The sequence below is a fragment of the Luteimonas colneyensis genome, from assembly GCF_014836665.1.
Lineage (GTDB): Bacteria > Pseudomonadota > Gammaproteobacteria > Xanthomonadales > Xanthomonadaceae > Luteimonas > Luteimonas colneyensis.
Map to the genome: position 1 here is coordinate 222,896 of NZ_JACSQJ010000003.1, position 55,820 is coordinate 278,715.

At 69.6% G+C, this 55,820-nt stretch carries 54 protein-coding genes and 1 other RNA gene (2 of these 55 running past the window's edge); 14 read left to right on the forward strand and 41 right to left on the reverse strand.

Going from position 1 to position 55,820, the window contains the following annotated elements; all coding sequences use genetic code 11:
• The 4 genes in view from H9645_RS07940 to H9645_RS07955 are tightly spaced (at most 45 nt apart) and all read left to right on the forward strand, a layout consistent with a single transcriptional unit that may run on beyond the window.
• On the forward strand, positions 1-62 hold the 3' end of the coding sequence (locus H9645_RS07940) for a LicD family protein (protein WP_191729160.1). Its footprint begins 850 nt before the window's first position; only the last 62 of its 912 coding nucleotides appear in the window; the start codon falls outside the window, past its left edge; its stop codon occupies positions 60-62.
• A gap of 45 nt (positions 63-107) precedes the next feature.
• Positions 108-1,028 (forward strand): glycosyltransferase family 2 protein, encoded by a 921-nt coding sequence (locus tag H9645_RS07945; protein ID WP_191729161.1) that lies wholly within the window; start codon positions 108-110, stop codon positions 1,026-1,028.
• Complete coding sequence (glf, locus tag H9645_RS07950; RefSeq protein ID WP_191729162.1) at positions 1,010-2,116, forward strand: UDP-galactopyranose mutase; 1,107 nt, start codon at positions 1,010-1,012, stop codon at positions 2,114-2,116. The genes H9645_RS07945 and glf overlap by 19 nt, the downstream gene beginning before the upstream one ends.
• Complete coding sequence (locus tag H9645_RS07955; protein WP_191729163.1) at positions 2,116-3,252, forward strand: glycosyltransferase family 4 protein; 1,137 nt, start codon at positions 2,116-2,118, stop codon at positions 3,250-3,252. The genes glf and H9645_RS07955 overlap by 1 nt, the downstream gene beginning before the upstream one ends.
• Here the strand turns inward: H9645_RS07955 and H9645_RS07960 are convergent.
• The 3 genes from H9645_RS07960 to H9645_RS07970 are packed head-to-tail and all read right to left on the reverse strand — an operon-like array spanning position 3,225 to position 6,045.
• Positions 3,225-3,956, reverse strand: a complete 732-nt coding sequence (locus H9645_RS07960) for a class I SAM-dependent methyltransferase (protein WP_191729164.1) — start codon at positions 3,954-3,956, stop codon at positions 3,225-3,227. The two genes, H9645_RS07955 and H9645_RS07960, sit on opposite strands and share 28 nt — an antisense overlap.
• A 6-nt stretch (positions 3,957-3,962) precedes the next feature.
• Complete coding sequence (locus tag H9645_RS07965) at positions 3,963-5,201, reverse strand: glycosyltransferase (protein ID WP_191729165.1); 1,239 nt, start codon at positions 5,199-5,201, stop codon at positions 3,963-3,965.
• Positions 5,194-6,045 (reverse strand): glycosyltransferase family 2 protein, encoded by an 852-nt coding sequence (locus H9645_RS07970; protein ID WP_225218098.1) that lies wholly within the window; start codon positions 6,043-6,045, stop codon positions 5,194-5,196. Before H9645_RS07970 ends, H9645_RS07965 begins: the two co-directional genes overlap by 8 nt.
• Positions 6,046-6,179: 134 nt before the next feature.
• Between H9645_RS07970 and pilB the strand changes: the two genes are divergently transcribed.
• From pilB to coaE, 4 genes are all read left to right on the forward strand, one after another.
• Entirely contained in the window at positions 6,180-7,904 is a 1,725-nt protein-coding gene (gene pilB / locus H9645_RS07975; RefSeq protein ID WP_191729166.1) for a type IV-A pilus assembly ATPase PilB, read from the forward strand.
• A gap of 119 nt (positions 7,905-8,023) precedes the next feature.
• The gene (locus H9645_RS07980) at positions 8,024-9,295 is read left to right on the forward strand and encodes a type II secretion system F family protein (RefSeq protein ID WP_191729167.1); all 1,272 of its coding nucleotides are present in this window, start codon (positions 8,024-8,026) and stop codon (positions 9,293-9,295) included.
• A 7-nt stretch (positions 9,296-9,302) separates the two neighbouring features.
• Entirely contained in the window at positions 9,303-10,163 is an 861-nt protein-coding gene (locus tag H9645_RS07985) for a prepilin peptidase (RefSeq protein ID WP_191729168.1), read from the forward strand.
• A 206-nt stretch (positions 10,164-10,369) separates the two neighbouring features.
• Entirely contained in the window at positions 10,370-10,996 is a 627-nt protein-coding gene (gene coaE, locus H9645_RS07990) for a dephospho-CoA kinase (protein WP_191729169.1), read from the forward strand.
• Here the strand turns inward: coaE and H9645_RS07995 are convergent.
• From H9645_RS07995 to H9645_RS08030, 8 genes are all read right to left on the reverse strand, one after another.
• Positions 10,965-11,396 (reverse strand): hypothetical protein, encoded by a 432-nt coding sequence (locus H9645_RS07995; RefSeq protein WP_191729170.1) that lies wholly within the window; start codon positions 11,394-11,396, stop codon positions 10,965-10,967. The genes coaE and H9645_RS07995 overlap by 32 nt on opposite strands.
• A complete protein-coding gene (locus tag H9645_RS08000) occupies positions 11,393-11,860 on the reverse strand; it encodes a hypothetical protein (RefSeq protein ID WP_191729171.1) in 468 nt (155 codons plus the stop codon). The genes H9645_RS07995 and H9645_RS08000 overlap by 4 nt, the downstream gene beginning before the upstream one ends.
• The gene (locus H9645_RS08005; protein ID WP_191729172.1) at positions 11,857-13,386 is read right to left on the reverse strand and encodes a phospholipase effector Tle1 domain-containing protein; all 1,530 of its coding nucleotides are present in this window, start codon (positions 13,384-13,386) and stop codon (positions 11,857-11,859) included. The genes H9645_RS08000 and H9645_RS08005 overlap by 4 nt, the downstream gene beginning before the upstream one ends.
• Positions 13,387-13,416: 30 nt before the next feature.
• Positions 13,417-14,040: a hypothetical protein gene (locus H9645_RS08010; RefSeq protein ID WP_191729173.1), complete on the reverse strand. Its 624-nt coding sequence runs from the start codon at positions 14,038-14,040 to the stop codon at positions 13,417-13,419.
• Positions 14,041-14,147: 107 nt separating this feature from the next.
• Positions 14,148-14,960 carry a hypothetical protein gene (locus H9645_RS08015; RefSeq protein ID WP_191729174.1) on the reverse strand — a complete coding sequence of 271 codons (813 nt, stop codon included), beginning with the start codon at positions 14,958-14,960 and terminating at the stop codon, positions 14,148-14,150.
• 105 nt (positions 14,961-15,065) lie between these two features.
• Positions 15,066-16,109, reverse strand: coding sequence for an 8-oxo-dGTP diphosphatase MutT (gene mutT / locus H9645_RS08020; RefSeq protein ID WP_318240509.1), 1,044 nt, complete (start codon positions 16,107-16,109; stop codon positions 15,066-15,068).
• A 117-nt stretch (positions 16,110-16,226) separates the two neighbouring features.
• A complete protein-coding gene (gene secA, locus H9645_RS08025; RefSeq protein WP_191729175.1) occupies positions 16,227-18,962 on the reverse strand; it encodes a preprotein translocase subunit SecA in 2,736 nt (911 codons plus the stop codon).
• A gap of 258 nt (positions 18,963-19,220) precedes the next feature.
• Positions 19,221-20,132, reverse strand: coding sequence for a M23 family metallopeptidase (locus tag H9645_RS08030; protein WP_191729176.1), 912 nt, complete (start codon positions 20,130-20,132; stop codon positions 19,221-19,223).
• Positions 20,133-20,159: 27 nt separating this feature from the next.
• Between H9645_RS08030 and H9645_RS08035 the strand changes: the two genes are divergently transcribed.
• Positions 20,160-20,585: a DciA family protein gene (locus H9645_RS08035; RefSeq protein ID WP_318240510.1), complete on the forward strand. Its 426-nt coding sequence runs from the start codon at positions 20,160-20,162 to the stop codon at positions 20,583-20,585.
• Positions 20,586-20,928: 343 nt separating this feature from the next.
• Here H9645_RS08035 and lpxC read toward each other — a convergent pair whose 3' ends face one another.
• The 17 genes from lpxC to rsmI form a co-directional block, all read right to left on the reverse strand.
• Positions 20,929-21,840: a UDP-3-O-acyl-N-acetylglucosamine deacetylase gene (gene lpxC, locus H9645_RS08040; protein ID WP_191729178.1), complete on the reverse strand. Its 912-nt coding sequence runs from the start codon at positions 21,838-21,840 to the stop codon at positions 20,929-20,931.
• A gap of 319 nt (positions 21,841-22,159) precedes the next feature.
• Positions 22,160-23,401: a cell division protein FtsZ gene (ftsZ, locus tag H9645_RS08045; RefSeq protein ID WP_191729179.1), complete on the reverse strand. Its 1,242-nt coding sequence runs from the start codon at positions 23,399-23,401 to the stop codon at positions 22,160-22,162.
• A gap of 126 nt (positions 23,402-23,527) precedes the next feature.
• Positions 23,528-24,763 (reverse strand): cell division protein FtsA, encoded by a 1,236-nt coding sequence (gene ftsA, locus H9645_RS08050; protein WP_189498659.1) that lies wholly within the window; start codon positions 24,761-24,763, stop codon positions 23,528-23,530.
• The gene (locus tag H9645_RS08055; protein WP_191729180.1) at positions 24,760-25,467 is read right to left on the reverse strand and encodes a cell division protein FtsQ/DivIB; all 708 of its coding nucleotides are present in this window, start codon (positions 25,465-25,467) and stop codon (positions 24,760-24,762) included. Before H9645_RS08055 ends, ftsA begins: the two co-directional genes overlap by 4 nt.
• On the reverse strand, positions 25,464-26,402 hold the full coding sequence (locus tag H9645_RS08060) for a D-alanine--D-alanine ligase (protein WP_189498655.1): 939 nt from the start codon (positions 26,400-26,402) through the stop codon (positions 25,464-25,466). Before H9645_RS08060 ends, H9645_RS08055 begins: the two co-directional genes overlap by 4 nt.
• A complete protein-coding gene (gene murC, locus H9645_RS08065; protein ID WP_191729181.1) occupies positions 26,399-27,853 on the reverse strand; it encodes a UDP-N-acetylmuramate--L-alanine ligase in 1,455 nt (484 codons plus the stop codon). The genes H9645_RS08060 and murC overlap by 4 nt, the downstream gene beginning before the upstream one ends.
• Positions 27,850-29,160 (reverse strand): putative lipid II flippase FtsW, encoded by a 1,311-nt coding sequence (gene ftsW / locus H9645_RS08070; RefSeq protein ID WP_191729182.1) that lies wholly within the window; start codon positions 29,158-29,160, stop codon positions 27,850-27,852. Before ftsW ends, murC begins: the two co-directional genes overlap by 4 nt.
• Entirely contained in the window at positions 29,160-30,245 is a 1,086-nt protein-coding gene (gene mraY, locus H9645_RS08075) for a phospho-N-acetylmuramoyl-pentapeptide-transferase (RefSeq protein ID WP_191729183.1), read from the reverse strand. The genes ftsW and mraY overlap by 1 nt, the downstream gene beginning before the upstream one ends.
• A complete protein-coding gene (locus H9645_RS08080) occupies positions 30,235-31,644 on the reverse strand; it encodes a UDP-N-acetylmuramoyl-tripeptide--D-alanyl-D-alanine ligase (RefSeq protein ID WP_191729184.1) in 1,410 nt (469 codons plus the stop codon). Before H9645_RS08080 ends, mraY begins: the two co-directional genes overlap by 11 nt.
• On the reverse strand, positions 31,641-33,116 hold the full coding sequence (locus H9645_RS08085) for a UDP-N-acetylmuramoyl-L-alanyl-D-glutamate--2,6-diaminopimelate ligase (RefSeq protein WP_191729185.1): 1,476 nt from the start codon (positions 33,114-33,116) through the stop codon (positions 31,641-31,643). The genes H9645_RS08080 and H9645_RS08085 overlap by 4 nt, the downstream gene beginning before the upstream one ends.
• Complete coding sequence (locus tag H9645_RS08090) at positions 33,113-34,927, reverse strand: peptidoglycan D,D-transpeptidase FtsI family protein (protein ID WP_191729186.1); 1,815 nt, start codon at positions 34,925-34,927, stop codon at positions 33,113-33,115. The genes H9645_RS08085 and H9645_RS08090 overlap by 4 nt, the downstream gene beginning before the upstream one ends.
• A complete protein-coding gene (gene ftsL / locus H9645_RS08095) occupies positions 34,924-35,187 on the reverse strand; it encodes a cell division protein FtsL (RefSeq protein WP_191729187.1) in 264 nt (87 codons plus the stop codon). The genes H9645_RS08090 and ftsL overlap by 4 nt, the downstream gene beginning before the upstream one ends.
• Complete coding sequence (rsmH, locus tag H9645_RS08100) at positions 35,184-36,140, reverse strand: 16S rRNA (cytosine(1402)-N(4))-methyltransferase RsmH (protein WP_318240511.1); 957 nt, start codon at positions 36,138-36,140, stop codon at positions 35,184-35,186. Before rsmH ends, ftsL begins: the two co-directional genes overlap by 4 nt.
• The gene (locus H9645_RS08105) at positions 36,137-36,583 is read right to left on the reverse strand and encodes a division/cell wall cluster transcriptional repressor MraZ (RefSeq protein ID WP_191729188.1); all 447 of its coding nucleotides are present in this window, start codon (positions 36,581-36,583) and stop codon (positions 36,137-36,139) included. Before H9645_RS08105 ends, rsmH begins: the two co-directional genes overlap by 4 nt.
• Positions 36,584-37,197: 614 nt before the next feature.
• An RNA gene (rnpB, locus tag H9645_RS08110) (RNase P RNA component class A) lies at positions 37,198-37,551 on the reverse strand.
• Positions 37,552-37,580: 29 nt separating this feature from the next.
• Positions 37,581-38,465 (reverse strand): alpha/beta hydrolase, encoded by an 885-nt coding sequence (locus tag H9645_RS08115; protein ID WP_191729189.1) that lies wholly within the window; start codon positions 38,463-38,465, stop codon positions 37,581-37,583.
• Between the two features lie 54 nt (positions 38,466-38,519).
• Complete coding sequence (gene rsmI, locus H9645_RS08120; RefSeq protein WP_191729190.1) at positions 38,520-39,344, reverse strand: 16S rRNA (cytidine(1402)-2'-O)-methyltransferase; 825 nt, start codon at positions 39,342-39,344, stop codon at positions 38,520-38,522.
• 59 nt (positions 39,345-39,403) lie between these two features.
• Here rsmI and H9645_RS08125 point away from each other — a divergent pair, with 59 nt between their 5' ends.
• Both H9645_RS08125 and H9645_RS08130 read left to right on the forward strand, forming a co-directional pair.
• Positions 39,404-40,585 carry a penicillin-binding protein activator gene (locus tag H9645_RS08125; RefSeq protein WP_191729191.1) on the forward strand — a complete coding sequence of 394 codons (1,182 nt, stop codon included), beginning with the start codon at positions 39,404-39,406 and terminating at the stop codon, positions 40,583-40,585.
• Complete coding sequence (locus H9645_RS08130) at positions 40,582-40,953, forward strand: YraN family protein (RefSeq protein ID WP_191729192.1); 372 nt, start codon at positions 40,582-40,584, stop codon at positions 40,951-40,953. Before H9645_RS08125 ends, H9645_RS08130 begins: the two co-directional genes overlap by 4 nt.
• 12 nt (positions 40,954-40,965) lie before the next feature.
• Here H9645_RS08130 and thiL read toward each other — a convergent pair whose 3' ends face one another.
• From thiL to H9645_RS08180, 10 genes are all read right to left on the reverse strand, one after another.
• On the reverse strand, positions 40,966-41,922 hold the full coding sequence (thiL, locus tag H9645_RS08135; protein WP_191729193.1) for a thiamine-phosphate kinase: 957 nt from the start codon (positions 41,920-41,922) through the stop codon (positions 40,966-40,968).
• A gap of 16 nt (positions 41,923-41,938) precedes the next feature.
• A complete protein-coding gene (nusB, locus tag H9645_RS08140) occupies positions 41,939-42,409 on the reverse strand; it encodes a transcription antitermination factor NusB (RefSeq protein WP_191729194.1) in 471 nt (156 codons plus the stop codon).
• Positions 42,406-42,873: a 6,7-dimethyl-8-ribityllumazine synthase gene (ribH, locus tag H9645_RS08145; RefSeq protein ID WP_191729195.1), complete on the reverse strand. Its 468-nt coding sequence runs from the start codon at positions 42,871-42,873 to the stop codon at positions 42,406-42,408. Before ribH ends, nusB begins: the two co-directional genes overlap by 4 nt.
• Positions 42,874-42,947: 74 nt before the next feature.
• A complete protein-coding gene (gene ribB, locus H9645_RS08150) occupies positions 42,948-44,066 on the reverse strand; it encodes a 3,4-dihydroxy-2-butanone-4-phosphate synthase (RefSeq protein WP_191729196.1) in 1,119 nt (372 codons plus the stop codon).
• A gap of 138 nt (positions 44,067-44,204) precedes the next feature.
• Positions 44,205-44,798, reverse strand: coding sequence for a riboflavin synthase (locus H9645_RS08155; RefSeq protein WP_191729197.1), 594 nt, complete (start codon positions 44,796-44,798; stop codon positions 44,205-44,207).
• A gap of 7 nt (positions 44,799-44,805) precedes the next feature.
• Positions 44,806-45,924, reverse strand: a complete 1,119-nt coding sequence (gene ribD / locus H9645_RS08160; RefSeq protein WP_191729198.1) for a bifunctional diaminohydroxyphosphoribosylaminopyrimidine deaminase/5-amino-6-(5-phosphoribosylamino)uracil reductase RibD — start codon at positions 45,922-45,924, stop codon at positions 44,806-44,808.
• Positions 45,924-46,643 (reverse strand): DUF4272 domain-containing protein, encoded by a 720-nt coding sequence (locus H9645_RS08165; protein ID WP_191729199.1) that lies wholly within the window; start codon positions 46,641-46,643, stop codon positions 45,924-45,926. The genes ribD and H9645_RS08165 overlap by 1 nt, the downstream gene beginning before the upstream one ends.
• A 4-nt stretch (positions 46,644-46,647) precedes the next feature.
• Positions 46,648-47,181 carry a transcriptional regulator NrdR gene (gene nrdR, locus H9645_RS08170; RefSeq protein WP_191729200.1) on the reverse strand — a complete coding sequence of 178 codons (534 nt, stop codon included), beginning with the start codon at positions 47,179-47,181 and terminating at the stop codon, positions 46,648-46,650.
• 99 nt (positions 47,182-47,280) lie between these two features.
• A complete protein-coding gene (glyA, locus tag H9645_RS08175; protein WP_191729201.1) occupies positions 47,281-48,549 on the reverse strand; it encodes a serine hydroxymethyltransferase in 1,269 nt (422 codons plus the stop codon).
• Between the two features lie 72 nt (positions 48,550-48,621).
• On the reverse strand, positions 48,622-49,110 hold the full coding sequence (locus tag H9645_RS08180) for an RcnB family protein (protein WP_191729202.1): 489 nt from the start codon (positions 49,108-49,110) through the stop codon (positions 48,622-48,624).
• Positions 49,111-49,333: 223 nt separating this feature from the next.
• On the opposite strand from H9645_RS08180, the gene ettA reads away from it, so the two are divergent.
• From ettA to H9645_RS08195, 3 genes are all read left to right on the forward strand, one after another.
• Positions 49,334-50,995 (forward strand): energy-dependent translational throttle protein EttA, encoded by a 1,662-nt coding sequence (ettA, locus tag H9645_RS08185; protein ID WP_191729203.1) that lies wholly within the window; start codon positions 49,334-49,336, stop codon positions 50,993-50,995.
• A 412-nt stretch (positions 50,996-51,407) separates the two neighbouring features.
• Entirely contained in the window at positions 51,408-52,244 is an 837-nt protein-coding gene (gene pyrF, locus H9645_RS08190; protein ID WP_191729204.1) for an orotidine-5'-phosphate decarboxylase, read from the forward strand.
• Positions 52,245-52,329: 85 nt separating this feature from the next.
• Positions 52,330-52,992 carry a hypothetical protein gene (locus H9645_RS08195; RefSeq protein ID WP_191729205.1) on the forward strand — a complete coding sequence of 221 codons (663 nt, stop codon included), beginning with the start codon at positions 52,330-52,332 and terminating at the stop codon, positions 52,990-52,992.
• Positions 52,993-53,025: 33 nt separating this feature from the next.
• Here H9645_RS08195 and pncB read toward each other — a convergent pair whose 3' ends face one another.
• The 3 genes in view from pncB to H9645_RS08210 are tightly spaced (each overlapping or abutting the next) and all read right to left on the reverse strand, a layout consistent with a single transcriptional unit that may run on beyond the window.
• A complete protein-coding gene (gene pncB / locus H9645_RS08200) occupies positions 53,026-54,228 on the reverse strand; it encodes a nicotinate phosphoribosyltransferase (RefSeq protein WP_191729206.1) in 1,203 nt (400 codons plus the stop codon).
• The gene (locus H9645_RS08205) at positions 54,225-55,094 is read right to left on the reverse strand and encodes a glycosyltransferase family 2 protein (protein WP_191729207.1); all 870 of its coding nucleotides are present in this window, start codon (positions 55,092-55,094) and stop codon (positions 54,225-54,227) included. The genes pncB and H9645_RS08205 overlap by 4 nt, the downstream gene beginning before the upstream one ends.
• Positions 55,091-55,820, reverse strand: partial view of a glycosyltransferase family 2 protein gene (locus H9645_RS08210; protein WP_225218101.1) — the 3' portion only. Its footprint extends 134 nt past the window's final position; 730 of the gene's 864 nt are visible here — the last part of the coding sequence; its start codon lies off the right edge, out of view; the stop codon is at positions 55,091-55,093. Before H9645_RS08210 ends, H9645_RS08205 begins: the two co-directional genes overlap by 4 nt.

A 55,820-nucleotide genomic window follows, 5' to 3' on the forward strand; every position in this document is an offset into this window, starting at 1 on the left:
ACAACGTGAGAAAAGTAGAGTACGTGGATTATGGGATCGAGCGCCCGACCCGGCTTACATAGATTCCTCCCCCGACACCAGAACCATTAATAATCTTCCGGATCACCATGACCCACGTCACCGCCCTGGTTGTAACCTACAACCGCAGGGAACTTCTTCAGCGTTGTCTGGAGGCACTGACACGCCAGAGCCGGCTACCTGAACGAATTCTGGTTGTAGACAATGCATCCGACGACGGGACGCGTGAATTTCTCGAAAGTGACGGCTGGACGTCCCATCCCCGATTCGAAGTGATCGCTCTTTCTGAGAACACCGGTGGAGCAGGAGGGTTCTCTATAGGTCTTGAGAGGGCCATCGAGGGCGGGTCAGGTTGGACTTGGATGATGGACGATGATGCCGAGCCGCATATAGACGCGCTAGAGCAATTGATGCGCGTAGCGGAAGACCCAGAACATATCTACGGCTCACTCGCCTCGAGTGGCGCGAGCACATCCTGGTTGACCACACTCATCACCCCCCTCCCGAAACGCGAGGTCGAGTTCGCGAGCGACGTACCGGACTGCGCGAAGGTGCAATCGCTTCCGTTCCTGGGCTTCCTGATACATAGCCAACTGGTGGAGCGAATCGGCCTTCCAGACGCGGGCTATTTCATCGCAGCTGACGATGTGGAGTATTGTGTTCGCGCACAGAAGGCTGGTGCGGAAATTGTGATCGCGGGGAAAAGCCGCATCGAGCATCCAAAGTCGAGGCCGTACAAGATCCAACTACCCGGCAGGACTTTGACCTGCCTAGCGCTTCCTCCCTGGAAGCGCTACTACGACACCAGAAACCGCCTGTTGATTTCGCGCACCCACTACGGCACGAAGCTGTTCACCCATACTCTTCCAGGATCTCTGGTTCGCTTTCTTGCAGCGATGTTGAAGGAGCCCAGGAGATTCGCTCAGGCCCATGCATTCGTTGCCGGATGCTTTGACGGCCTGCTTGGACTGAAAGGAAAAAGACATCAGAAATGGGGAATTCGCCCGTGAATGATTGCTTGGTCGTCGGAGCCGGCTTTGCCGGCGCCTCGGTGGCTCGCGCTCTTGCCGATGCCGGCCGACAGATACGTCTAGTCGACAAGCGCACCCACATCGCCGGCAATGCGTACGACGAATATGATGCCCATGGCGTACTCGTGCACCGCTATGGTCCCCACATTTTCCACACGAATGGGGAGAGAATTTTCCAATGGCTGTCACGCTTCACCGGCTGGCGGCCATACGAACACCGGGTGCTCGGAGTGGTCGATGGAAAGAGCTATCCCTTTCCCATCAATCGCGACACCCTCAACCAGCTGTACGGGCTGGATCTGGACGAGGCCGGCGCGCAGTCTTTTTTCGAGCAGGTGCGGGAGCCTCGCGACCAGATAAGGACCAGCGAGGACGTAGTACTGAACTCGGTTGGACGCGACCTCTACGAGAAGTTCTTCCTCAACTACACGCGCAAGCAGTGGGGCCTGGAACCATCCGCGCTCAAGGCCGGAGTTGCTGCCCGCATTCCCACCCGCACCAACAGCGACGACCGCTACTTCACCGACACGTTCCAGGCAATGCCCTCGCATGGCTATGCCCGCATGTTCGAGAACATGCTCGACCATCCGAACATCAGCGTGGAGACCGGAGTCGACTTCCTAGACATCAGGAACAGCCATCGTTGCCGGCACGTGGTGTACACGGGACCCGTCGATGCATTTTACGACCACCGCTTCGGGCATCTTCCTTATCGATCCTTGAGGTTCGAACACGAACATCTGCCCGAGGTCGCCCGCTTCCAGCAGGTCGGCACGGTGAACTATCCGAACGACCACGCCTACACGAGGATCACGGAGTTCAAGCACCTCACGGGGCAGGAACATCCCGGCACATCCATCGTTCGGGAGTACCCCCGGGCGGAAGGTGATCCCTACTATCCGATTCCAAGCGATGCGAACGAGGCTCTCTACAAGCGCTACGAGGCACTGGCCCTGAGCGAGCCCGATGTAACGTTCGTGGGACGACTGGCGCAGTACCGCTACTACAATATGGACCAGGTGGTGGGCGCGGCATTGACTGCCGCGAAGCGGCTTCTGGAGCGCTGATGCGAATCGCTTTCCTGTGCAAGCGCCGCTACATGGGCAAGGACGTGATCCTTGATCGCTATGCGCGACTTTACGAGATCCCGCGCCAGCTTGCCCGCCTGGGACATGAGGTCCGTGGCTATTGCCTCGATTACGGGCGCGGCGCTCCAGGTGAATGGATACACGACGGGAGCCCAGGCACTCTCCACTGGGAATCACGCCCCCTCGGCCGGCTTGGTCTACCCGGCCTGCTGCGCTATCCCGCCTCGCTGCTTCGCAGGCTTCGAGCCTTCCGGCCAGACATGCTGGTCGCGGCATCCGACATTCCGCACGTGGCACTGGGCCGACTCCTGTCGGATCGTCTTGAAGTGCCCTATGTCGTCGATCTCTACGACAACTTCGAAGGATTTGGACAAGCGCGCATTCCCTGCTTCGTCCCGATGCTGCGCTGGGGAACCCGAGGCGCGGCCTTGGTGACGACCACCAGTGAGCCGCTGCGGCAGCTTGTCGTCAACGGGTATGGGCTGCCTGGTGAATGTGTGGTCACCATGCCCAGCAGCGTGGACAAGGCGGTGTTCCATCGACAAGACGCGATAGGCGCGCGCCGCAAGCTCGGGCTTCCGCTTGATATGCCGCTGATCGGTACCGCCGGCGGCCTTTACCGCGACAAAGGCATCGCGGCTCTATATGCAGCATGGGAGCGCATCCGGTCCGGCAGGCCGGATGTCCACCTGGTCCTGGCCGGCCCGTATCGGGGCGAACTTCCGCCACCTCGCGACGAGCGCGTGCACTACCTGGGCGAGATGGCGCACAACGACGTCGCCACCCTGTTCAGCGCACTGGACGTCGGCGTGATCTCCGTGCTCGACACCGCCTTCGGCCGCTACTGCTTTCCGCAGAAAGCCTATGAAATGCTGGCTTGCGGCCTGCCCGTGGCTGCTGCCGACGTGGGAGCCATGTCGGACCTTTTCCGTGACTGTCCCACGGCATTGTTTACTGCCGACGACCCGAGCGGGCTGGCCGATGCGGTACTGCGACAGCTTGCACGGCCAACCACCGCCGACATCGCCGTGCCGGACTGGGCGGCACTGGTGGGCTCGATCGAACCGTCGCTGCGTCGCCTGGCCGCTCAGCGGCACTTGGCCGTCGCCACGTAGCCATCCCCAAGGTCGAGGCGATAGAAAAACCGCTGCACGACCTTGAAGGGCAAGACCAGGTTTCCACTGAACACCTTCAGCCAGCGCCTGATCGTGGGGGGCTTGCCCTGCGCGCTGCGGATGCTGCGCTGCTGGGGGCTCATGCCTTGATGCCCCGTCTCGTGGCGAACCAGGTAGTTGGAGAACCGCCTGGTGAGCTCGGTGATTGGGTATCCGTAGTTGACGATATGGATATCAACGAACCCGGCCGATTCGAGGAGGTCGCACAGCTGCCGCTTCTCGTAGCGCCGGACATGTCCGACCAGTTCGTCCGACTTGCCGTACTTTCGCTGGTGGGCCGGCACCGACACCATCAGGCGGCCACCGGGCCGGAGATACGCCGCCCACTCCGTCAGCGCGGCGACATCGTCTTCGATGTGCTCCAGCACCTCGAAGGACAGGAGGTAGTCGAACGAGGCTTCCGGCAGCAGCGAGAGGTCATCCACAACCCGGATGGCCTCCCCGTGGACCGCAAGGTTGTCGCGCATCATCTGTCGACTGTCCGCGCCGAGATCATGGCAAACGCCATGAAAACCGCGTTCCAGCCACAGACGCGTCATGCCACCCGTTCCTGCTCCCGTTTCCAGGAAGCTGCCTGCGGACCAACCTGCGCTCATATCGGCCACACAGCTTTCACGAAGCACCAGCTTGGGCTGCTTTGCCATCCGTTGTTATCTCCCGTGAAAACTGTCGACGAGCAGCGTCGCATAGCCGTCCGCGATGCGTGCCCAGTCCACGTGCCGAGCGGCGGCGGTGCGGATACGACAGGCCCGCTCCTGGGCCAAAACCGGATCGGCAAGCACCTCGATGATCCTGGATGCCAAGGCTGCTTCATCCCGCGCATCGACGCAGACGTCTGCGCGATCGCGTCCCAACAGGTCACCGATTCCCGGTATGTCGCCTGCCACCACGGGGCAGCCGCAGGACACCGCCTCCATGAGGGCAACGGGCAAACCTTCCTGGTCACCGGATCCAGCCCGGACGAATGGAGCAACGAAAACCGCCGCGCTTCGGTAATGGTCGGGAAGCTCTGATTGCGGCAGTGCTCCCGTGAAACGCACTACCGACTCAAGCCCCAACTGGCGGACCTGCTCGCGCAGTGCCTCTTCATCGGGACCAAAGCCTGCAATGGTCAGGTAGGCATCAGGAATAGCATCGAGCAGGCGTGGCATTGCCGAAAGCAGGTGCCGGACGCCCTTCTTCTCCACGAGTCGGCCGACGAAAAGGATGCCGTTCCTGGACCGCTCTATTGCCGGATCCGGAGTGAATCGCCCCTCCACATCCACTCCCATGGGCAGGACATGGACCTTCTCGACCGGCATTCCCGTCGACTCAAGCAGGTCGCACATGGCGCTGCTGACCACGGAGGCCGCGGACGCACGCCTGAGGACGAACCTCCGGATGCTGTTGAACAAACGCCCCCTGAGCGCGTACAGGTCAGCGCCATGGGAGGTGACGACAAACGGGACCGTCCGCCCCGGCAGCCATCCCAGGCAGGCCGCCATCAACCCCTGTGGAACCAGCCAGTGCGCATGCAGCACGTCCACCCTCAAGCGCCTGCACAGCCGCCAGCCGGCCCAAAACTGTGCCAGCACGAAGCCCGGGACCAGCAACAGTTTCCACGGGTGCAGCTTGAGGTTGGTAACGATGCCACCGCCGTTGACCAGGGTTTCCAAACGGACGGGGGCATAGCGGTAGCGGTGCACTTCGACGCCGTCCATCACTTCCCTGGTGGCAGATCCCCGTGCGTGCGGGCCAAGGACATGGACGCGGAAGCGTGGAAGAAGGCGCTTCGCCAGCTCATGAACGAATCCGGGTTCGGGATCGCCAGGCCAGCGTGGATACGTCGAGGCGAGCACGAGCAGGACCGGACGGGCATCCGCTCCCCCGACGGGCAGATGCTCAGTCATCCCGCCGGTACGTCAGGGCCGTGATCTGCTCGGACACCAAGCCGACCAGGAAGATGATGACCGCGGCACTGAACAGCAGCAGGCTCATGTTGGTAAACCTGCCCTGCGTGAAATAGGTAAACAGGTAATAGCCCAATCCCGTCGCAAAGAACGCGCCAGACACCGGCACGAACAACTTCAACGGCGAATACAGCGTCGCAACCTTGAAGATGATCAGCAGGAACCGGATCCCGTCCCTCACCAGTCGGATATGACTCCTCCCCAGTCGCTTTGCTACCGGGATTGGCACGTAGGCTACCGGATAGGCACTCCTGAAAAACGCCATCGTGCTCGTGGTCGGATAGCTGAACCCGTTCGGCAGCAGGTGCAGGAATTCCCGGAACTTCTCCGCCCGCACCACCCGGAAGCCCGAGGTGAGGTCCTTGACCTCGAATCCCGTCATCCGGCTGGCCAGCCAGTTGTAGAAGGCATTGGCCGCCCCGCGGTGGACGCCCGCCTGCCCCGCCCAGTCGCGGGCGCCGACCACCATGTCGTAGCCCTCGCCCGCCTTCTCCAGCAGGCTGCCGATGCTCGCAGGGTCGTGCTGGCCGTCCGCATCCATGAACACCAGAACCTCGCCGATCGCCGCGCGCGCGCCGCGCTTGATGGCGGCGCCGTTGCCCATCGAGTAGGGTGAAGAAAGCACGCGCGCACCAAGGCTGGCGGCTATATCGGCGGTGTCGTCGGTAGACCCATCATCCACCACAATCACCTCGGCGTCAGGCAGCAGTGTCCGAAGCGCAGGCAGGGTCCGACGCAGGCCTTCGGCCTCATTCTTGGCAGGCAGGATGACTGAAACGTGCATGATCTCCCCTTTGCGGCAAGGGTAGCGGGATTCCCCGTCCCGCGGCAGGGTCATCGGCAGGAGCGTGACGCCCGTCGGGCTGTGGCACAGCGGACGCTTGCGCTAAAGTCTGCCCGTCGCGAAGGGGATCACCAATGAACGCAGTCGCATCGGCCAATCTGATCGGCATCACCGGCATCGCACGCCGCCTGGTCCTGGACGGTGTCCTGGACGACGTCACGGCCCGCGAAGCACTGGACAAGGCCTCCGGAGAGCGCAAGCCCATCACCCAGTACCTGCGCGAGCACAAGCTGGCCACGCCGGCCCAGATCGGTGCCGCCCACTCCATCGAGTTCGGCATGCCGGTGTTCGATCCCACCGTGATGGACGGTACCCAGAGCGCAATCAAGCTGGTGAGTGAAGAGCTGCTGGCCAAGCACCCCATCCTGCCCCTGTTCAAGCGCGGCGGGCGCCTGTTCGTGGGTACTCCTGACCCGACCAACACCCACGCCCTGGACGAGGTCAAGTTCCACACCAACCTGGTGGTGGAGCCGATCCTGGTGGACGAAGACAAGCTCCGCCGCTGCATGGAGCTCTGGCAGGACGCCGGCGACACCTTCGGCGACGACCTGGGCGACAGCGACGGCCTGGATTCCCTCGACATCACCGGCGGCGAGGACGAGGGCGGGGACTCCGGCGTGGACGCCAAGGGTGACGACACCCCGGTGGTCAAGTTCGTGAACAAGGTCCTGATCGACGCCATCAAGAAGGGCGCCTCGGACATCCACTTCGAGCCCTACGAGAACGACTACCGCGTCCGCCTGCGCATCGACGGCATCCTGAAACAGACCGCCAGGATGCCGGTCAAGCTCAACCAGCGCATCACCGCCCGCCTGAAGGTCATGGCCCAGCTGGACATCGCCGAAAAGCGCGTGCCGCAGGACGGCCGCATCAAGCTCAATCTGTCCAGGACCAAGCAGATCGACTTCCGCGTCAGCACCTTGCCGACCCTGTTCGGCGAAAAGGTGGTGCTGCGTATCCTGGACGGCAGCGCCGCCAAGCTGGGCATCGACAAGCTGGGCTATGAACCCGAACAACAGGAACTGTTCCTGGAAGCCATCCACAAGCCCTACGGCATGGTGCTGGTGACCGGCCCCACCGGCTCGGGCAAGACGGTCAGCCTGTACACGGCGCTGGGCATCCTGAACGACGAGACCCGCAACATCTCCACCGCCGAGGACCCGGTGGAAATCCGCCTGCCCGGCGTGAACCAGGTCCAGCAGAACGTGAAGCGCGGCATGACCTTTGCCGCGGCGCTTCGCAGCTTCCTGCGCCAGGACCCGGACATCATCATGGTCGGCGAGATCCGCGACCTGGAAACCGCCGAGATCGCCATCAAGGCCGCCCAGACCGGCCACATGGTGCTCTCCACCCTGCACACCAACGACGCCCCGCAGACCATCGCGCGCCTGATGAACATGGGCATTGCGCCCTACAACATCACCAGCTCCGTGACGCTGGTGATCGCCCAGCGCCTTTGCCGGCGGCTCTGCCCCAAGTGCAAGAAGCCGGCGGAACTGCCGGACAACGCCCTGCTGGCCGAGGGCTTCACGGCCGATGAAATCCACGCGGGCTTCACCGTCTACGAGGCCGTGGGCTGCGATGAGTGCACCGGGGGCTACAAGGGCCGGGTGGGCATCTACCAGGTCATGCCCATGGCCGAGGAGATCCAGGAGATCATCCTGCAAGGCGGCAACGCGCTGCAGATCGCGGAAGTTGCGCAGCGGGCGGGGGTCAGAGACCTTCGGCAGTCCGCCCTGCTCAAGGTCAGGAATGGCCTCACCAGCCTGGCCGAAATCAACCGCGTCACCGTTGACTGAGGGCAGGATGTCCGAACCCGGCAGCCCGTCACATACGGAAATTTCACTTTCAGCCGCAAGGGTTTAGGATGCATGCTTGCGGTCCGGCCGGGGTTCCGGACCTTTAGGGGAGTCCCAAGATGTCAGTTACCGGTAGCGCCGCGCGATCCGCCGCGAAGAAGCCTGCTGCGCCCACGCGGCAGGGCGTGGACCTGACGCCCTTCGTCTGGCAGGGCACTGACAAGCGCGGCAAGAAGATGAAGGGCGAGCAGCAGGCGAAGAACGCCAACCTGCTGCGCGCCGAGCTTCGCCGCCAGGGCATCACGCCGCAGGTGGTCAAGCCCAAGCCCAAACCATTGTTCGGCGCCGCGGGCAAGACGATCTCCGCCAAGGAGATCGCGGTGTTCAGCCGCCAACTGGCGACGATGATCAAGTCGGGCGTGCCGATCGTGCAGGCGCTGGAAATCATCGCCAACGGCAACAAAAACCCCCGCATGAAGGCCATGGTCGACTCGCTGCGCTTGGACATCGAGGGCGGCTCTTCGATCTACGAGGCCATGAGCAAGCACCCGGTGCAGTTCGACGAGCTGTACCGCAACCTGGTCAAGGCCGGTGAAGGCGCAGGTGTGCTCGAGACGGTGCTCGAGACGATCGCCACCTACAAGGAAAACATCGAATCCCTGAAGGGCAAGATCAAAAAGGCGCTGTTCTACCCGGCCACGGTCGTGGCGGTCGCCCTGATCGTGAGCGCGATCCTGCTGGTCTTCGTGGTGCCGCAGTTCGAAGCGGTGTTCCAGGGCTTCGGCGCGGACCTGCCTGCGTTCACCAAGATGATCGTGGCTGCATCCGACTTCATGGTGGCCTGGTGGTGGCTGGTATTGCTGATTGTGGGCGGCACTATCTTTGCCGCGATTTTCTTCTTCAAGCGGTCCCCGGCTTTCCAGCACTTCTGCGACCGCATGATCCTGAAAGTGCCGATCATCGGCCAAGTGATGCACAACTCGTCCATCGCCCGTTTTGCCCGTACCTTGGCAACGACTTTCAAGGCCGGTGTGCCACTGGTGGAAGCACTGGACATCGTGGCCGGCGCGACCGGAAACACCGTGTATGAGAAAGCGGTGCACAACATCAAGGACGACGTGGCCGTCGGCTACCAGCTCAACATGGCCATGAAGCAGGTCAACCTGTTCCCGCACATGGTCGTGCAAATGGCGGCCATCGGCGAGGAGGCCGGTGCGCTCGACACCATGCTGTTCAAGGTGGCCGAGTTCTACGAGGAAGAGGTCAACAACGCCGTGGACGCGCTGTCCAGCCTGCTGGAACCGATGATCATGATCTTCATCGGCGGCGTGGTCGGCAGCATGGTCATCGGCATGTATCTCCCGATCTTCAAGCTGGCCGCGGTGGTCTGACTCAGCAGTGGCCTTCCTCGACCAGAACCCCGAGATCGGCTACCCGCTGGTCGCAGGCCTCGGCCTGCTCGTCGGCAGCTTCCTCAACGTCGTCATCCTGCGCCTGCCGCGGCGCATGGAGTGGCAGTGGAAGCGCGACAGCCGCGAGATGCTCGGCGAGCCGGAGATTTACGACCCGCCACCGCCCGGCATCGTGGTGGAGCGCTCGCACTGCCCGCACTGCGGCCACCAGCTGAGCTGGTACGAGAACATCCCGGTGTTCAGCTGGCTGGCGCTGCGCGGCAAGTGCCGCAACTGCAAGGCGCCGATCTCGATCCAGTACCCTGCGGTCGAGCTGCTGACGATGCTGCTGCTGCTGGCCTGTGTGTGGCGCTTCGGCTTCGGCTGGCAGGGCTTCGGCGCGGGACTGCTGACCTGCTTCCTGATCGCGCTGTCGGGCATCGACTTCCGCACGCAACTGCTGCCGGATTCGCTCACCCTGCCGCTGATGTGGCTGGGATTGATCGCGGCGGTGGAGAACCTCTACATCGGGCCCAAGGCCGCGCTGCTGGGCGCGATCGCCGGCTACGTCAGTCTGTGGAGCGTGTGGTGGGTGTTCAAGCAGCTCACCGGCAAGGAAGGCATGGGCCACGGCGACTTCAAGCTGCTGGCCGCGCTGGGCGCCTGGTGCGGCCTGGCGGGCGTGCTGCCGATCATCCTGATCTCGTCGCTGGTGGGCGCGGTGATCGGAAGCGCCTGGCTGTTCGCCAAGGGGCGCGACAAGGCCACGCCGATTCCGTTCGGCCCCTACCTGGCGATCGCCGGGTGGATCGTCTTCATGTGGGGCGGTGACCTGATCGGGTGGTATCGGGGGATCGCGGGGTTCTGACCCGGGGCCCTGCGGCCAGCATCTGCCTGGGGCGCGCCCAAGGTCCGGCCTGAACATCGCGCCGTGCCAGGGCTGTACTGGCAGGCTTGGGATCAGCGGCCCGAATCACCGACGTCTGTTCCGCGCGCGGGACAGGCCCCGCCGGGTCGGGCGTTGCGGGTGAAGCGCGCTGGCGGCCCCGGGCATTTCCAGCCAGACTTTCCCGCATGGCCCACTACACCGTTGCCCTGACCGGCGGCATCGCCTCGGGCAAGTCCGAGGTCGAACGCCGCTTCCGCGCCCTCGGGCTGCACGTGGCCGATGCTGACATCGCCGCGCGCGAGGTCGTGGCGCCCGGTACGCCGGGCCTGGCCGAGGTGGTGCAGGCCTTTGGCCCCGGAGCGCTCGGCCCGGACGGCACCATGGACCGCGCCGCGATGCGGCGGCGGGTGTTTGCCGACGAGGCCGCGCGCCGTCGCCTCGAAGCCATCATCCACCCCCGCGTGCGCGCCGCGCTGCGCGCCGCCTGCGAGGCCGCGCCGGGACCCTACGCGATCGCCGCAATTCCGCTGTTCGCCGAAGCCGGCGCCGAGGCCTACGCGCCCTGGGTGGACCGGGTGCTGGTGGTGGACGTGCCGGTGGAGGTGCAGCTGGAACGCCTGCTCAGGCGCGACGGCATCGACGAGGCGCTGGCCTGGCGGATGATCCGCGCCCAGGCCACGCGCGGAGAACGGTTGGCAGTGGCGGATGATGTGATCGTCAATGATGTGCCGCTCGAGGCGCTGGATGCCGAGGTGGCGTCGCTGCACCGACGCTACCTGCTCACATCGGGCGCGAAACCCGGTCAACCTTGAAATTCCATGCCGCGGTCCAGGCCATGCCTATGGCCGCGCATGCACCGGACACCGCTGCAGCGATGACCTCGAGGATAGGAAGACCGTCGAAGATGACGCTGACGCTGTGGCCGAAGGGATGCGCCACGACGGCTCCTGCGAGTGCGGCTCCGAGGATCCGGAGGACGCGGCTTCGCCCCACCACTGGAATCCGCCACAGCACCGACACCAACGCACCGATGAGCGCGAACGGAGGCAACAACAGCCCATAGGCCAGCAGGACGATCTCTAAAAGTGACGGGCTGCGGGTGTCTCCCATCGGGGGGAACGCCATCAGCAGCGGTAACAGGGCCACGAGTGGACCGACCAGGCAGTACATCAACATGACCCGAAGGTTGAGCCAGGCGAGAAGCAGGCTCATGGACCCGGCACCGGTGGAAGTCTTGCCGCGACCGGCCTGTAATCCCCTGCCGCGCTGCCTTCGATGCGCGCGCACAGTCGCTCGCCGCACACGCTGAGGTCGGCCCCGTTGATGGTTTGCAGGAGCGCCCTCTCCCGATGGATGGCATCGAGTTCGCGCCTGGCCGAATCCAGTGCCAGACCCGCGCCGGTGATCGCCACCAGCGACCCGAGCAGCAGGGCGGCCGATGCGAGCCAGACCCACCGGACACGGGCCACGTGTGCCTGGTGCCCGGCGGCCACCACTTGGGTGCGTTCCACTGCCAGCGCTTGCGCGGCGGTCGCGCCTTGCCTCGCCAAGGCTGCACTTGCCGCTTCCACCTGTTCCACGGCTTGTGCGCTGCGTTCGTCCAGACGCGCAGCTACTGCAGCCAGCTGCAGGGCGAACTCGCGCGGGTCGGTCCCCTCCGGCGGCGTTGTATTCATCGATGCGGGGAGGGAGCCACGTCGGGCTGGAGGCTGGGGGGCACCAGCGCGTGCCCCGGCTCAGTGAATCCGGCGATGTGTTCGGGGTTTGCGGACGCCCGCACATGCTCGCGCGAGTCCGACCAGGCGCGGGCCAGGCCATGAGCGGACCGGAAGACATGTCCACCGGGCACCAGGTCCACGTAGGTCCGGGCCACCTCCCACATGCCGGGAACATCACCCTGCTTGGCCGCATCGCCCAACCGATCGAACAGCAGCCGTACATGCTCCCTTGCCACCAGCGCCTCCGCACGACCGGGCATCCAGCTGTGCGCGACCACCGCGTCGATCAGACCGGCGTCGCGCGCGTGCATGTCTGAGATCGCGGCCGCCGCCATCTCGAGCTTCGCATCGGTGCCACCCGGAGCCCGCGTCACCCTCACGTGGTGCCACTGCAGCCTGTCTGCCAGGTGCTGGTCGACAGGCTCTCGCAGGCACGGGGCCGGCGCGGTGATCCGGCACTCGGGCGAGATCTCCGTATGCATGATCCGACGCCCAAAGTGGGCGTGAAAGACCGTAGGCCAAGCGCCACCGAGGTGCTGGTCGGAGCTGTGGGCCACGTACATGCGCGGGTCCGTGGCCACCGGCACCTTCTGGAGTCGTGGCTCGTCGAGCATGGCGTTGAACATGTCGATGCCCATGTTCAGCACTTCGCGGCTGGTGCCGTCGATCAGATAGCCACCGCCGATGTCGGCGTGCGCGCCACCGATCAGGAAGTTCGCCACCCGTCCGCGCGACGAGATGCCGAACGGCACGTGCAAGGTCGCAGTGAAATGATCCCTGGACTCCTGCAAGCTGGTGAACTGCACGGTACTCACGTTGGACGGCGGCAGGCGTCGATCGATGTCGCTCAAACCGGTCGCCACCGGGTCCAGCAGCAGCGCGACTTGCGCCGTCTGGCCCGGCGGAACGAGCAGCGGGCGGTCGGCCCAGCGGATGCGGGTCAGGACATTGTCGTCATCGAAGCGGACGTCGGCGCCGACGGGATCGCGGATACCACGATCGTGGACCAGACGCAGCAGCGCAGCGGCCGCTTCCGCGCCGCGACTGAAGCCGACGCCGGCGATGTGGATGCGGACGCCGGGATCCTCCTGGATCCAGGCGGCCGCCTGCTCGCAGAACCTCAGGTAGGCCTCTTCCACGCGAGCCTCGAACGTGGCGGCGGAGGCCGCGTCATGCGCTGCGGTCAGGAGTCCGCCCTGTGTGCCGACGCCCTCCACGTAGCCAATGGCGATCGCCGGATGCCTCAGCTGTTCCAGCTTCTGTTTGAGTTGCGCGACAACGGTGTGGTTGCCATGAAAGTCCCTGTATACGCTGTTGCCCGTACCATCGAGCGCGGCCACGAAAAGCCGGTCATTCGGCCGTTCCAGCAGACGGGGCACGCGTAGTTGATGCATCCGCGCCTTGGCTTGAAGCAGCAGACTCTGCTCTTCATCCGTCAGTTGACGTGCCTGGACGCCATCGGGGGTCAGCCTGTAGTCAGCCATGCAATCCTCCTTGATTGCAGACGGTCGCGGTCAGTACGTTCGCGAGTGGACGTGCACCAGCCCGGTATGCAAGTCGCCCACGGGATTCCCGGGCTTACGGGATTCCTTCAGCGGGATCCATGTGCTCATGTAGACATGGATGGTCCGGCCATCCACGACCAGGATGATTCCTGGAAACGGAATGTGGGCGTTCCGCATGATGTCATCGCGCGGAACTGGGTGCCGCACCAGACGGTCCGCGAAAATCTCCGCGATGTCGACAATGGCCGAAAGCTCTACGCCATCCAGCGTTGTCCAGGTCACTTCGGCAGGTGGCGGGAAGTTGCGTATCGGACCTGTACTGGCGCGCAGAACTTTTTCAACCGGCCGGCCCAGCGACTCGAACGTTGGCTGGCGCGTCTCGTACAAGTGCGGAAGCCCGCCATAGTCGATTCGACATGCCCTGACGGAAAAGCAGTCCGTCCCGAAGTAATGCCGCGGGAACCACAGCGGCCAATCCGCAACGGTGCCCGTATACGGGCCATGTCCCGGCGGAGGGCTTGTCGGGTCGGGCCTGCGATCCACCGCATTGCATCCCTGCACCAGCGCCACGCCGGCCACGACCGCGACCATTGCGACCAGCAGGCTTGCGCGCGTTCCGCGTCGTCTGCGCATGCATCCATGTCCTTATGGGGCTTGGGCGACGCTATTCGGCTCCGGCAGGTCCGTCAAGCCCGGGATTCGCCCGCCCGCACCAGCAGTTCGATGTCGGCTGACGGCGATCACCGCCCTGCCTGATCCGGCGGCGGCGTGCCAACGGGCATGCGCGCCCCCCCCATGGCCTGCACGAACCGGTTCATCTCCTCGCGCGCCTGCCTGGGCATGACCTGGCTTGAGCCGGGAGCCAGCGGCACGATGAGCGAGACCTCGAGCAGGTAGCGGTCATCGACGGCGAACTGGCTGATGCCCATGGTGGTCAGGATGTCTGGCTGGGCGTTGAAGCGGGATATCGGGAAGCACGGCGACGCGGCGCGGCCGAAAACGAGCATCTCCAGCCCCGCGACCGGGTACTCCGGGAGATGCACGAAGGTGACGGGCAGTCCCGCTACGGATCGTGCGCTATCGAGTTGCAGGGTCATCATGCTGACAAGCGTGTCGATGGGGCGGCCTGTCTGCAGTCGTTCGGGCAATTCGGTCAACACCACGGCCGCGATCGGCGGAGCGTCGAGGTCGCGCGCGAACAGGATGGAGTGATCGGTGAAGCCGCGCGAGCGGTCGCCCTCGACGATCGTCACGACAGGTTTCCCGCCTCCGGGCAGCTCGGGCACCGCGAAGCTGTATCCCGTCCCCGGCAAGGTCACCCGCCCGGAGGCCAGCATGGCGGCTTCCGCAGGATGGCGAACCTGCTGGACCATGGCGTCACGGGCACAGTCCCGGGTCCCGATCCAGATGCTCTGCGCGCCGGCTCCGGACGCGCCGTCGGGCGTCGCGGCGCCGGTGGGTCCAGCGAACAGAGCCAGGACTGCCGTGAAGGCGAGTGCGGCTGGCAGGCAGGAGTGCACGCGATGTGCGCGACCTGCATTCGCGTCTTCCATGACAATCTCCATTGCGGGTGGAGGTCGAGCATGCCGCACCCAGCAGCGGACGCGCCGTCGGGGAATCCTGATTCGGGCGCCGGTCTGCGACGCGGCCGTGGGCCCCTATGCAGCCCAGCCACTCCACAATGCGCGTATCCCGGCAATGCCCTGCGCGCCCTGGCGTCTGGCGTCGCCCCTGTCGTCGGGCTTCAACCCTCCGATCGCGTACACGGGCAAGCTCACCGACTCCCGCAACGCTGCAAATGCCTCCCAGCCGATGCCCGGTTGGCCGGGATGCGTCGCCGTCGGCTTCACAGCGCCCAGCACGGCGAAATCGCAGCCCAGCCGGGCCGCATGCGCGAGATCCCCGGCCGTATGGCACGACGCCGCCAGCAGCGCGCCTTCGGCCAGCACGGGACGTTCGGCGAGCGTGGCGAGCTGCGACGAGCGCAGGTGCACGCCGACGCCCAGTTCGCAGGCCAGGGCCATGTCAGCGTTGAGCAGCAGCTCCGCGCCGCTGCGGCGGCAGCGTGCGGCGGCGGCGATCGCGAGTTCGCGGAACAGTCCCGGGGCGGCGCCGGGCAGGCGGAGCTGGAGGCGGGAGATGCCGGTAGCCAGCGTTGCATCCAGCCCGGCGAGCCAGGCCGTCGCGGCGGCGTCCGGGTCCGCAGTTGCAGGCGCGGCTGGAGACACGATTGCTTCACCGCAGGCGTGGTCGCGGCTGTGACCGCTCCTGCAGGAAGGGAGATCGGCGAGGCCCGGAGTGATGGCGTAGCGGTCGGGCTGAAGCAACGCGGCCACCACGGGGATGTCGGCCGGCGGCATGGCGTAGCTCGACAGCTTGTGCGGCGGTACCCAGGCCAGGGCCTGGCCTTCGCGGCCGCGGGGGACGCCGGTCCAGCGGGTGACGTGGCGCACGTCCAGGCGCAGGCGCTTGTCCGGATAGCGCTGCGGCACGGTGATCAGGTGCGCGCCCACGCGGGCGTCGATGCCGAGCTCCTCGTGCAGCTCGCGCGCCAAGGCGGCTTCGGGGGTTTCACCGGGCTCGCGCTTGCCACCCGGGAATTCCCACAGGCCGGCGAGGTCCCGGCCTTCGGTGCGCCGCGCCAGCAGGATCCGCCCGCGGGCGTCGGTGATGACGGCGGCGACGACATCGACGACCTTCACCGCGCCGCTCCTCCAACGCGGCTGTTGTAGGAGCAGCTATAGCTGCGACTGCCAGTCGTCGCGGCAACGTGGGTCGCAGCTGTAGCTGCTCCTACAGGAGAAACGGTGCTGGATGGGTCAGCCGAGCTGCCCATGGCAATGCTTGTACTTCTTCCCGCTGCCGCAGGGGCAGGGATCGTTGCGGCCGACCTTGGGCATGCCGTCGTCGCCGGAGGCGTCGCCGTACTGGTAGTCGGGCGTGGCGGCTTCCTCGTCGGCGCTGTAGCCGCCGCTGTCGGCGTGCTGGAACTGCATGCGACGGGCCTGGGCCTCTGCCTGGGCACGCTCCTGCGCTTCCAGCGCGGCGACTTCCTCCTCGGTGCGCACGCGCACGCGGGCGAGCATCGTCACCACTTCGCGCTTGACCTTGTCGAGCATCTCGGAGAACAGCTCGAAGGCTTCCTTCTTGTATTCCTGCTTCGGCTGCTTCTGGGCATAGCCGCGCAGGTGGATGCCCTGGCGCAGGTAGTCCATGCGCGCGAGGTGCTGCTTCCAGTTGTCGTCGAGCACGCTGAGCATGATGTGCTTCTCGAGCATGCGCATGGTCTCGGCGCCGATCGAGGCCTCCTTCGCGGCCACGCTCTCCTCCACCACCTGCTGCACGTGCGCGAGGATGCCGTCGGCGTCGATCTCGGCCTGCGCGGCGACCCAGCCCGCCAGGTCCACCTGCATGCCCAGCTCGGACTCGAGCGTCGCTTGCAGGCCGGCGATGTCCCACTGGTCGTCGACCGAATCCGGCGGCACGAAGCGCTCGACCAGGTCGCCGACCACGTCGGTGCGGATGCCGGCGATGTTGTCGCGGATGTCATCGGCCTCGAGCAGCTCGTTGCGCTGGCCGTAGATCACCTTGCGCTGGTCGTTGTTGACGTCGTCGAAGTCGAGCAGGTTCTTGCGGATGTCGAAGTTGTGGGCCTCGACCTTGCGCTGGGCGTTGGCGATCTGCTTGCTGACGAGAGGCGACTCGATGATGTCGTCTTCCTTCAGGCCCATGCGCGCCATGACCTTCTGCACCCAGTCGGCGGCGAAGATGCGCATCAGGTTGTCTTCGAGCGACAGGTAGAAGCGGCTCGAACCCGGGTCGCCCTGGCGGCCGGAGCGGCCGCGCAGCTGGTTGTCGATGCGGCGCGACTCGTGGCGCTCGGTGCCGACGATGTGCAGGCCGCCGGCGGCCTTGACCAGGTCGTGGCGCTCCTGCCAGGCGGCCTTCAGGCGCGCGCGGGTGGCGTCGTCGACCTCGCCCTGCTCGGCCTCGAGCGCCGCAATCTCGGCTTCCAGCGAGCCGCCGAGCACGATGTCGGTGCCGCGGCCGGCCATGTTGGTGGCGATTGTGACCGCGCCCGGACGGCCGGCCTGGGCGACGATGGTCGCCTCGCGCTCGTGCTGCTTGGCGTTGAGCACCTCGTGGTGGATGCCGGCCTCGGTCAGCTGCTGGCCGAGCATCTCGGACACTTCGATCGAGGTCGTGCCGACCAGCACCGGCTGGTTGCGCGCGTGCGCTTCCTTCAACTCGTTGACCACCGCGCGGTACTTGCCGGCGCGGTTGAGGAACACGGCGTCGGGATGGTCGACGCGGATCATCGGGCGGTGGGTCGGGATCACCACCACTTCGAGGTTGTAGATGCTGTTGAACTCGAAGGCTTCCGTGTCCGCGGTGCCGGTCATGCCCGAAAGCTTGCCGTACATGCGGAACAGGTTCTGGAAGGTGATGCTGGCCAGCGTCTGGTTCTCGCGCTGCACCGGCACGCCTTCCTTGGCCTCGACCGCCTGGTGCAGGCCGTCGGACCAGCGGCGGCCCTGCAGGGTGCGGCCGGTGAACTCGTCGACGATGATCACTTCGCCGTCGCGCACGATGTAGTCGACGTCGCGCTGGTAGATCGCGTGCGCGCGCATCGCGGCGTTGAGGTGGTGCACGACGTGGATGTTGTGCGGGTCGTACAGGCCGTCGTCCTCGCCGAGGATGCCGGCGCGGCGCAGCAGGTTTTCGGCCAGCTCCTGGCCGGCCTCGGACAGGTGCACCTGCTTGCCCTTCTCGTCCACCCAGTAGTCGCCTTCGGACTGCTCGTCGGCCTGGCGGGTGAACTCGGGAACGATGCGGTTGACCTTGATGTAGAGGTCGGGCGTTTCGTCGGCGGGGCCGGAGATGATCAGCGGCGTGCGCGCCTCGTCGATCAGGATCGAGTCGACCTCGTCGATGATCGCGTAGTGCAGGCCGCGCTGGTAGCGCTGCTCCTTCGACAGCGCCATGTTGTCGCGCAGGTAGTCGAAGCCGAATTCGTTGTTGGTGCCGTAGGTGATGTCGGCGCCGTAGGCGGCGTGCTTGTCGCCGTGCGGCATGCCCGGGTAGACCACGCCCACGCTCAGGCCGAGCCAGTTGTAGAGCTTGCCCATCTGCGCGGCGTCGCGGCGCGCCAGGTAGTCGTTCACCGTGACCACGTGCACGCCCTTTCCTTCAAGGGCGTTGAGGTACACCGCCAGCGTCGCGACCAGGGTCTTGCCCTCGCCGGTGCGCATCTCGGCGATCTTGCCGGTGTGCAGCACCATGCCGCCGACCAGCTGCACGTCGTAGTGGCGCATGCCCAGCACGCGGACCGAGGCCTCGCGGCAGACGGCGAAGGCTTCCGGCAGGATCTTGTCGAGCGCTTCGCCGCTGGCGATGCGCTGCTTGAACGCGGCGGTCTTGCCCTGCAGCTCGGCGTCGGAGAGCGCCTGCATCTCCGGCTCGAGCGCGTTGATCTTCGCGACGACCTTGTTGAACTGACCGACGATGCGTTCGTTGCGGCTGCCGAAGACGCTGGTGAGCAGGCGATTGAGCATTGGGTGACCGGTTGGAGGAGTGGATGGCCCCGGGCAATGGCTTGCCCGGAAACGGGAAAAGGGCGCATGGCGCCCTTTCCTGCTGGCCGCGGCATTGTAGCGTGGGGGTCCCGGGACCGCCTATCAAGCCCTTCGCGACCGCGACCCGACGCTTCGACCCTCCTGTAGGAGCAGCTATAGCTGCGACCACATCATCCGGAGGGCGTGGAGGCCGGGGTCGCAGCTATAGCTGCTCCTACAGGGTGGGACCGGTCCGGGTCAGTGCTGCTCGCCGAGGAACTTGCGCGGGTTCATCACCCGCCCGTTCTCCCAGACCTCGAAGTGGACGTGCGCGCCGGTGCTGCGGCCGGTGCTGCCGGCCTTGGCGATCTCGCCGCCCACGCGCACCAGGTCGCCCACCTGCACGGTGTTGCGCGAGTTGTGCGCGTAGCGGGTGACGTAGCCGTTGCCGTGGTCGATCTCGACCACGTTGCCGTAGCCCGAGCGCACGCCGGAAAAGCTGACCACGCCGTCGGCCACCGCCAGCACCGGGTCGCCGGTGCGGGCGTCGAAGTCGATGCCCTTGTGCCAGGCGGCGCCGCCACCGAAGGGATCGGCGCGGCGGCCGAAGCCGGAGGTGACGTAGCTCGACGCCACCGGCGAGCGCGACGGCACCGCGTTGCGATCGAGCTCACGGTTGAACAGCAGCGCCTCCAGCACCGACAACTGGCCGCCGGCGGCCGCGAAGTCGGCGTCGATGCCGGTGATGCCCTCGCGCAGCTCGCCGGCGGGCATGTCGCGCACGGGGCCGAGGCCGCCGACGCCGACCGGACTGTTGAAGTCGAACTCGCCGTCGCCAAGCTGGGCCACGCGGGTCAGGCGGTCGCCCAGGGCATTGAGGCGGGTGGCCTCGGCCTGCAGTTCGCCCAGGCGCGCGGCCAGGGCGTTGACCTCGCGCTGGGCGGCCCGGCGGGTGTCCTCGAGCTGGGCGTCCTGGCTGGCCAGTTCGGCGCGCAGCGCGTTGACCTCGCCCGCCTGGATGGCGGCCCCGAGGGTGGCCCCGACGATGAGCGTCGCCGCGGCCACTGCCAGCGGCTGCCTGCCGACGAGGGCGCCGATGCGCCTGCCGCCGCGGCGGACGTAGTGCAGGATCCAGGCCTGCGAATGAAGAAGCGTACGTTGTAAAGTCATATCACCATGTCTGCCGGCAGAGCCTGAGTGGCTTCCCCCAAAGGTCCGCGCGTCGCACTCGACGCGCTGGCGGCCGATCCAAACGGCCACTCCCCGATCAGGCGCGCCATGTGGCTCGACGCGCTCGACCGCGCCCTGCGTCCATCCCTTCCGGTTTCACTCGCCGCGCACGCGCGACTTGCGAATGTGGATGGCGCGAGGCTCGTGTACCTGGTGGATTCGCCACTGTGGAACGCCAGCCTCAGGCTTGCCGCTCCAGCGCTCCTGGACGCCGCCCGTTCGAAGGGGCTGGATGTCCGGGAGCTCAGGGTCAGGACGACCACCCAGCCGCTGTTCCCGCCTGCGCGGGTCGAAACGGCCATACGTCCGCTGTCGGCGTCCGCACCGGAGGGGCTGCGGGATGCCTTGGCGTCCCTGCGCATCCCGGGGGATGACGGCAGCGACGGGTCCTGAATTCGACGACCCGCTTCCGGGCCGACGGGGCATCCTAACGGCCATGGCCGCCCGAAACGTTAACCGCGACGGTCGTTTTGGCAGGTTTTTCGTTAATTTTTCATTAAAACGTGCGCTTCACGGCAAGAACGCGTGAAGGCGGGACAGGCGCTGGACAGGTCCGTGAGGGCGGCTGACCGGCCTGGCGGGGGACGCTGCGCGCCCCCGCTTTACCTGTAGGAGCGGCTATAGCCGCGACCGGATGTCCCGCCATACCGGAACCATCCGCTGCACCGGAATCATCGGTGCGCCGGAGCGATGGTCGCGGCTATAGCCGCTCCTACAGGGAGACGGTGGACGCGGGTCAGGCGGCGGGCTGGAGGGCGCCGTAGGTGACCGGACTGGACGTGGTCCCGGGGAAGGTGACCTCCTCCCAGGCGCCCTCCTCGGCCAGCAGCGCGCGCACCAGCTTGTTGTTGAGCGCGTGGCCGGACTTGTAGCCCTCGAAGGCCCCGATGATCGGGCGACCGGCGAGGTAGAGGTCGCCCACCGCGTCGAGGATCTTGTGGCGGACGAACTCGTCGGCGTAGCGCAGGCCGTCCTCGTTCAGCACCCGGAAGTCGTCGAGCACGATGGCGTTGTCCATCGAGCCGCCAAGGCCCAGGTTGCGGTCGCGCATGTACTCCAGGTCGCGCATGAAGCCGAAGGTGCGGGCTCGGCTGACCTCGCGGATGTAGTTCTCGGTGGAGAACTCGACTTCCGCGCGCGAGCGCGTGGTCGGGATCGCGGGGTGGTTGAAGTCGATGGTGAAGCCCAGCCGGAAGCCGTCGAAGGGCTCGAAGCGGGCGATCTTGTCGCCGTCGCGCACCTCGACCGGACGGGTCACGCGGATGAAGCGCTTGGGCGCGTCCTGCTCGACGATGCCGGCCGACTGCAGCAGGAACACGAACGGGCCCGAAGAGCCGTCCATGATCGGCACCTCGGGCGCCGACAGCTCCACCATGATGTTGTCGATGCCCAGGCCGGCCAGCGCCGACATCAGGTGTTCGACGGTCTGCACGTTGGCGCCGTCCGTGGACAGGCCGGTGCACAGGGTGGTTTCGGTGACCAGGGTGGCCTCGGCCGGGATCTCGACCGGCGGCTCGACGTCGATGCGGCGGAACACGATGCCCGTGTCCGGCGGTGCCGGGCGCAGGGTCATGTAGACCTTTTCGCCGCTGTGCAGCCCCACGCCGGTGGCACGGGTGACGTTCCTGATGGTGCGCTGCTGGGCCATTCGCGGGGGCTCTGGGTCCGTTACGGCCGCATGCGGCGACCATAGATGAAAGCGGTTCGCAATTTAGCACGCGGCACGCTTGACCTGAACGGCGTCGGCGGGGCCTGCCGGACCGTCCGCGGGGACGCTGTGTCCCGGCGGCCCGCGGTGGCTATCGCAGCGATCTGCGCGTCCGATGCCGCCGTGCATCCTGCAGGAGCGGCAACGGCCGCGATGGCCACGCGAGGACGGCCGGCCGTGCGCACCCGTGGCCGCTCCTGCGACGCAGGAGCGACCGGGGCACGGGACACACGGGGCCCGCTGGCGGGGCCCCTTCGGCTCAGTCGGCCTGGCGGCGCAGGAAGGCCGGGATGTCCAGGTAGCCGGAGTCGTTGCCGCCGAAGTCGGCGACCGCCGGGGTGGCCGGTGCCGCGGGCTCGGCGGAGGCGCGGCGCAGGCCGAAGCCGCCGGTCGCGGCCACCGGCTGCACCTCGTCCTCGATCAGCATGCCGGTGGTGCCGTCGCGGCGGCCGCCGGTGTTGATCAGCTGCACGTGCGGACGGCGCTGCGGCTCCTGGTAGCTGGACTCGCCGCGGCCGTGGCCGGTGCTGCGGCCGCGGTTGGCGTTGAGGCCCGTGGCCACGACGGTGACGCGCACGTCGTCCTGCATGTCCGGGTCGAGCACGGTGCCGATGACGATGGTCGCGTCCTCGCTGGCGAAGTTCTCCACCGTGCGGCCGACCTCGTCGAACTCGCTCATGGTGAAGTCGGGGCCGGCGGTGATGTTGACCAGGATGCCGTTGGCGCCGGCCAGGTTGACGTCGTCGAGCAGCGGGTTCTGGATCGCGGACTCGGCGGCGGCCTGCGCGCGGTCGTCGCCGCGGGCGGTGCCGGTGCCCATCATCGCCAGGCCCATCTCGCCCATCACGGTGCGCACGTCGGCGAAGTCGACGTTGATCAGGCCCGGGCGGACGATCAGGTCGGCGATGCCCTGCACGGCGCCCAGCAGCACGTCGTTGGCGGCGCGGAAGGCCTGGACCATGGTGGCGTTGCGGCCGAGCACGGTGATCAGCTTCTCGTTCGGGATGGTGATCAGCGAGTCGCAGCTGGCGGCCAGCTCCTCGATGCCCTTGAGCGCGACCTGCATGCGGCGACGGCCTTCGAACGGGAACGGCTTGGTGACCACGGCCACGGTCAGGATGCCCATCTCCTTGGCGAGCTGCGCCACCACCGGCGCGGCGCCGGTGCCGGTGCCGCCGCCCATGCCGGCGGTGATGAACACCATGTCCGCGCCCTGCAGCGCCTCCATGATCTGGTCGCGGTCCTCGAGCGCGGCCTGGCGGCCGACCTCGGGGTTCGCGCCCGCGCCCAGGCCCTTGGTGACGCTGGTGCCGAGCTGCAGCTGCAGCTTGGAGCCGCAGTTCTTGATCGCCTGCGCGTCGGTGTTGGCGGTGATGAACTCCACGCCGTCCACGCTGCTGTTGACCATGTGGTTGACGGCGTTGCCACCGCCGCCGCCCACGCCGATGACCTTGATGACGGCGTTGGGGGCCATCTTTTCAACCAGTTCGAAGTGCGCCATGTCCGTAGTCCTCTCTGATGTCGTTATGTGGTGCTGGTTCTTGTTGTTATGTGTGTCGCGCGGTACTGCTGGTCTGCCGCTTCCGTTTTCGTCGTCGTCGCTGATGTCGTGGCTGCCGGTCCATGGTCAGAACTCCCCCTGGAACCAGGTCTTGAGCTTCTTGAGCACGCTGCCCGCGCGCCCGGTGGGCAGCACGGGGCGGCGCGGATGTTCGATCTGGCTGCCCATCAGCAGCAGGCCGACGCCGGTGGCGTGCACCGGGTTGTTGACCACTTCGCCCAGGCCCGTGACGTGCTGCGGAATGCCCACGCGCACCGGCATCTGCAGCATCTCCTCGGCCAGTTCGACCACGCCTTCCATCTTCGCGGCGCCACCGGTGAGCACCATGCCGGCGCGCACGTGCTGTTCGAAGCCCGAGCGGCGCAGTTCGGCCTGCACCATCTCGAAGATCTCCTCGTAGCGGGCCTGCACGGCCTGGGCCAGCGACTGCCGCGGCAGGCGGCGCGGCGGGCGGTCGCCGACCGACGGCACCTGGATCGACTCCTCGCTGGTGGCCAGCTGCGCCAGCGCGCAGGCGTAGCGGACCTTGATCTGCTCGGCTTCGGGCGTGGGCGTGCGCAGCATGTGCGCGATGTCCTCGGTGACCTTGTCGCCGGCGATGGGCAGCGACGAGGTGTGGCAGATCGCGCCCTGCACGAAGACGGCCAGGTCGGTGGTGCCGGCGCCGATGTCGACCATCACCACGCCCAGCTCGCGCTCGTCGCTGGTCAGCACCGCGGTGCTGGAGGCCAGCGACGACAGCACGAGGTCGTCGATCTGCAGGTCGCAGCGCTGCACGCACTTGGAGATGTTGGCGGCGGCCGACTGCGCGCAGACCACCAGGTGCGCGTGCACTTCCAGGCGCACGCCGGTCATGCCGACCGGGTTGCGGATGCCTTCCTGCGAATCGTCCAGCACGTACTCGCGCGGGATCGCGTGCAGGATCTTCTGATCGGCCGGGATCGCGACCGCCTTGGCGGCGTCGAGCACACGGTCGAGGTCGGACCAGGTGACTTCGCCATCGCGGATCGGGACGATGCCGGGCGAGTTCTTGCACTGCACGTGGCTGCCCGAGATCGAGGCATAGACCGAGCGGATGTCGCAGCCGGCCATGAGCTCGGCTTCCTCGATGGCGCGCTGGATCGACTGCACCGTGGATTCGATGTCCACGACCACGCCGCGCTTGAGCCCGCGCGATTCGTGGCTGCCGATGCCGATCACCTCGATCGGGTTGCCCGGCGAATACTCGCCCACCAGGGCCACCACCTTGGAGGTGCCGATATCGAGGCCGACGATCAGGGCCTTGTCGCCTTTGCGGTTCATGCGTTGCTTTCCTCGGCCCAGGTCAGGGCGAAGCCATTCGTGTATCGGAGGTCGGCGCGCGACAGCGGCAGCTGCTTTTGCTGCAGCAACTGCGGCAGCAGCCGCGCGAAGCGCGCCATGCGGATGCGGGCCTGGTGGCTGCCGATGACCACTTCGGTGCCATTGGAGAGGACCATCGCCCAGCTGCCGCGGTTGTCGAGCAGCAGCGCGCGCACGCCGTAGCCGGCCGGGGCGAACAGGCCGCTGGCCTCTTGGTAGAGCTCGACTACGTCCTCGACGCGGCCGTCGGGACCGTGCAGCAGCGGCAGCCCCTGGGGCACGTCGACGTCGGCGGCCGGGAACACGCGACCCTGCTGCGACAGCAGGCGCTCGTCGCCCCAGCGCGCATACGGACGGTGCTCGCTGACGCGCACTTCGAGCACGTCCGGCCAGCGCTTGGAGACCTCGGCCTGCTCGACCCAGGGCAGGCGCGCGACGGCCGCGCGGGCCTCGTCCAGGCGCACGGCGAAGAAGCCCTGCCGCGCGTAGGGCAGCACCGCCTCGCGCACCACGTCCGGGTCGACCTGCTGCAGGTTGTCGTTGATGCGCAGCGTGCGCAGCGGCCAGCGCTCGGCGCCGATCCAGCCCTGGACCACGGCGACGACCGGCAACGCGACGAGCGCCACCGCCAGCGTCCAGGCAAGGATCCGCGCCAGCGCGTTCACAGCGTCTGCTCCAGCACGCGCCAGCACAGCCCGGCGTAGTCGCATCCCAGCTGCGCGGCGGCCTTGGGCACCAGCGAGTGGCTGGTCATGCCCGGCGCGGTGTTCACCTCGATCAGCTGCAGGCCGCGCTCGCGGTCGCGCATCACGTCCACCCGGCCCCAGCCGCTGCAGGCGGCGGCGCGGAAGGCGCGCAGGGCCAGGTCGCGGATCGCCGCCTCGTCCTCACCGTCCAGGCCCGGGCACAGGTACTGCGTGTCCTCGGCGACGTACTTGGCGTGGTAGTCGTACCACTCGCCCGCGGGCACGATGCGGATCGACGGCAGCGCGATGTCGCCGAGGATGCCGACGGTCAGTTCGTCGCCGCGCACCATCTGCTCCATGAGCAGCTCGCCGTCGTAGCGCGAGGCGAACTCGATGGCCGGCGCGAGGTCGGCCTCCGACAGCACGCGGAACACGCCGACGCTGGAGCCTTCGGACGACGGCTTCACGAACACCGGGTAGCCCAGGCGCGCGGCCGCGGCACGGAGGTCGGCGCCCTTCGCCAGGCGCTCGTAGCGCGGCGTGGGCAGGCCTTCGGACAGCCACACCTGCTTGGTGCGGATCTTGTCCATGGTCAGCGCGCTGCCGAGCACGCCCGAGCCGGTGTACGGCACGCCCAGCGCGTCGAGCAGGCCCTGCACGGTGCCGTTCTCGCCGGCGCCGCCGTGGAGGATGTTGAAGACGCGGTCGAAGCGCCCGGCCTGCAGCGCGGCCAGCAGCGCCGGCACGCCGTCGACGGGCTGTGCGTCGACGCCGCGCGAGCGCAGCGCCTCGAGCACGCCCGCGCCGGAGTCCAGCGACACCTCGCGCTCGCTGGTGTCGCCGCCCAGCAGCACGGCCACGCGGCCGAAGGCGGCGGGGTCGGTCACGCGCGGCGGTGGAAGCGACATGCTCATGCGCCCTCTCCTGCGGCCGGGAAGCCTTCGGTGGCCAGGCTCTGCGAGACCTGGCCGATGTCGCCGGCGCCCATCACCAGCAGCAGGTCGCCGTCCTCGAGGATGTCGGGCAGGACCTCGCGCAGGTCGCCGGGGCCATTCACCACCACGGGGTCGATGCGGCCGCGGGCGCGGATCGCACGCGCCAGCGCGCGCGCGTCGGCGTTGGGCAGCGGCTGCTCGCCCGCCGGATAGACCTCGGTCAGCACCAGCGCGTCGACGTCGGACAGCACGCCGGCGAAGTCGTCGAGCAGGTCGCGGGTGCGGCTGTAGCGGTGCGGCTGGAAGGCGACGACCAGGCGCTTGTCGGGCCAGCCGCCGCGCGCGGCGGCGAACACCGCGGCGAGTTCGCGCGGGTGGTGGCCGTAGTCGTCGACCAGCTGCACCGTCGCGCCGCGCGCGGTCGTGAGTTCGGCGAGGCGGTTGAAGCGGCGGCCGACGCCCTCGAACTTCGCCAGCGCGGCGCGGATGGCGGCGGGCTTGACGCCCAGTTCCCAGGCCACGGCGGCGGCGGCGAGCGCGTTCTGCACGTTGTGGCGGCCCGGCATCGCCAGCTCCATCGGCGTGGCGGAGGCGTCGGGAAGCACGAGGTCGAAGTGCATGGTCGGGCCGTCCTGGCGCACGTTCTGGGCGCGCACGTCGGCGTCGGCATGGAAGCCATAGGTCATGACGTGGCGCGACACCGCACCGGCCAGCGCCGCGACCTCGGGATCGTCGATGCACAGCACCGCCAGGCCGTAGAACGGCAGCCGGTGCAGGAACTCGGAGAACGCCTGCTGCACGCGCGCGAAGTCGCCGCCGTAGTTCTCCAGGTGGTCGACGTCGATGTTGGTGACGATGGCCACCAGCGGGTTCAGGCGCAGGAAGCTGCCGTCGCTTTCGTCGGCCTCGGCCACCAGCCAGTCGCCACCACCCAGGCGCGCGTTGGCGCCGGCGGCCAGCAGCTTGCCGCCGATGACGAAGGTGGGATCCAGTCCGCCTTCGGCGAGCACGCTCGCCAGCAGTGACGTCGTGGTGGTCTTGCCATGCGTGCCGGCCACGGCCACGCCGCGGCGGAAGCGCATCAGCTCGGCCAGCATCTCCGCGCGGGGCACCACCGGGATGCGCTGCGCACGCGCCTCCATCAGTTCGGGGTTGTCGGGCCGGATCGCGCTCGACACCACCACGCAGTCGGTGCCGAGCACGTTCGCGGCGGCGTGGCCGCGGTGCACGGTGGCGCCGAGGCCGGCCAGGCGGCGCGTGACCGCGCTGTCGGCCATGTCCGAGCCCGAGACCTGGTAGCCCAGCGTGCACAGCACTTCGGCGATGCCGCTCATGCCGGTGCCGCCGATGCCGATGAAGTGGACGCGCGAGTGCCGCCGCGCGAAGTCGGCCATCGGCACGCCGTGGGTGTCGTGGAGGCGACGGATCATGCCTGTGCTCCGGGGCTGAGCCTGGGTTCGATGCGCTGGCGCAGGCGGCTGGTGCCGCGCGCGGCCAGCGACGGCACGGGCTGGGCGGTGGCCGGCATCGGGGCCGGGGATGCGGCGGGCGCGGCCGCTTCGCCGCGCAGGCGGGCGACCTGGCGCTGAGTCCGATCGAGTTCGTAGGACACGCGCAGCAGCAGGCCGACCGCGGCGCAGGTCATCATCACGCTGGATCCGCCCGACGAGACCAACGGCAGGGTCAGGCCCTTGGTCGGCAGCAGCCCGAGGTTCACGCCGATCGACACCAGCGTCTGCAGGCTCATCCACAGCGCGATGCCGAAGGCGATATAGCCGGCGAAATGGCGGCGGTTCTCGACGCAGCGCAGGCCGACCAGGAAGGCGCGGCCGACCAGCAGCGCGTACAGGCCGATCACCAGGCACACGCCGACGAAGCCGAGCTCCTCGGCGATCACCGCCAGGATGAAGTCGGTATGCGCTTCGGGCAGGTAGTTGAGCTTCTGGATCGAGGCGCCCAGGCCCACGCCCCAGAACTCGCCGCGGCCCACCGCCATCAGCGCGTTGGCCAGCTGGTAGCCGCTGTTGAACGGATCGGCGAAGGGATCCATGAACGAGGTCAGGCGGCGCATGCGGTAGGGCTCGGCGATCGCCACGGCCGCCAGCACCGGCAGCAGCAGCAGCACCGGCGCGGCCATGCGCGGCAGGTGCACGCCACCCAGCACCAGCATGCCGGCGGTGATCGCCAGGATCAGCGCCAGCGAGCCGAAGTCCGGCTGCAAGGCCAGCATCGCCATCAGCACGATGGCCACGCCGATCGGCTTGAGCATCGCGCCCCAGGTGGCGTTGACCTCGTCGCGGAAGCGGACCAGGTAGCTGGCGAGCCAGACGATGTACATCACCTTGACCGCCTCGACCGCCTGGAACTTCGACACGCCCAGGTTCACCCAGCGCTGCGCGCCGTTGACGCTCGAGCCCAGGCCCGGGATGAACACCGCCAGCAGGGCGAGGAAGCAGGCCAGCAGCAGCAGCCGGTCGTAGCGCTCGACGGTCTTGAGCTCCAGGCGCATGGCCATGAACGCAAGCACGCCGCCGAGGCCCATGAACACCACGTGCCGGACCAGGAAGTAGTGCTGGCCCACGCCCAGTTCCTCGCCGATGGCGATCGAACTGGAGCCGACCATGACGATGCCGAGCGCGGCCAGCGCCAGCGCGGCGCCGAGCATCCACGGGTCGTAGCGCCCGCCGATGGACTCGAGGCGGACCGCCTGCGTGCTGCGCTCGTGGGTCCTGTCCATCAGCGCACCTTCAGCGTGGCCAGGCCGACCAGAACGAGGATCACCGAGATGATCCAGAAGCGCACGATCACGCGCGGCTCCGGCCAGCCCTTGAGCTCGAAGTGGTGGTGGATGGGCGCCATGCGGAACACGCGCTTGCCGGTGAGCTTGAAGCTGGCGACCTGGATCATCACCGAGAGCGTCTCGATGACGAAGATGCCGCCCATCACCACCAGCACCAGCTCCTGGCGCACGATGACCGCGATGGTGCCGAGCACGGCGCCCAGCGCCAGCGCGCCGATGTCGCCCATGAACACCATCGCCGGATAGGTGTTGAACCACAGGAAGCCGAGGCCCGCACCCGCGATCGCCGCGCAGATGATCACCAGCTCGCCGGCGCCGGGCACGCGCGGGATCTGCAGGTACTCGGCGAACTGGGCGTGGCCCGAGGCGTAGGCGAACACACCCAGCGCGCAGGCCACCAGCACCGTCGGCATGATCGCCAGCCCGTCCAGGCCGTCGGTCAGGTTGACCGCGTTGGAGAAGCCGACGATCCAGAAATACGCGATCGCCACGAACGAGACGCCGGCCAGCGGCAGCGCTACCGCCTTGAAGAACGGGATGTAGAACGTGGTCGCCACCGGCGTGTCGGCGGTGAACCAAAGGAACAGGCCCGCGGCCAGGCCGATCACCGACTGCAGCGCGTACTTGGTGCGCGAGCGCATGCCGTTGGGATCGCGCTTGACGATCTTGATCCAGTCGTCCCACCAGCCGATGGCGCCGAAGCCGGCCATCACCAGCAGCACCAGCCACACGTGCTTGCTGCGCAGGTCGCCCCACAGCAGCACCGAGGCCAGCACCGTGATCAGGATCAGGCCGCCGCCCATCGTCGGCGTGCCGGCCTTGGAGAAGTGCGTCTGCGGGCCGTCCTGGCGGATCGGCTGGCCGCCCTTGTACTGCGCGAGCTTGCGGATCACCGCCGGGCCCCACCACAGCGACAGCGCCAGCGAGGTCAGGGCCGCGAGGATGCCGCGGAAGGTCAGGTAGCCGAACAGGCCGAACAGGCCCTCGAGCTGCTGCAGCCAGCGGGTGAGTTCAAGCAGCATCGGTGTCGACTCCTTCAAGCAGCGCGTGGACCACGCGATCCATCGCGCTGCCGCGCGAACCCTTCACCAGCACCGTGGGCACCGGAGCACCCGCCTCCGTGGCCGGACGACCTGCAGGAGAGATGGACGCCAGGGCGTCCGCGACGGCGGTGGCCAGTCCGGCGTGGGAGGCGAACACTTCGCCACCTTCGCCGAACGCCTCGGCCGCCTTCGCCGCCAGCGTGCCCAGCGCGAACAGCCGAGCAACGCCGGCCTCGCGCGCGCGGCGGCCGGCGGCCGCGTGCAGCGCTTCCGCGTCGTCGCCCAGCTCGCGCATGTCGCCCAGCACCAGCCAGCCGCCGCCGCTGGCCGCGGCCAGCGTGTCGATGGCCGCGGCCAGCGAACCCGGATTGGCGTTGTAGCTGTCGTCCACCAGCCACGCACCCGGCAGGCGCCGGCGCACCAGGCGTCCCTGCACCGGGCGCGCGAGGGTCAGGCCCTCGGCGATCGCGGCCAGCGGCGCGTCGCAGGCCAGCGCGAGCGCCGCCGCCGCCATGGCGTTGGCGACGTTGTGCCGGCCCGGCAGCGCCAGCGACACGGCGGCCTCGCCGGCCGGCGTCTCCAGCACGAAGTCGCTGCCGTCCTCGCGCAGCGCGAGGTCGCGCACGCGCACGTCGGCGCGCGGCCCGAAGCCGAAGCGGAGGATCCGGCGGCCGTGCGCGCGCTCGGCGAAGAACGAGGCGAACGCGTCGTCGGCATTGACCACCGCGGTGCCGTCGGCCGGCAGCGCGTCGTAGATCGCGCCCTTGACGTCGGCGACGTTGGCGATCGTGCCCATGCGCTCGAGATGCGCCGGCGCGATGTTGTTCACCAGCGCCACGCGCGGCGACGCGATGGCCGCGAGGTAGGCGATGTCGCCCGGCTTGCCGGCGCCCATCTCGTAAACCGCGAAGCGCGCGGCGTCGTCGGCATCGATGATTGCCAGCGGCAGGCCGATCTCGTTGTTGCGGTTGCCGGGGCTGGCGACCACGGAGGCGAAGCGGCCGAGGATCGAGAGCGTGAGCTCCTTGACGCTGGTCTTGCCGTTGCTGCCGGTGATCGCGACCACCGTCTGGCCGACGCGCGCGGCCTGCAGGGTCCGCGCCAGCGACCCCAGCGCCTCGACCGTATCGCCGACCACGACCTGGGGCAGCGGCGCGTCCACCTGGCGCGACACCAGCGCCGCGGCTGCGCCGCTGGCCGCGGCCGCGGCGACGTGCGCATGGCCGTCGAAGTTCTCGCCGGCGATCGCCACGAACAGCGGCGCGCCCACCGGGGCCAGCGTGCGGCTGTCACTCACGACCGCGTCGACCACGACGTCGTCGCCGTGCAGGCGGCCGTTGCAGGCCTGTGCGATCCGCGAGAGCGCGATCGGCTTCATGCCCGGCCTCCGAGGGCGCGCTGCGCCACGTCGCGGTCGTCGAAGGGATGGCGCACGCCGTCGATCTCCTGGTAGGGCTCGTGGCCCTTGCCGGCGACCAGCACGATGTCGCCGGGGCCGGCGGCGCCGATGGCGCGCGTGATGGCCGCGGCGCGATCGCGCTCGACCGTGACCCGGGACGCATCGCTGAAGCCCGCCATGATGTCGGCGACGATGGTGTTGCCGTCCTCGGCGCGCGGGTTGTCGTCGGTCACCACCACGGCGTCGGCGCCCTGCTCGGCCGCGGCGGCCATCTCGGGGCGCTTGCCGCGGTCGCGCTCGCCGCCGCAGCCGAACACGCAGGTGATGCGGCCGGCCGCGTGCGCGCGCACGCTCGCCAGCGCCTGCACCAGGGCGTCAGGGGTGTGCGCGTAGTCGACCACCACCAGCGGCAGGCCATCGTGGCCGCCGAGGCGGTTCATGCGGCCGGCGATCGGCTCCAGCCTGGCCAGCGCGCGCGCGATGCCGGCGGCATCGACGCCCTGCGCGTGCAGCACGCCGGCCACCGCCAGCAGGTTCTCGACGTTGAAGCGGCCCAGCAGCGGCGAGCGCACGGGCAGCGTGTCCGCGCCCACGCGCAGGTCGAAGGCGATGCCGGCCGCGTCGAGCATGACGCCGGACGCGGCGACCTCGGCGTCGGCGTCGCCGCGCGCGCTGGTGCCGATGCGGCGCAGCCCGGCCGGCAGGCGCGCGAACAGCGCACGGCCGAAGCCGTCGTCGATGTTGACCACCGCGGCCTCGAGGCCCGGCATCGCGAACAGGCGTTCCTTCGCGGCGCCGTAGGTGGCCATGTCGCCGTGGTAGTCGAGGTGGTCGCGGGTGAGGTTGGTGAACACGCCGACCTGGAAGTGCACCGCGTCCACGCGGCCCTGGTCGAGCGCGTGCGAGCTGGTCTCCATCGCCACCGCCTGTGCGCCGGCGTCGCGCAGCTGCGCGAGCAGCTCGTGCACCTGCAGCACCAGCGGCGTGGTGAAGCCGGTCGGACGCACCTCGCCGTGCAGGCCCGCGCCCAGCGTGCCGATCGTCGCGGCCCGGCGGCCGAGCAGCTCCCAGGCCTGCGCCAGCAGCTGCACGGTCGAGGTCTTGCCGTTGGTGCCGGTCACCGCGACCGTCGCCATCGCCGCGGAAGGCCTGCCGTGGAAGGCGTCGGCCATCGCGCCCATGCGCGCGCGCAGCCCGGGCACGGCGATCGCGCCGGCGGGCGGCGCGGGCACGTCGGCCGGGACCGGGGGTTCGTACATCACCGCCGCGGCGCCGTCGGCCAGCGCCTTCGCCGCGAAGTGGAGCCCGTGCGTCCCGAAGCCACCGATGGCGACGAAGCCGTCGCCCACGCGCACCTGGCGGCTGTCGAGCACCAGGCCCGACACCTCGAGCGCGTCCGGCACGCCGGCGACGTCGGGCAGCAGTTCGCGCAGGCGCATGCGGCGGCTCACGGTCGGCCTCCGGTCGTCGCGGCGGTCGACGCCGTGCTCGCGGCGGCCTGGCGCGGCGCAGTGCGCGCGCGCTCCTTTTCCTGCTGCTTCGCCTGCTCGGCCAGCCAGGTCTCGATGTCGTCCGGCGGCACGTCCATCAGGCGCAGCGCGCCGTCCATGGTCTTCTGGAACACCGGGCCGGCCACGGCGCCGCCGTAGATGCCCTTGGCGGGGTCCGGATCGTCGATCACCACCACCATCGAGAACCGCGGGTGCTCCACCGGCACCACGCCGGCGAAGAAGGAGACGTAGCGGCGCGAATAGCCGCCGCCAGACGCCTTGCGCGCGGTGCCGGTCTTGCCGGCCACGTGGTAGCCCGGGATCGCGGCCTGGATCGCGGTGCCGCCGGGCTCGGTGACCGTCTGCATCATCTTCAGCACGGTGTCGGCCACGCCGGCGTCCATCACCTGCTCGGGCTCTTCGTGCTGGCCCTTGACCAGGGTCGGGCGCACCGCGCGGCCGTGGTTGGCCAGCGTGGCGTAGGCGCGCGCGATCTGCAGCGGCGTGGCCGACAGGCCATAGCCGTAGCTCATGGTCTGCTTGGTGGTGCCGCTCCAGCTGCCAGCCGGAGGCAGCAGGCCCGAGGCCTCGCCCGGGAAGCCGCTGCCGGTGCTGCGGCCGAAGCCCAGGCTGGCGACGAAGTCGTGGAAATAGGCGTTGTCGAGCTTCTCGACGATGCGCGAGGTGCCGATGTTCGAGCTCTTGGTGATCACGCCCGTGGTGTCGAGGACGCCGAGGTTGCGGTGGTCGGTGGTGCGGTAGCGGCCGTTGGGAATCCAGCCCGGGTTGGTGTCGAAGATCGTGTGCGGCGTGATCACGCCCGCCGACAGGCCCGCGGCCACGGTGATCGGCTTGATCGTCGAACCCGGTTCGATCAGGTCGGTGACCGCGCGGTTGCGGCGCGCGTCGCGGTGTTCGCCGGTCACCGCGTTCGGGTTGTACGTCGGCAGGTTGGCCATGGCGAGGATCTCGCCGGTGGCGATGTCCATCACCACGACCGAGCCGGCGCTGGCGCCGGTGCGCTCGAGCGTGGCGCGCAGCTCGCGGTGCGCGAGGTACTGCACGCGGCGGTCGATGCTGAGCGTCAGGTCCTTGCCCGGCTGCGCCGCACGCACCAGGTCGACGTTCTCGACGATGCGGCCGCGGCGGTCGCGGATCACCTTCTGCGCGCCCGGGGTACCGCGCAGCCATTCGTCGAACGCCAGCTCCACGCCCTCCTGGCCGGCGTCGTCGATGTTGGTGAAGCCCAGCACGTGCGCCAGCGCCTCGCCCTGCGGATAGAAGCGGCGGAACTCGCGCTGAGAGAACACGCCGGGCACCTTGTGCGACAGGATCGCCTCGGCCTCGCTGGGATTGATGCGGCGCTTGAGGTAGACGAACTCCTTGTCGGCGCGCTGCGCCAGGCGGCGCTCGAGATGGTCGAGCGGCACGCCGAGGGCTTCGGCCAGCTGCGGCAGGCGGTCGGGGTGCTTGAGCAGTTCCTGCGGATTCCCCCAGACGCTGTCCACCGGCGACGACACCGCCAGTGGCTCGCCGTTGCGGTCGGTGATCATGCCGCGCGAGGTCGGGATCGGGATCTCGCGCAGGAAGCGCGAGTCGGCCTTCTGCTGGTAGTAGGCGTTGTCGACCAGCTGCAGGTCGACCGCGCGCGCCACCAGCACCACGCCGCAGGCGCCGAGCACGCCAACGATCAGCTTCAGCCGCCCGCGCAGGTCGAACTGCGCGCGGCCACGGGGCCTGACGGTGCCGTTGCGGTCGCGACGGAACTTCATGGCTGCACCACCACGATCTCGCCGGCCTCGGGGAACTTCATGCCCAGCCGGGCGCGCGCGACCTGGTCGACGCGGTGGGCCTCGGCCCAGGTGGCCTGCTCCAGCTGCAGGCGGCCGAAGTCGATGTTGAGCTCGTCGCGCTCGTCCACCAGCCGGGTCAGCTCGACGAACAGCTGGCGGTGCTGGTGGCGCGCCTGCACCACGCCGATGCCGGAGATGACGTTGGCGGCCAGCAGCAGGAGGGCGAGGAAGCGGGTCATGCCGCGGCCTCCAGCTTCTCGGCCACGCGCAGCACGGCGCTGCGCGCGCGCGGATTGCCGGCGACCTCGGCGGCTTCGGCGCGGATCGCGCCTCCGATCTCGCGCAGGCTCGGCACGAAGGGCGCGGCTTCGGGCAGGCGGCGGTTGCCCGCCGGCGGCTTCGCGTGCGCGGCGATGAAGCGCTTGGCGATGCGGTCTTCCAGCGAGTGGAAGCTGATCACCGCCAGCCGGCCACCGGGACGCAGCGCGTCGTGCGCGGCCGCGAGCCCGGTCTCCAGGTCCGCCAGCTCCTGGTTGACGTGGATGCGGATGGCCTGGAACGAGCGCGTAGCGGGATGGATCTCGTGGCGGCCGGGCTTGGGCCGCGGCATCACCGAGGCGATCAGCTCGGCGAGCTGGCCGGTGCGCAGCAGCGGCGTGGCGGCGCGGCGCTCGACGATGGCGCGCGCGATGCGGCGGCTCATGCGCTCCTCGCCGTAGGTCCAGAGCACGTCGGCGATCTCGTCGGCCGAGGCGCGCGCCAGCCACTCGGCCGCGCTCTCGCCGGAGTCGGGATCCATGCGCATGTCGAGCGGGCCGTCACGACCGAAGCTGAAGCCGCGCTCGGCGACGTCGAGCTGGGGCGAGGACACGCCGAGGTCGAACAGCACGCCGTCGAGGCCCGTTGCGGCCGCCTCCCAATGGCCCAGGGCGGCGAAGCTGCCGCGGAAGATCGAGACGCGCGGATCCGTGCCGAACTCGCGTTCGGCGACCGCGATGGCATCGGGATCCTTGTCCATCACCAGCAGCCGGCCTCCACTCCCCAGCGCCTGCAGCACGCCGCGCGCATGGCCGCCACGGCCGAAGGTGCCATCCAGGTACGTCCCGTCCTCACGCACGCGCAGCCCTTCCATGACCTGCTTGAACAAGACCGGAAGGTGCGCGGAGCGGACATCCGCGGCACCCCCCGTCACAGCTGCAGCCCGACCAGGTCGTCGCCGAGATCGTCGTCGCCCAGCGGCGTCTCGATCTGCGCGCGATGTGCCTGCTCGCTCCAGAGTTCGAACCTGTCGCCCATGCCCAGCAGCACGGCCTTCTTCTCGATGCCAAGCGCGTTGCGCATGCTGGCCGGGATCGGGATGCGGCCGTTGCCGTCGGGTTCGACGACCGATGCGGCGCCCACCAGCTTCAGCTGCATGGCGCGGTTGGTGGCCTTCAGGCGGGACAGCTTGTTGACGCTGTCGCGCACGCCTTCCCAGGTCGCATGCGGGTAGATCCAGAGTGCGCCGCGCTCGAACGGGTTGTAGGTGATGACCAGGCGGTTGCCGAAATCGGACGCGACGATCTCCCGGTAGCCGGTCGGAATCGCCAGCCGTCCCTTGTCGTCGATCGTGATGGCGGTCTCGCCCTGCAACACGTTTGCCTGCCCACTCCATGCCCGTCTGCGGCGGGCTTCATGCGCTGGAAAACCACGATATTCCCGGTCTTCCCACACGGCACCACCTTAGGAGTGCCCCCCAGCCTTGTCAACAGGTCCTGTGGGGAGTTTTCGCCAGTCCGGTCAATGACTTGCGGCGAACTTGAGAGACTTGTTCAAGCTTTATCCACAAGCTTATGATTCGTCTCAGATTGTGAGAATCGTGACTTTCTTCACACCATTTTCATGTGGGGGCTTGCGGCACAGCGGGGCGTGGTTGCCCTTGGGTGCGAATGTCCCCCGGCGGCCGATTTCCGCGGCCCTCCCCCACACCTCGGCCGCCTCCTCCTTGATTTCGCACCCAAGGGCAACCACGCCCCGCTCCAAACGCCGCGGTGGGCTGGCAGAAAGAGCGTCGCGGCTGTGGGGACCAGCCTGAAGTCACGGTATGAACCCCGGACTGGGGGAGATGCAGCCTTGGCGTGGGCGGGAGGCCCTTGTGGCGAAATCAAGGAGGAGGCGGCCCGCCAAGGCCGGAATGGCGACGCCACCCATGCCGCCGGGGGACATTCGCCACAAGGGCCTCCCGCCCACGCCGGGGCGGTCGGAGGAAGTGGCGGAGCCGGCCGGTAAGCCGGGTTCTGTCGTGGACAGTCATTCCTCTAGGCGCATCGTCACCGATACGCTCAAGCAACCTACCCGGACCCGACGCGGGCCGCGTCATGAGGTCCCTATTTGGCCTTGCTCCCGGTGGGGTTTGCCGTGCCGGTCCGTTGCCGGACTCGCGGTGCGCTCTTACCGCACCGTTTCACCCTTGCCACGCGCTCCCGGAGGAGCCGTTCGGCGGTCTGCTCTCTGTTGCACTTTCCGTCGGCTCGCGCCGCCCAGGCGTTACCTGGCACCGTGCCCTGTGGAGCCCGGACTTTCCTCGGCACTCCGAAGAGTGACGCGACTGTCTGGCCGGCTCCGCCGCGCGCATTGTCGCACGCATGGCCCGTCAGCCGGACGCCCCTGCGCAGCGGCCCTTCCCTGCTGTTACCACGCTGTCCACGAATCCGGCCATCGCCTCGCGGAAAGCCTCGGAGCGGGTCGCGTCATTGTGTCCCCTCTCCGGAACCACCTGCAGGCGCCGGCATTCCTCCGGGAGCGGCGTGGCCGCGTACAGGCGGCGGCTGAAGTCCGGCGGCGTGGCGCCATCGGCTCCACCCACGACGTAGAGCACAGGCTCATCGAGGCCCCCTGCCACCTGCAGGTTGCCCTGCCGCGCCAGGCTGCCGTCGACCCGGATCCGGCGCACCCACATGCGCTGCCACCAGGGCAGCTGCGTGCGCTGGTACGCAACCCAGTCCTCGGTGGTTGTCGCGCTGCTTTCGAGCACCAGCCCATCGAGCCTGCGCTCGGCCGCCACGCGCCCGGCCATGAAGCTGCCCAGCGACTGGCCATGCACGATCAGCGGCAAGCCGTGGCGCGCAGGATCCCCGGCGACGTGGTCGTGGACGCGCAATGCATCGTCCATGAGCAGCTGGATGCCAGGTTCACCGGTACTGGCGCCGTAACCCCGGTGGTCAACCAGCACGAGGTTGACCGGCAGGTCCGCATACGCCGCCGCGGAGAAGCGCGCCCAGCGCCCGATGCGATAGCCGTTGCCGCCGAAATAGAGGACCGTGGCGCGCGCATCGGGACGGATCATCGCCAGCGAATACAGCGAGGCACCTTCGACCTCGATGCGGCTTTCCTCGAACGCGTGGAGCGGGAACGCGGCGCGCAGCGCATCGAGCTCCGGGGGCGGCTCGGGCTGCGCACTGACCAGGTAGGACTCGCGGTAGTTGAACGTGCAGCCTGTGGCCAGCAGCAGCCAGGCGAAGAGCAGGACATGTTTCATCGCAGGGTCTCCTTTCCCGAAAATTTGCCGGCCACGGCCACGGCGGCGGTGGCACTACCCGCCGTAGAGTGCCTTGCGCGGCGCTCCCGTGATCTCCGCGGCAAGCTTCGCCGCCAGTGACGGCTTCAACTCGGCGGCCAGCAGCGCGTAGACGCGGCGGCCTTCGGCAATGCGCGCATCGGCGTCTTCGGCCGCGCCCTGCACCAGCAGCACGAACTCGCCCTTGCGCTGGTTGGCATCGGCCTCCACCCGCGCCTGCAGCGTCGACAGGTCGCCGTCGAGCACGGTCTCGAACAGCTTGGTCAGCTCGCGCGCCAGCACCGCGGGACGCTCGCCGCCGAAGGCCGCCACGCAGTCGGCCAGGGTGTCGGCGATGCGGTGCGATGACTCGTAGAACACCAGCGTGCGCGGCTCGCCGGCGAGCGCGGCGAGGCGATCGCGGCGCGCGCCGGCCTTCGCCGGCAGGAAGCCTTCGAAGGCGAAGCGGTCGCTGGGCAGGCCGGCCACGCTGAGCGCGGCGATGAGCGCGCTCGGCCCCGGCACCGGGCTCACCCGGATGCCGGCCTCGCGCGCGGCGCGCACCAGGCGGAACCCGGGATCGCTCACCAGTGGCGTGCCGGCGTCGGAGACCAGGGCCAGGGACTCGCCGGCGGCGAGGCGCGCGACCAGCGTCTGCGCAAGTTCGGCCTCGTTGTGTTCGTGCAGCGCCAGCAGCGGCCGCTCGACGCCGAAGTGCGCCAGCAGCTGGCGTGTGTGGCGGGTGTCCTCGGCGCAGACCGCGGCCACGCTGCGCAGCGTCTCCAGCGCCCGCGGCGACAGGTCGGCGAGGTTGCCGATCGGCGTGGCGACGACGTGGAGGGTTCCGGCGGAAGGCTGCATCGTGTCCTTGCGGGGCTGGCGGTAGAATCCGGGGCATTCTCGCAGCCGGAACGCACAGAATGCGCCATCCCTGGAAGCAGGCCTTCGCCGCCACCCTCCTTGCCATGGCGATCGCCGGGTGCTCGACCGTGCAGGTGACGCGGCCGACGGAGGTGCCCGACAGCGCGCCGGAGCCGGTGGCGACCGGCCACTGGCAGTTCGATGCCGGCGACCGTCCGCCCGCCGAGCGCGACGGCTACCGCCCCCCGCGCAAGCTCGCGGTACTGCTCCCGCTGACCGGCAGCCTGGCCACGGCGGCCGGCCCGGTGCGCGACGGCCTGCTGGCCGGCTACTACGGCGAGCAGCGCCGGCGACCCGACCTCGAGTTCTACGACACCCAGGGTACGGGCTACGGCGCCGTGGCCGCCTACCAGCGCGCGGTGGCCGAAGGCGCGGACCAGGTGCTCGGTCCGCTCGGCCGCGACGAGGTCGATGCGGTGTTCCAGCAGGCGACGGTCACGGTGCCGGTGCTGGCGCTCAACCGCGCCGGCGCTCCGCCGGTGAACAGCGCCAGCTATGCGCTGGCCCCCGAGGACGAAGGCCGCGCGGCCGCCGACTTCCTGGCGTCGCGCGGCGCGAAGCGGGTACTGGTGCTGAGCTCGGGCGACGACAACGCGCGCCGCAGCACCGATGCGCTGTCGGCGCGCCTGCAGGAGCTTGGCGGCGGCGTGGCGCAGCTGCTGGCGGTGGTCGGCGACACGCCGCCGGACCTCATCGGTCCGATGCAGGCGGCGGTGCAGGCCGAAGGCGGCGTGGACGCGGTGTTCATCGCGCTGCGCGGGCCGCAGGCGCGGCTGGCCGCGGCGCAGATCTCTGCGGCCGGGCTGTCGGGCCGCCCGCGCGTGGCGACCTCGCAACTGCTGTCGGGCACCGGCAAGCCGGAGGAGGATGCGGCCCTGGACGGCATCGCCTTCCCCACCGATGCGTGGACGGTCTCCGGCGTGCCGGGGCTGCCGGCGGCGCGCGGCGTCGCCGACGCGCTCGCCACGGCGCGCGGCCCGGCGGCGCGGCTGTTCGCCTTCGGCTACGACGGCTGGCTGCTGTCGGCCTACCTGGGCCACCTGGCGACCAGCGCCGACGCCTCGGTGTCGAGCGCCAGCGGCGTGCTGCGCATGAGCCCGGACGGCCACGTGCTGCGCACGCCCGCCTGGTCGACCTTCAGCGGAGGCCACGTGGTGCCGCTGGCCGGCGCAGGCCGTTGAACGACGCGCGCCGGCGCGGTGCCGGCGTGGAAGCCGCGGCGCGCACGCACCTGCTGCGCGCCGGCCTGACCGACGTCGCCGCCAATGCCGGCTACCGGCTCGGCGAACTCGACCTGGTGATGCGCGACGGCGACACCCTGGTGTTCGTCGAGGTGCGCTACCGCGCCAGCGACGGCTACGGCGACGGCGCGGAATCGGTCGACCGCGGCAAGCGCCGGAAGATCGTGCGCGCGGCGCAGCTGTTCCTGCTGCAGCATCCAGCGCTGGCGGAGGATATCTGCCGCTTCGACGTGGTGGACGCCACCGGCGACCCGGAGGCACCGGACTTCACCTGGCACCGGGACGCCTTCCGCCTCGACGACGCCTGAGGCCGCACCGCGTCAGGCGAAGTGCTCGTGCCCCGCGCTGTCCGGCCGCCATGGCCGGCCCTCGCGATCCAGGGCCCGCACGCCCTGCCCCGCGACCACGGTGCCGATGCGCGTGACTTCGATGCCCGTGGCCGCTGCGCCCGCGGCGGCCAGCGCCACCGCGTCGGCACCCGCCGGCAGGGTGAAGCAGAGCTCGTAGTCGTCGCCGCCGGTGGCCTGCAGCCTGCGCACGGCGTCGGCGTCGAAGTGCGTCCGCAGCATTCCGGCGCCCGGCAGGGCATCGACGTCGAGCACGACCCCGACCCCGCTCGCGACGCAGACGTGGCCGAGGTCGGCGAGCAGGCCGTCCGAGACGTCGATGCAGGCGGTGGCCACGCCCGCGAGCGCACGTCCCAGCCGCACGCGCGGACATGGCCGATCGAGGCGCTCGCGCAAACCCGGATCGATCGGACCGCCCCCGCGCCACTGGGCCAGCGCGGCCGCCGCGGCGCCAAGGCCGCCGCTCACCCATACCGCGTCGCCGACGCGCGCGCCGTCGCGCCGCAGCGCGCGACCGGGATCGACGAAGCCATGCACGGTGACCGAGACCGACAGCGGCCCCCGCGTGGTGTCGCCGCCGACCAGGGCCACGCGATGCTGCGCGGCCAGCGCCAGGAAGCCGTCGAGGAAGCCGTCGACCCAGGCCGGGTCGCCGTCGGGCAGCGACAGCGACAGCGTGCACCACGCCGGCTCCGCGCCCATCGCCGCGAGGTCGGACAGGTTCACCGCCAGCGCCTTCCAGCCGACCAGCGCCGCGCCGGTACCGGCCGGGAAGTGCACCCCGTCGTTGAGGGTGTCCATCGACACCACCAGCTGCATGCCCGGAGGCGGCTGCAGCAGGGCGGCATCGTCGCCGATGCCGAGGACGACGTCGTCGCGCACCTGCGCGGCGCGGGCGCGGATGCGATCGATCAGCCCGAACTCGGCCATGCCGGCGGGCGCGGGCTCAGCCGCGCGCGGACTGCACTTCGGCCGCGCGCCACTCGACGGCCGCGTGGTCGAGCACGCCGTTGACGTAGGTGTGGCCGTGCTCGGAGCCGAAGCGCTTGACCGTCTTCAGCGCCTCGTCGATCACCACCCGGTAGGGCACGTCGATGCGGTGGCGCAGCTCGTAGGCGGCGATGCGCAGCATCGCGCGCTCGATCGGGTCGACCTCGGCGATCGGGCGGTCGAGGAACGGCTGCAGGGCGGCGTCGAGGTCGCGGCGGTGGGTCTCCACGCCGCGCACCAGGTCCTCGAAGTACTCGAGGTCGGCGACTTCGTGCGCCTGTTCGTGCGCGAACTGGGCGATCGCGTTGCGCGCGTCCACGCCCGACAGCTGCATCGCGTACACCGCCTGCAGCGCGCGCCGGCGCGAGCGCGAGCGCCCGACGGTGTCGACGCCGCCGCTGCGGCCGCCGCCCTTCTGCGGCCTCATGGCAGCTGCGCCAGCAGGTTGGCCATCTCGATCGCGACCAGGGCGCATTCCTCGCCCTTGTTGCCATGGCTGCCGCCGGCGCGGTTCTCGGCGTCGGCCATGTCGTCGACCGCGAGCACGCCGTTGGCGACCGGCACGCCGCGCTCGAGCTGGACCCGGGCCAGGCCCTCGGCGCAGCTGTCGGCGACGTGCTCGAAGTGGCGCGTATCGCCGCGGACCACGCAGCCCAGGGCCACGATCGCGGCATGCGCGCCGCCGCCGGCCAGGCGCGCGGCGACCATCGGGATCTCCCAGGCGCCGGGCACGCGGATGACGTCGACGGCGTCGGCGGGAACGCCGTTGCGCTCGAAGGTGGCGCGCGCGGCGGCCACCAGCGCGTCGACGATGCGCGGATTCCAGCGGCTGGCGATGATCGCGAAGCGCGCGCCTCCGGGCGCGTGCAGGTCGCCTTCGTGATGGGTCATGGCGTGTTCCTTGGGGAGGAGCGCATTCTAGCCGCTCCGCTCCGGGGGGACGTCCCCCGGGTTGCGGAGGAAGGTCAGGGCTCGAGGTACTCGACGACTTCGAGGCCGAAGCCGGCCAGGCCGACCTGCTTGCGCGCGGTGCCCATCACCCGCAGCTTGCCCAGGCCGAGGTCGGCGAGGATCTGGCTGCCGGCGCCGTTGCGCCGCCATTCCGCCAGGGCGCCGCCGCGGGAGGGCGCCGGCTGCACCGTGCCGGTGGAGCCGTCATCCGCCGCGCGCAGGCGCTCGAGCAGGGCGTCCGGCGTCTGGCCGCCGTCGAGCAGCACCAGCGCGCCGCGGCCTTCGCCGGCGATCGCGGCCAGCACGTCGCCCACGGCCGGTCCGAAGTCCGGGCGCCGCCAGCGCAGCACGTCGGCGAGCGCATTGCGCACCTGCACGCGCACCAGGGTGGGCGTGTCGGCGTCGGGCTCGCCGCGCACCAGCGCGAAGTGCAGCGCGTGGCCGAGGCGGTCGTGGTAGGTGTGCAGGCGGAACGGCCCGTGCTCGGTCTCGATGTCGCGGCTGTCCACGCGCTCGACCGTGTGCTCGGTTTCCAGTCGGTGGCGGATCAGGGCCTCGATCGAGCCCATCTTCAGCCCGTGCTCGCGCGCGAACACCTCCAGCTCCGGGCGCCGCGCCATGGTGCCGTCGGGATTGAGGATCTCGACCAGCACGCCGGCCGGCTCCAGTCCCGCCATCATCGCCAGGTCCGCCGCGGCTTCGGTGTGGCCGGCGCGCGCCAGCACGCCGCCCGGCTGCGCGGTGAGCGGGAAGATGTGGCCCGGCTGCGCCAGGTCGGCCGGCGCCGCGTTGGGCCGCACCGCGGTGCGGATCGTGTGCGCGCGGTCGTAGGCGGAGATGCCGGTGGTGACGCCCTCGGCGGCCTCGATCGACACCGTGAAGTTGGTGTGGTGCGAGGAGGTGTTCGACTGCACCATCGGCGGCAGCCCGAGCTGCGCGCAGCGCTCGCGCGTCAGCGACAGGCAGACCAGGCCGCGGGCGTGGGTGACCATGAAGTTGATGTCGGCCGGGCGTACGAGCTCGGCGGCCATGATCAGGTCGCCCTCGTTCTCGCGGTCCTCGTCGTCGACGATGACGACCATGCGGCCGGCGCGGAGCTCTTCGAGCAGTTCGGGGATGGGGGCAAAGGGCATGGCGGACTGCAACCTGTTGAATGCGTGGAGGAACGTGGAGCTTTTTCTGCAGGAGCAGCTACAGCTGCGACCAGTCCTGCCAACAGGCCGTTCGCGACGACAGCCGCTCCGCCTGGAATGCGAAAAACATGGCAGGTTTCACGGCGCGCTGCGCAGACGCTCCAGGTAGCGCGCCACCAGATCCACCTCGAGGTTCACCGGATCGCCCACGCGCGTGGCGGCGAACGCGGTGTGCGCGACGGTGTGCGGCACCAGCGCGACCTCGAAGGCGGCATCGTCCACGGCGTTGACCGTGAGGCTGACGCCGTCGACGCAGATCGAGCCCTTCTGCGCGACGTACTTCGCCAGCGCCGGCGGCATCGCGAAGCGCCAGCGCTGCGCGCGCGCGTCCTCGCGCACGTCCAGCACGCGCCCCACGCCGTCGACGTGGCCGCTGACCAGGTGGCCGCCGAGGCGGTCGCTGGGCCGCATCGCGCGCTCGAGGTTGAGCGGCGCGCCCTCGGCCAGGCCGCCCAGCGTGGTCAGCGCCAGGGTCTCGTTGGAGGCGTCGGCCTCGAAATGCGCCGCGTCGAAGGCGACCACGGTCAGGCACACGCCGTTGACCGCCACGCTCTCCCCGAGCTTCGCGTCGGCGAAGGGCATCGTGCCGACGTCGATGCGCAGGCGGGCGTCGCCGCCGCGGGGCTGATTGCCGGCCAGGCGGCCGACGGCTTCGATGATTCCGGTGAACATGCGCGCCCTACCCTGCCGGGCCGGCGTCGCCCGCCGACTGCGCGGGCACCAGGCGCAGGCGCAGGTCGTCGCCGACGCTGACGATGTCTTCGATCCGCAGCGCCATCCGCTGCGTCATGTCGTGGATGTCGAGGCCGGCGAACAGCGGGCGCGCCTGCGCGCCGAGCAGCACCGGCGCCATGTACAGCAGCACCTCGTCGACCAGCCCGGCCCGCATGAACGCACCCGCGAGCGTGGCGCCGGCCTCGACCTGCACCTCGTTGATGCCGCGCTGGGCCAGCACCCGCATCACCGCGGCCAGGTCGAGCGCGTTGCCGCTGGCTGGCACCGCCACGCGGTCGCTGGTGAAGTCCCGCGGCGGCTTGGCATTGGCGGCGTGCACGTAGAGCGTGGGCGCATCGCCTTCGCGCACCCGGCCGCGCGCCACCGTGGCCAGGCCGGGATCGAGCACCACGCGCAGCGGCGGCACGAAGTCCGCGTCGTCGTCCAGGCGCACGGTCAGCTGCGGGTCGTCGGCCATCACCGTGCCGGAACCGGTCAGCAGCGCGCCGGCCCGCGCGCGCCAGCGCATCACGTCGCGGCGCGAGGCCTCGCCACTGATCCACTTGGACTCGCCGCTGGCCAGCGCGGTATGGCCGTCCAGGCTCATCGCCAGCTTCACCCGCAGCCATGGCCGGCCGCGCACCACGCGCGACACGTAGCCGCGGTTGAGCGCCTGCGCGGCGGCCTCCATCAGCCCGTACTTGACCTCGATGCCGGCGGCGCGCAGGCGTTCGAAGCCGCTGCCGTCGACCTGCGGGAAGGGATCGCGCATGGCCGCGACCACCCGCGACACGCCCGCGGCGACCAGCGCGTCTGCGCAGGGCCCGGTGCGCCCGGTGTGCGCGCAGGGTTCGAGCGTCACGTAGGCGGTGGCGCCGCGCGCGCGTTCGCCCGCGGCCTGCAGCGCGAACACTTCGGCATGCGGCCCGCCCTGGCGCTGGTGCCAGCCCTCGCCCACCACCTCGTCGCCGTGGGCCAGGACGCAGCCCACCATCGGGTTGGGCTTCGTGGTCCAGGCGCCGCGCCCGGCCAGCCGCAGCGCGCGCGCCATCATCACGTGGTCGGTTTCGGAATGGCCCTGCATCAGGTGATGTTTTCCACTCTGGAATAGACGGGGTCGGCGCCGGCCAGCCAGCTCGCGGCGCGATGGCGCTCGCTGGCGATGCTGGTGCAGCGGAGGATCGCGTCGGGCTCGGCGCGATCGATGGTGTCGCCGTCGATAGCGAGGTCGCGGTCGAGGAGCGCGGCGGCATCGATGTCCAGGCGCGCCCAGCCGCCGGTGGCGACGACCGCGGCGAAGTCCATCGGGCCCGGGCGCAGCGAGTATTCGCGCAGGCGCCAGTGCACGGCCAGCTGCCGCGCCAGGAAGCCGTCGACCTCGTGCTCGGCGCGCAGGCTGGGGGCCTCCGGGGCGTCCAGCGCCGCGTCGTCGAGGAAGCGCAGCGGGCCGGCAAGGTCGTTGGGATCGGCCAGCCGGTCGTGGGCCAGCGGCGGATGCGCGCCCAGCGCCCAGGCCAGCACGTACACGCCTTCGGCGCGCCAGCTCGCGTCGCGGGTGTCGGCGTCGCCCAGGCTGCCCGGGGGCGACTGGAGCAGGCGGGCCTCGCCCGGCTCCAGCGACCGGTCCAGCCCCGTACGCTCCAGCCACGCCAGCATCCGGGCCTGCCAGTCAGCGGCATCGGGGCGGGCGGCATCGGCCTCCATGGCGGCGCGCGCGGCGACGCTGAACAGCACCAGGGCGCGGCACAGCACCGCGTGCGCCTGCGGCCTCGGATGACGCCCTGGCTCGCCTGGTCCGCTCATCGGATCAGCGCTTCCGGCCCTTGCCGGACGGGGGTTCGAAGGCCACGACCTCGCCCGCGAGCAGCGGCAGCTGGCCGTCGCCGGGGAGGTCGCGCTCGAGCCGGTCGAGCTCCTCGCGGAAGTCGGCCACGTCCTGGAAGGAGCGGTAGACCGAGGCAAACCGCACGTAGGCGACATGGTCGAGCTTGCGCAGCTCGGCCATCACGAATTCGCCGACCCGCCGCGAGGCGAGCTCGCGCTCCGTGGTCATGCGCAGCTGGTGGATGACGGCGCGCACCGCGGCCTCGATCTGCTCCTCCGATACCGGGCGCTTGTGCAGTGCGCGGTCGAAGCTCTGGCGCAGCTTGCGCGCGTCGAAGTGCTCGCGGCGGCCATCGGACTTGATGATCGCCGGCAGCTTCAGCTCGATCGTCTCGAGCGTCGAGAAGCGCTCGCCGCAGGCCTCGCACTCGCGCCGGCGGCGGATGGTCGCGCCATCGTCGCTCACGCGCGAATCGATGACCCGGGTGTCGACGTGCTGGCAGAAGGGGCAATGCATCGCTGCGGCGGCGTCAGAGGTCGTGGTTGGACGGCAGCGGGAACGCCGCGCACCCGGGCTCGCCGGCGCAGCTGGCCGGCGCGCCGGCGCGCCCGCGCATCAGCCGTAGACCGGCAGGCGCCGGCACTGGGCCACGACCTTGCCGCGCACCGCCTCGATCACCGCCTCGTCCGCCGGCGCGTCCAGCACGTCGCAGATCCAGCCGGCCAGGTCGATGCAGTCGGCCTCGGTGTAGCCGCGCGTAGTCACCGCCGGGGTGCCCAGGCGCAGGCCCGAGGTCACGAAGGGCTTCTGCGGGTCGTTGGGCACCGCGTTCTTGTTGACGGTGATGTTGGCGCGGCCCAGGGCCTCTTCCGCGGCCTTTCCGGTGACGCCCTTGCCGATCATGTCGACCAGCATCAGGTGGTTCTCGGTGCCGCCCGAGACGATGCGGTAGCCGCGGTCGATGATCACCCTGGCCATCGCCTGGGCGTTCTTCACCACCTGCTGCTGGTAGGCCTTGAACTCCGGCTCCAGCGCTTCCTTGAAGGCCACGGCCTTGGCCGCGATCACGTGCATCAGCGGGCCGCCCTGGATGCCCGGGAACACGATCGACTGCAGCTTCTTGGTGATGTCGTCGGCGTGCTCGCCCATCGCGGCGCGGCTGCCGACGATGATGCCGCCGCGCGGGCCGCGGAGCGTCTTGTGGGTGGTCGAAGTGACCACGTGCGCGTGCGGCACGGGGTTCGGGTACACGCCCGCGGCCACCAGGCCGGCGACGTGGGCCATGTCGACGAAGAGGTACGCGCCGACCTTGTCGGCGATGGCGCGGAAGCGCGCCCAGTCGATCTTCTGCGAATATGCGCTGAAGCCGGCCACGACCATCTTCGGCCTGTGTTCCACCGCCAGGCGCTCGACCTCGTCGTAGTCGATCAGGCCTTCGTCGTTGACGCCGTACTGCACGGCGTTGAACAGCTTGCCGCTGGCGTTGACCTTGGCGCCGTGGGTGAGGTGGCCGCCGTGGGCCAGGCTCATGCCGAGGATGGTGTCGCCGGGCTTGAGCAGGGCGAAGTAGACGGCCTGGTTGGCCTGCGAGCCGGAATGCGGCTGGACGTTGGCATAGTCCGCGCCGAAGAGCTGCTTCACGCGGTCCAGCGCCAGCTGCTCGGCGACGTCGACGAACTCGCAGCCACCGTAGTAGCGCTTGCCGGGATAGCCCTCGGCGTACTTGTTGGTGAGCTGGCTGCCCTGGGCCTCCATGACGCGGGGGCTGGCGTAGTTCTCGCTGGCAATCAGCTCGACGTGGTCCTCCTGCCGGCGGGTTTCGGCGGCGATCGCCGCGGCCAGTTCAGGATCGTAGGCTTCGATGCGCGCGTCGCGAGGAAACATGCCAGCTCCAGGGGCCGTGGGGACGGGCCATTGTAGCCCGCCCCCGTGCCCCGGACCGGCGGTGGCCGGAACTCAGCGGCCCAGGATCACGTCGGCGATGATCCCGGTGGCGATGGCCACCAGCAGGAAGTCGCCGGTGTCGCTGCGGCGCCAGTGGTGGCCCCGCGGCGGGTGGCGCAGGCCGTACGGGCCGTAATCGTGGACCACGTAGGTCGGGGCGTAGCCGGCATGGCGGTAGTGGTGGCCGCGCGCCCACGGCGGCGGGCCGCGATGGCGCACCACCACCCGCGGCGGCGGCGCGTAGACCACCCGGACGTCGCGGCGGTCATAGCGGCGGTCGTAGCGGTCGTAGCGGTCGTAGCGGTCGCGGCGGTCATGGCGGCGATCATCCCGGCGCGCCTGGCGATGGTCGCGGCGGTACTCCCCGCGGCGCCAGTCCTGGCTGGAATGGCCACGGTCATGCCCGCGGCGGTGGTGGTCGCGCGCCTCCGCCGGAGCCGCGAAGGCGACTCCGAGCGCAAGCGCGAGGGCGGCAAGTCCAAGGGTGCGGATCGGGTTCATCACGACTCTCCGGTGGAGGGGCTGTGAAGCGACTATCCCGCGCGGGGGCTGAACCACCGCGTTACCGGCGCGTCATCGGCGCGCAGCGCCTGGACCCGTTCATTTCGCGGCCGGGCTGGCACCTCGGCCCGGCCCTCGAAGCCTTATAATCGGCGCATCCCAATTCGCCGTCTTCCGCCCATGGCCACCGCCCGGGCGGCGGCCACGCTGCACCGGAGCTCCCATGTCGCAATACATCTACACCATGAACGGCGTGTCCAAGACGGTCCCGCCGAAGCGCCAGATCATCAAGGACATCTCGCTGTCGTTCTTCCCCGGCGCCAAGATCGGCCTGCTGGGCCTGAACGGCGCGGGCAAGTCGACGGTGCTGAAGATCATGGCCGGCGTCGACACCGACTTCAGCGGCGAGGCCCGCCCGCAGCCGGGCATCAAGGTCGGCTACCTGGCGCAGGAGCCGCAGCTGGATCCGGAAAAGACCGTGCGCGAGTCGGTCGAGGAAGGCGTGGGCGAGGTGCTGCAGGCGCAGGCGCGCCTGGACGAGGTGTATGCCGCCTATGCCGAGGAAGGCGCGGACTTCGACGCGCTCGCCAAGGAGCAGGAGCGCCTGGAGGCGATCCTCGCCGCCGGCGACGCGCACACCCTGGAAAACCAGCTGGAGGTCGCCGCCGATGCGCTGCGCCTGCCGCCGTGGGACGCGAAGATCGCCAACCTGTCCGGCGGCGAGAAGCGCCGCGTGGCGCTGTGCCGCCTGCTGCTGCAGAAGCCCGACATGCTGCTGCTCGACGAACCCACGAACCACCTCGACGCCGAATCGGTGGAATGGCTCGAGCAGTTCCTCGCGCGCTACACCGGCACCGTGGTGGCCGTCACCCATGACCGCTACTTCCTCGACAACGCCGCCGAGTGGATCCTCGAGCTCGACCGCGGCCGCGGCATTCCGTGGAAGGGCAACTACACCGAGTGGCTGGTGCAGAAGGAAGACCGCCTCAAGCGCGAGGAGTCAGGCGAGAAGGCGCGCCAGAAGGCGATCGCCAAGGAGCTGGAGTGGGCGCGCTCGAACGCCAAGGGCGGCCGCAGCAAGGGCAAGGCGCGCCTGGCCCGCATCGAGGAGTTGCAGGCGGTCGACTACCAGAAGCGCCAGGAGACCAACGAGATCTTCATCCCGCCGGGCGAGCGCCTCGGCAGCAAGGTGATCGAGTTCAAGAACGTCTCCAAGAGCTTCGGCGACCGCCTGCTGATCGACAACCTGAGCTTCCTGGTGCCGCCGGGCGCCATCGTCGGCATCATCGGCCCCAACGGCGCCGGCAAGTCGACGCTGTTCAAGATGATCACCGGGCAGGAAAAGCCGGACGCGGGCTCGATCGAGATGGGCCCGACGGTCAACATCGCCTACGTCGACCAGAGCCGCGACAAGCTGGAGGGCAACCACAACGTCTTCCAGGAAGTGTCGGGCGGCGCCGACATCCTCAACATCAACGGCATCGAGATCCAGTCGCGCGCCTACATCGGCCGCTTCAACTTCAAGGGCCAGGACCAGCAGAAGATGGTCGGAAGCCTGTCGGGCGGCGAACGCGGCCGCCTGCACCTGGCCAAGACCCTGCTGCAGGGCGGCAACGTGCTGCTGCTCGACGAACCGTCCAACGACCTCGACATCGAGACCCTGCGCGCGCTCGAAGACGCGCTGCTGGAGTTCCCGGGCAACACCTTCGTGATCAGCCATGACCGCTGGTTCCTGGACCGCATCGCGACGCACATCCTGGCCTTCGAGGGCGACAGCCACGTCGAGTTCTTCCAGGGCAACTACCGCGAGTACGAGGAAGACAAGAAGCGCCGCCTGGGCGACGACGCGGGCCCGCACCGGCTGCGGTTCAAGGCGCTGAAGTAACTAAAGCGTCTGCCACGGATTTGCGCGGATGACGCGGATTTACAGGAATAAAGCAAAAGACGATTTGTAGGAGCAGCTATAGCTGCGACCACAGGCCGCCTTGAACGAGGCAGAGAAGGCGTTTCAACCACGGATGACGCGGATCACGCGGGTTTGCGCGTATCTTGCCGAGGCAAGGATGTTGCAGGAAATGCACCAGAAGAAAAAACGTTCCCGGAGCGTATTGCGTGCGCTGGCCTCGAGGGGATCCGTGTACATCCGCGTGATCCGCGTCATCCGTGGTTGAAAGGCTTTCGAGACCATGACCAAGGCGGCCTGTGGTCGCAGCTGTAGCTGCTCCTACAGGTGCTTTTCCGCCTTATCCGTGTAAATCCGCGTCCATCCGCGCAAATCCGTGGCAAAAGGAATCCCCATGACCTTCATGCAGACCCTCAGGCAGCGCTGGACCGATTCGGGTTCGCTGGTCTGCGTCGGACTGGACCCCGAGCCGGCGAAGTTCCCGGCCCGGTTCGAGGGCGATGCCGATGCGGTGTTCGGGTTCTGCCGCGACATCGTGGACGCCACTGCGGAGTACGCCTGCGCGTTCAAGCCGCAGATCGCGCACTTCGCGGCGCTGGGTGCGGAAGCGGCGCTCGAGCGACTAGTCGCGCACATCCATTCGGCGCATCCGGGCATCCCGGTGATCCTCGACGCCAAGCGCGGCGACATCGGTTCGACGGCGCAGCGCTATGCGGCCGAGGCTTTCGACCGCTACGGCGCGGATGCGGTCACCGCCAATCCCTATCTCGGCGGTGATTCGCTGCAGCCCTTCCTCGAGCGCGCCGACCGCGGCGTCGTCATCCTCTGCCGCACCTCCAATCCGGGCGGCGCCGATCTCCAGGACCTCGAGGTCGCCGGCCCAGGCTCCGGCACGCCCCGCCCGCTGTACCAGCACGTCGCCGCGACCGCGGCACGGACGTGGAACGGCCACGGCAACGTGGCGCTGGTGGTCGGCGCGACCTGGCCGGAGCAGCTGCGCGAGGTGCGGGCCATCGTCGGCGACATGCCGCTGCTGGTGCCGGGCGTCGGCGCCCAGGGCGGCGACGCCGAGGCCGTGGTGCGCAATGCGCGCACCGCCGACGGCACCGGGCTGATGGTGAGCTCGTCGCGGGCGATCCTGTATGCATCCGCGGGCGACGACTACGCGGACGCGGCCGCACGCGCCGCCCGCGCGCTGCGCGACAGCCTCGACGCCGCGCGCCGGGGCTGAGCGGCCGGCGCCGCTTGCCGCCGGCGTCACGCAGCCCGGATATCCTCGTCCGACGGCATCACTGCCGGATTCCGGACGGATATCGATGACCCGATACGCCCTGCCTTCCACGCTCGCCCTGGTCCTCGCCGCCTGCGGCCAGGCCACGGCGCCTGCCACGCCGGCGGATGCCGCGGCGACCGCCAGCGCGCAAACGCCTCCCGCCTCCGTCACCGCCGCAGCGCCGCCCACGCCGGACCTGATCGCAGGCACCGGCCTGCCCACGACGGCGGCGGAACCGGCCACCGACGAAGTGGCCGCGACGCCCGGCAGCGACGCCGAGGACACCCAGTACTTCGACTTCAGCGGCGCGGCGCTCGCCCGCGTGCGCAGCGACGCGCGCCCGGCCACGCCGGCGCTGCGGGATGCGGCCCGGCGCCTGGTCGACGACACCGGCAGGGAGCGCGGCTGCGGCACCTACCCCGAGGGCGAACGCCTGTTCCTGCTCGACCTGGACGGCCAGCCGGGCGACGAGGCCCTGCTGCTGTACACCATGGAAGGCTGCGGTGGCGGCGGCAATTATTACGATCGCAGCGGCTACGTGCTGCGCGAAGCGGATGGCGGGTGGACGCCGGTGGCCGAGTTCCCGCTGGGCACGAAGCTCGTCGGGAACGCCACGATCAGCGCGCTCGAGCCGGGCGTCTTGGTGGTGGGGCCGGAGGGCGACAGCCTGTTCGAGCAGCAGCGGGTGGAGATTCCGCCGCGCTGAGGCGGGCGGAGGGGGTCGCAGCTTTAGCTGCTCCTACAGGGGGCGGGTGGTCGCCTCCGCGGGGTGGCTGGGGACCTCGAACACCTGGCGCAGGTAGCGCAGGTAGCCCTCGTCGTCGACCATGGTCTTGCCGGGCGTGTCGCTGAGCTTGGCCACCGGCTGGCCGTTGCAGGCCACCATCTTCAGCACGATCTGCAGCGCCTTCGGGCCGGTGTCGTTGGTGAGGTTGGTGCCGATGCCGAAGGAGGTGCGGCAGCGCCCGCGGAAGCGCTCGTACAGCGCCATCACCTGGCCGATGTCGAGGCCGTCGCTGAAGACCAGCGTGCGCGTGCGCGGATCGATCCGCATCGTCTCGAGGTGCGCCAGCATGCGCTCGCCCCATTCGAAGGGATCGCCGGAGTCGTGGCGCATGCCGTCGAACAGCTTGCAGAAGTAGAGGTCGAAGTCGCGCAGGAAGGCCTCGAGCCCGATCACGTCGGTGAGCGCGATGCCGAGGTCGCCGCGGTACTCCTGCGCCCAGGCCTCGAACGCCGCCTTCTGCGAATCGCGCAGGCGCGGACCCAGCGCCTGGTGCGCCTGCAGCCATTCATGCGCCATCGTGCCCTGCGGCACCAGGCCGTGGCGGCGGGCGATATCGACGTTGCTGGTGCCGGCGAACTTCGGCCCCAGCAGCTCCGCCAGCCGCGGCACCAGCCGCTCCTGCCAGGCCTGCGAGTAGCGCCGGCGCGTGCCGAAATCGGTGATGCGGCAGTCCTCGTAGCCGACCGCGGCGTCGATCCGGTCGACCTTGGCCTGCAGCCGGCGCAGCCCTTCGGCCTCGTCGGCCGGACCATGCTCGCCCACCGACCAGGCCTCGCTGACGATGGCCAGCAGCGGCACTTCGAACAGGATCGTGTGCAGCCACGGCCCTTCCACGACCAGCGACAGCCCGCCCTGCTCGTCGTCGCTGCGCTCCAGCCGCACGTGGCGACGATCCAGCCGGAACAGGCCGAGGAAGTCGACGAAGTCCGGCTTGATGAAGCGCAGGCCGCGCATGTAGTCGAGTTCGTCGGCGCTGAAGCGCAGCCCGCACAGCGCATCGATCGCGTCCGACACTGCGTCGATGTGCCGCGCCAGGTCGACGCCCGGCGAGCGGCAGCGGAAGCGGTAGCGCACCTGCGCGGCCGGGTAGCGATGCAGCACCGCCTGCATCATCGTGAACTTGTACAGGTCGGTGTCGAGCAGCGAATGGATCATGGCGTGCCGGCGCGCAGGGCCGTGGCGAGTATCCGCGGCAGGCGTGAAAGCCAGTGCGCCCAGATCGCCAGCCAGACGCCGGCGCGCACGGCCGGGCCGCGCGCAGGCGCCTCGAAGCGGCGGAAATAGCGCCACAGCCCGCGGTGCTTGTGCCACTCGACGAAGAACGGCCGCGCGCGCGAGGACACCCCGCGCAGGTGCAGCACGCGCACGTCGTTGGCGACCGCGACGGTGGCCCCGGCCAGGCGCGCGCGCCGGCACAGGTCCAGGTCCTCGGCGTGCAGGCGGTAGCCGGCGTCGAAGCCGCCGATGCGCTCGAACAGCGTGCGCGGCAGCAGCATCAGCGCGCCTGACACCGCCTCCACCGGCTGCAGCGCGACGCCCTCGTCGATGGCGACGTCCAGCGGCCGGCCGCGGCCCGCGCGCAGCGGACCGCGCAGCATCGCGGCGAAGTCGGGATCGTTGCGGCGCGCGGCGCCGTCGCGCACGCCGGCCTCGTCGACGAGGTCGGCGCCGAGCAGCGCCTCGCCCGCCAGGCCGCGCGCATGCGCCAGCAGCCTCGCGAAGGTGTCCGGCTCGACCACGCAGTCGGGATTGACGAAGGCCAGCCAAGGCGCGTCGCTGTCGGCCGCGCCCTGGTTGCAGGCGGTGGCGAAGCCGGGATTGTCGGGATTGGCGACGAAGCGCAGGCGCGCATCGGCCAGCGCATGCCGCTGGACCACGGCCAGGGTGTCGTCGCTGGAGGCGTTGTCGACGACGCGGATGGCGATGACGCCGGCCGCCGCGCGCAGTCGCGACAGGCAGGCGTCGATGCTCGACGCGCTCTCGTGGCTGACCACGATGGCGGCGATGCCGTCGCCGCTCATGGCGCGAACAGCTCGTGCTGCGCAGGCGGGTCGATGCCGTCCAGGCGCTGCGCCAGCGCCCTCCGGCAGTCCACGAGCGGGTCGTGCATCAGGAACCGCGCCAGCCGCGGCGGCCAGGCCGGCCAGCGCGCCGCCAGCGCCTCGAGATCGCCGTCAGCGGGCCCGCCTTCGCCCCGGCGCGCGACGAAGGCGGTCTCGCACAGCGCGTTGCGCCAGCCCAGGCCGGCCATGCGCAGCGAAAGATCGATCAGCGCCGCGTACCAGGACGCGTAGCTGGCGGCATCCAGGCCGCCGGCCTTGGCGCGCGCGCGGCCGCGGATGAACACCGCATGGTCGATCGCGGCGGGCAGCTCCGGATGCAGCTGCGGCATGGTCTCGGCGGCGCGCGACAGGCGCGCCAGCCCGGCGCCGTCCGGCTGCGGCGACACCTCGCCGCAGGCCGGCCAGGCCGCGGCCTCGCCGGCATTGCACCAGGGCGTGGCCGTCGCGATTGCGCCGTCGCGCGCGGCGCAGGCGGCGAGCTGCCGGGCCCAGCCCGGACCCGGCACGGCGTCGGGTGCGAGCACGATCACGTCGGCGTCGCCGCAGGCCGCGAGCACTTCGTCGAGGTGCGCGACCTCGCCCAGCGGCCGCTGCCGCCGCGTGTATTCCGCGCGCAGCGGCGTGCGCCCTAGCCAGCGCTCGATGATCGCCAGCCCGCGCGGGCCGGCCTGCGCGTCGTCCGCC

What these genes read in the sequence shown, in the direction of transcription:
- H9645_RS07945 (WP_191729161.1), top strand. Translation starts at nt 108, where the DNA reads ATGACCCACGTCACCGCCCTGGTTGTAACCTACAACCGCAGGGAACTT.
- glf (WP_191729162.1), top strand. Translation starts at nt 1,010, where the DNA reads ATGGGGAATTCGCCCGTGAATGATTGCTTGGTCGTCGGAGCCGGCTTT.
- H9645_RS07955 (WP_191729163.1), top strand. Translation starts at nt 2,116, where the DNA reads ATGCGAATCGCTTTCCTGTGCAAGCGCCGCTACATGGGCAAGGACGTG.
- H9645_RS07960 (WP_191729164.1), bottom strand. Translation starts at nt 3,956, where the DNA reads ATGGCAAAGCAGCCCAAGCTGGTGCTTCGTGAAAGCTGTGTGGCCGAT.
- H9645_RS07965 (WP_191729165.1), bottom strand. Translation starts at nt 5,201, where the DNA reads ATGACTGAGCATCTGCCCGTCGGGGGAGCGGATGCCCGTCCGGTCCTG.
- H9645_RS07970 (WP_225218098.1), bottom strand. Translation starts at nt 6,045, where the DNA reads ATGCACGTTTCAGTCATCCTGCCTGCCAAGAATGAGGCCGAAGGCCTG.
- pilB (WP_191729166.1), top strand. Translation starts at nt 6,180, where the DNA reads ATGAACGCAGTCGCATCGGCCAATCTGATCGGCATCACCGGCATCGCA.
- H9645_RS07980 (WP_191729167.1), top strand. Translation starts at nt 8,024, where the DNA reads ATGTCAGTTACCGGTAGCGCCGCGCGATCCGCCGCGAAGAAGCCTGCT.
- coaE (WP_191729169.1), top strand. Translation starts at nt 10,370, where the DNA reads ATGGCCCACTACACCGTTGCCCTGACCGGCGGCATCGCCTCGGGCAAG.
- H9645_RS07995 (WP_191729170.1), bottom strand. Translation starts at nt 11,396, where the DNA reads ATGAGCCTGCTTCTCGCCTGGCTCAACCTTCGGGTCATGTTGATGTAC.
- H9645_RS08000 (WP_191729171.1), bottom strand. Translation starts at nt 11,860, where the DNA reads ATGAATACAACGCCGCCGGAGGGGACCGACCCGCGCGAGTTCGCCCTG.
- H9645_RS08005 (WP_191729172.1), bottom strand. Translation starts at nt 13,386, where the DNA reads ATGGCTGACTACAGGCTGACCCCCGATGGCGTCCAGGCACGTCAACTG.
- H9645_RS08010 (WP_191729173.1), bottom strand. Translation starts at nt 14,040, where the DNA reads ATGCGCAGACGACGCGGAACGCGCGCAAGCCTGCTGGTCGCAATGGTC.
- H9645_RS08015 (WP_191729174.1), bottom strand. Translation starts at nt 14,960, where the DNA reads ATGGAAGACGCGAATGCAGGTCGCGCACATCGCGTGCACTCCTGCCTG.
- secA (WP_191729175.1), bottom strand. Translation starts at nt 18,962, where the DNA reads ATGCTCAATCGCCTGCTCACCAGCGTCTTCGGCAGCCGCAACGAACGC.
- H9645_RS08030 (WP_191729176.1), bottom strand. Translation starts at nt 20,132, where the DNA reads ATGACTTTACAACGTACGCTTCTTCATTCGCAGGCCTGGATCCTGCAC.
- lpxC (WP_191729178.1), bottom strand. Translation starts at nt 21,840, where the DNA reads ATGGCCCAGCAGCGCACCATCAGGAACGTCACCCGTGCCACCGGCGTG.
- ftsZ (WP_191729179.1), bottom strand. Translation starts at nt 23,401, where the DNA reads ATGGCGCACTTCGAACTGGTTGAAAAGATGGCCCCCAACGCCGTCATC.
- ftsA (WP_189498659.1), bottom strand. Translation starts at nt 24,763, where the DNA reads ATGAACCGCAAAGGCGACAAGGCCCTGATCGTCGGCCTCGATATCGGC.
- H9645_RS08060 (WP_189498655.1), bottom strand. Translation starts at nt 26,402, where the DNA reads ATGAGCATGTCGCTTCCACCGCCGCGCGTGACCGACCCCGCCGCCTTC.
- murC (WP_191729181.1), bottom strand. Translation starts at nt 27,853, where the DNA reads ATGATCCGTCGCCTCCACGACACCCACGGCGTGCCGATGGCCGACTTC.
- ftsW (WP_191729182.1), bottom strand. Translation starts at nt 29,160, where the DNA reads ATGGACAGGACCCACGAGCGCAGCACGCAGGCGGTCCGCCTCGAGTCC.
- mraY (WP_191729183.1), bottom strand. Translation starts at nt 30,245, where the DNA reads ATGCTGCTTGAACTCACCCGCTGGCTGCAGCAGCTCGAGGGCCTGTTC.
- H9645_RS08080 (WP_191729184.1), bottom strand. Translation starts at nt 31,644, where the DNA reads ATGAAGCCGATCGCGCTCTCGCGGATCGCACAGGCCTGCAACGGCCGC.
- H9645_RS08090 (WP_191729186.1), bottom strand. Translation starts at nt 34,927, where the DNA reads ATGAAGTTCCGTCGCGACCGCAACGGCACCGTCAGGCCCCGTGGCCGC.
- ftsL (WP_191729187.1), bottom strand. Translation starts at nt 35,187, where the DNA reads ATGACCCGCTTCCTCGCCCTCCTGCTGCTGGCCGCCAACGTCATCTCC.
- H9645_RS08115 (WP_191729189.1), bottom strand. Translation starts at nt 38,465, where the DNA reads ATGAAACATGTCCTGCTCTTCGCCTGGCTGCTGCTGGCCACAGGCTGC.
- rsmI (WP_191729190.1), bottom strand. Translation starts at nt 39,344, where the DNA reads ATGCAGCCTTCCGCCGGAACCCTCCACGTCGTCGCCACGCCGATCGGC.
- H9645_RS08125 (WP_191729191.1), top strand. Translation starts at nt 39,404, where the DNA reads ATGCGCCATCCCTGGAAGCAGGCCTTCGCCGCCACCCTCCTTGCCATG.
- thiL (WP_191729193.1), bottom strand. Translation starts at nt 41,922, where the DNA reads ATGGCCGAGTTCGGGCTGATCGATCGCATCCGCGCCCGCGCCGCGCAG.
- nusB (WP_191729194.1), bottom strand. Translation starts at nt 42,409, where the DNA reads ATGAGGCCGCAGAAGGGCGGCGGCCGCAGCGGCGGCGTCGACACCGTC.
- ribH (WP_191729195.1), bottom strand. Translation starts at nt 42,873, where the DNA reads ATGACCCATCACGAAGGCGACCTGCACGCGCCCGGAGGCGCGCGCTTC.
- ribB (WP_191729196.1), bottom strand. Translation starts at nt 44,066, where the DNA reads ATGCCCTTTGCCCCCATCCCCGAACTGCTCGAAGAGCTCCGCGCCGGC.
- H9645_RS08155 (WP_191729197.1), bottom strand. Translation starts at nt 44,798, where the DNA reads ATGTTCACCGGAATCATCGAAGCCGTCGGCCGCCTGGCCGGCAATCAG.
- ribD (WP_191729198.1), bottom strand. Translation starts at nt 45,924, where the DNA reads ATGCAGGGCCATTCCGAAACCGACCACGTGATGATGGCGCGCGCGCTG.
- H9645_RS08165 (WP_191729199.1), bottom strand. Translation starts at nt 46,643, where the DNA reads ATGAGCGGACCAGGCGAGCCAGGGCGTCATCCGAGGCCGCAGGCGCAC.
- nrdR (WP_191729200.1), bottom strand. Translation starts at nt 47,181, where the DNA reads ATGCATTGCCCCTTCTGCCAGCACGTCGACACCCGGGTCATCGATTCG.
- glyA (WP_191729201.1), bottom strand. Translation starts at nt 48,549, where the DNA reads ATGTTTCCTCGCGACGCGCGCATCGAAGCCTACGATCCTGAACTGGCC.
- H9645_RS08180 (WP_191729202.1), bottom strand. Translation starts at nt 49,110, where the DNA reads ATGAACCCGATCCGCACCCTTGGACTTGCCGCCCTCGCGCTTGCGCTC.
- ettA (WP_191729203.1), top strand. Translation starts at nt 49,334, where the DNA reads ATGTCGCAATACATCTACACCATGAACGGCGTGTCCAAGACGGTCCCG.
- pyrF (WP_191729204.1), top strand. Translation starts at nt 51,408, where the DNA reads ATGACCTTCATGCAGACCCTCAGGCAGCGCTGGACCGATTCGGGTTCG.
- H9645_RS08195 (WP_191729205.1), top strand. Translation starts at nt 52,330, where the DNA reads ATGACCCGATACGCCCTGCCTTCCACGCTCGCCCTGGTCCTCGCCGCC.
- pncB (WP_191729206.1), bottom strand. Translation starts at nt 54,228, where the DNA reads ATGATCCATTCGCTGCTCGACACCGACCTGTACAAGTTCACGATGATG.
- H9645_RS08205 (WP_191729207.1), bottom strand. Translation starts at nt 55,094, where the DNA reads ATGAGCGGCGACGGCATCGCCGCCATCGTGGTCAGCCACGAGAGCGCG.